Genomic DNA, 57671 nt, shown 5'->3' on the forward strand with positions numbered 1-57671 from the left:
GGTGCTATCTTGGCTTTCAAACTATTTTCTTTTCTAGGTGCGGGGGCCGACTGATTCGGTGCGCTTCCGCGCCCCTTCTCTCTCGACCGCTTAGCCAATATAACGAAGTCCACATAAGACTGTCAAGGGGTGGGGGAAAGTTTTTTGGATTACTGTAAATGCCCTTCCCTGAAAGGGTCTTAGCCATTTTCATGGCCTTGAGAGCACGATCGCCTACCTTTCAAAACCAAAAAATTTTTACTCAAGCATTGAAGAGGGAATTCAGTTCACTGAGCCCTAGCTTGGCCAAAAAGACAAAGGTCTAAAACTGGGCAGCGATCGCAAGCAGGATTTCGGTAGTAGCAGCAGCGCTGACCGTGTAGCATCAGAACTTCGTGATTATCGTAGACTTGCTGAGCGTTCCAATCGAGAGGAAGTTGAGCTTCCAGGAGAGCATGCGCTGGTCCCACGGCAGTATTAGTTGGGATCAAACCTAGTCGCACGGCTACTCGATGATGGTGACTATCTACGGGTAAGGCAGGGCGACGCAACCGACTAAATAACAATACGGCTGCGCTGGTTTTAGGGCCTACCCCAGGTAGCGACTCTAGCCATGCCCTTGCTTGGGTGACTGGTAACTCTGCTAGAAAGTCTAGGGATAGCTCGCCATTATGACGCTCGCTGATTAAGCGCAGGATTTGCTGAATGCGAGGGGCTTTTTGTTCTGGCCAAGTGCAAGGTGCGATCGCTGACTGAATCTCTTGAGTTGGAGCATCTCGCACGGCTGACCAATCCGGAAAGCGTGAGGTTAACTGTTTGAAGGCACGGGCTGAATCAGCGTTGCGAGTCCGGTGAGATAACAGCGCTGAAACTAACTCACTTAGGGGATCTAGATCGTGAAAGAACGGGATGGGGCAACCGTACTCTAAGCACAGGCGATCGTGAATTAATAGGACTTTTTGATGTAGCTCTTTAGAGATGGCGGGCGATCGCAAAATTGTTAATTCTCCGACGTTACAACGCAGATCGAGAGCAATTTTTAATTGATGCAGCTTTGTGGCTAACACCTCTGTCAACGGTTTGCTAAGTAGAGCACAGGCTGGTGAGCCAACTAGTCCTAGAGTAACAACGAAGCTTCCAGCGCATTTGCATTTCAGCGCTCACAATAGGAAGTAGAGAGATCGTACCCGCAGCTTTTGGCCAAATGGGAGCCTTGTATCTATGGTTGTCCACATCTCCAGTCGAGCCGACGAAATTCAAGTTCAAGCATTAGAACAACTGACCCAAGCGATCGCCCAACAACTGTTGACAGCCTCGCGAGAGAGTCGCTCCTTTTTTGCCCAAATGCGCGACCAAATGCGCTGGGATGACAAGTTGCTAGCTTGGGCTATGAGTAATCCTGGGTTGCGGGTACAGCTCTTTCGCTTCATTGACTGCTTACCCTCCCTGCGTAGCAAAACTGAGATTGCTCGACATTTACAAGAATACTTAGGTGATCCAACCGTAGAGTTGCCAGCGGCGCTTAAAGGCTTGCTCAACTTTGCCAGTCCAGACTCGCTACCAGGACAAGTCGCAGCCACGACTGTTTCAACTGCGGTAGAAACTCTAGCGCATAAATACATTGCTGGGGAAAGCGTCAAGCAAGTCCTAAAAACAATCGAACGACTGCGTAAAGACAAGATGACCTTTACCGTTGACTTGCTGGGTGAAGCGGTGATCACAGAAGTAGAAGCACAATCCTATTTAGATCGCTATTTAGACTTGATCACCCAGTTAAGTAACGCTGCTAAAACTTGGCCGAGAGTAGAGGCAATTGACCAAGCAGAGGGAGAGGAGCTTGATAAAGTTCAGGTTTCAGTCAAGCTAACCGCGTTTTATTCCCAATTTGATCCGCTGGATGCTCAAGGTAGCGAAGCCAAAGTGAGCGATCGCATCCGGACTCTTTTACGACGAGCGAAAGAGGTGGGAGCCGCTATTCATTTTGATATGGAGCAGTATGTCTATAAAGATTTGACCCTAGCGATTCTGAAGCAAATCTTGATGGAAGAGGAGTTTCGCAGTCGTACAGATATCGGGGTGACGCTGCAAGCTTATTTGCGAGATAGTGAACAAGATTTACAAGGTTTAGTCGCTTGGGCCAAGGAACGCAGGTATCCAGTTACAGTGCGCTTGGTTAAAGGTGCTTATTGGGATCAGGAGATCATTAAAGCCGCACAAAAAGATTGGTCAGAACCTGTTTACAAAGACAAATCTTCTACAGATGCTAACTTTGAGAACTTGACGCGCATCCTGCTAGAAAACCACGAGTATCTTTATGCAGCGATCGGGAGCCACAACGTTCGATCGCAGGCTTATGCAATCGCGATCGCCCAGACTCTCAAGATTCCTCGGCGACGGATCGAGTTGCAGGTGCTCTACGGCATGGCGGATAAGTTTGCCAAAGCTCTGGTTGAGCAGGGATATCGAGTACGAGTTTATTGTCCTTATGGTGACTTGATTCCAGGGATGTCTTACCTGATTCGGCGTCTGCTGGAAAATACCGCCAACAGTTCCTTCCTTCGACAAAATCTTGAGGAGCGACCGAGTGCAGAACTTTTGGCACCTCCACAAGTGACAACTGCGGATCAAGCAGGCACCGCTTCACTTCCGGTTTCTACTCATCAAGCTCATTTTCAGAATGTCCCTGACACCGACTATGCTGATTTAGCTCAACGGCAACCTGCTTTGCAGGCGATCGCCACGGTGCAGCAGCAGTTGGGAAAAACCTACTGGCCCCTGATTAACGGCGAATATCAGCAGACCGAAGCTCAGGTAGATTCTGTTAATCCTTCTAACCCTATAGAAGTAATTGGCCGCATTGGTTTAATGAGCCAGGCTCAGGCAGATAAGGCGATCGCAGCAGCTAAGGTAGCATTCCCAGCTTGGCAACGTACTCCTGCTCAGCAACGAGCTAATATTCTTCGCAAAGCTGCTGATTTGCTCAACCAACGCCGCGCCGAGCTAGCTGCTTGGATTGTGCTGGAAGTTGGCAAGCCCTTGCGGGAAGCAGATGGTGAAGTCTCCGAGGCGATCGATTTCTGCCGCTACTACGCGGATGAGATGGAGCGGTTGGAACCAGGGCATAGTTACGATTTAGCTGGTGAAACCAATCGCTACCACTACCGACCTAGAGGTATTGTGCTAGTGATTTCTCCTTGGAATTTCCCCTTAGCAATTCCAACCGGGATGGCTGTAGCAGCTTTAGTCGCAGGCAATTGCACTCTGCTCAAGCCTGCTGAGGTTTCCTCGGTGATTATTGCCAAATTGACCGAAATTCTGGTAGAGGCGGGCGTTCCTAAAGGCGTTTTTCAATATGTGCCAGCCAAAGGATCAACGGTTGGCGCTTATATGGTGAAGCATCCCGATATCCACATGATTACCTTTACTGGATCTCAGGAGGTGGGTTGCCGCATTTATGCAGATGCTGCCATTTTGCAACCAGGACAAAGGCACCTCAAGCAGGTGGTTGCTGAGATGGGTGGCAAAAATGCCATCATTATTGATGAGAGTGCCGATTTAGACCAAGCTGTGCAAGGTGTTGTGCAGTCGGCTTTCGGCTATAGCGGCCAAAAATGTTCTGCTTGCTCACGAGTCATTGTGGTGGAGCCAATCTATGAAGGGTTTGTGGCTCGGCTAGTAGAAGCAACGCGATCGCTGAATGTAGGTGATGCGGCTCATCCTAGTACTCAAGTCGGTCCTGTCATTGATGCCACGGCTCGCGATCGCATCAAGAGTTATATCGAGCAAGGTAAATCTGAAGCCCAAGTTGCGTTAGAAATGCCAACTCCGGACACGGGGTATTTTGTTGGACCTGTTGTTTTTAGCGAAGTCGCTCCTACTGCCGCGATCGCTCAAGAAGAAATTTTTGGCCCAGTGCTATCTGTGATTCGGGCTAAGAATTTTGCTGAAGCTTTGGCGATTGCGAATGGCACGCAATTCGCTCTCACAGGCGGTCTTTATTCCCGCACTCCTTCTCACATTCAGCAAGCCCAAGCTGAGTTTGAGGTGGGCAATTTGTACATTAATCGAGGCATTACAGGCGCGATCGTAGCTCGTCAACCCTTTGGCGGTTTTAAGCTCTCTGGAGTGGGCTCTAAGGCAGGTGGCCCTGATTATCTACTGCAATTCTTGGAGCCTTATGCAATTACGGAAAACATTCAACGTCAAGGGTTTGCGCCAATTGAAGGAGTAGATTAAGCCATCATCCGAAGCTTTGGCTAATCACTGATGGAAAACCTGAAGCTGACAATTGTGACCTACACCAAAGCACAGGTGTCGATTCAAGCAATTCGATACTTGGTTTTTCAAGTTGAACAAAAAGTTGATCCAGCACTTGATTTTGATGGATTAGATCCAGAGAGCCAGCATATTTTGGCTTCTGTGGATAGCCAGCCTATCGGCACTACCAGACTACGGTATTTAGATGAGCAAACTGTCAAAATAGAACGGCTAGCAGTTTTACCGGAATTCCGGGGACAAAAGATTGGCCGCAGAATTATGGAGGCTGCACTGGAATTTCTCACCCAATCTAAAGTTAAAACAGTACAATTGCATGCTCAGTTTTATGTCAAAGATCTGTATCAAAAGCTGGGTTTCACTCAAGTTGGAGATGTATTTGAAGAAGCAGGAATTCTGCACGTCAAGATGAAAAAGAAGTTGCATGACTAGTAAGTGATAGATCTGGTAGACAGAGGGTGAACTGGCTACCGCAACCTAAGGTAGAAGTGACTGTGACATCGCCACCGTGAAGACGGGCGAGTTTACGGGTTAGAGCCAGACCTAAACCTGTTCCTTCGTATTGTCGGTTCAGCTCACCATCTACTTGAGAAAAGAGTTGAAACAACAAAGGAATTTCTGCCTCGTCAATACCAATGCCTGTATCAGCAATAGTAAATATAAAATCATCTGTTTGCTTACAGACGGACAGTGAGACTTGGCCTACAGACGTAAACTTAACAGCGTTAGATAACAGGTTCAACAGCATTTGCTTTAAGCGCCGTTCATCGGCAACGCAGGTCTTAGCTTGACTGTCAATTGTGCTAACTAGCTGTAGCCCTTTCGCTAACGCTTGCTCTTTAACTGTACCTAGACAATACTGGCAAAGTTCAGGTATTGAAATAGGGGCTAGGCTTAACTCTTCATAACCTGCCTCAATCCTAGAGCAATCTAAGATGTCATTAATCAGAGATAAGAGATTTTCACCACTGCTATGAATGCAAGATATATATTCTTGCTGTTTGTCATTTAAGGAACCAAAAATTTGTTTTTGTAGCAGTTGAGATAATCCTAGAATTGCATTTAGAGGGGTACGAAGCTCATGACTCATCGTGCTTAAAAATTCAGTCTTGGCTTGATTAACTGCCTCAGAAATTTGTTTCTCTACTTCTAATTCTTGAGTTTTAGATTGAACTAAGTTTTTGGTTTTGCAAAGCGCGATCGCAGCTTGTTCAGCAATTTTCTCTAGAAGCGAAATCTCATCTGTGGTGAATTGGCGGTAATCACTTGTAGTGTGCAAACCAATACCACCAAACAAGGCATCCTGAATAAAAATAGGAGCACTGAGTACAGAAAGGTGATACTGCTGAACCCGCTGTATAGTGACGTTTCTTGCTGCGTAATCAGGGGCATGAAAAACACGTCGATGATAAAATTCGGAATCTAGATCTAGCAGATCAGGCCATACAGATACAGGTGCCTGAAAGCTCAACATTGACCCAATCTCAGGGTTCACTCGCCACTCATTTAATATTTGAATAAAACTAGCCTGAAACTGAAAGATAATCACTCGATCGACCGCAAAATACCGACCAATACACTGAGTAATTTCATCTAAGATTTGCTCAGAATCAAGGGTTGAATTAATGGCTCGGTTGATCTGATTCAGCAGTTGTTCGCGTTGTGCTTGCTGTTGCAGTTGATTGAACAATTCAGCCTGTCGGACTGCAATTGATACTAGAGTCGCTACTTGCTCTAGAAACTCTACTTCATCAGGTTGCCAAAAATGCGCTTCGGAACACTGTTGGGCTACTAACAACCCCCACGATTGCTCCTGATTTGGTTCATCAGTTTGAGTAGTAGATGATTGTTCAGTACTGGTAGTATCTACTTCTACGGGTTCATTGGCAAAGGCAGCATCAGCCTGAAAAATTGGCACTACTAGCTTTGCTTTAACTTGCAACTGGTTCATCAATTGCAAAAACTCAACTGCATAATTGCCCTCAGCAGTATCATTAATGATCTGGTTTTGATTCAGTTCTGTATTTAAATCTGAGCTTGATTGCCAAACCGAATGACTTTTTCTTGCTGGGTACAACGACCATTCAGGAGATACTGACTCAGCCACTAAAGTTCCATTCTGATTCGAATCAAAGCGGTAGATTAAAAGACGATCAGTTTGCAAGAATTGACGAATTTCTACAACGGTTGTCGCCAAAATTTGATCTAAACTCAGCGATCGCCGAATTCGCAACGCTATATTACGCAGTAAACAATCGCGCTCTGTCTGCTGCCATTCAGCTTGTTTGCGCTCGCTCATATTCAATCGAAAGTTAGTAAAATCAAACTTTTGGATGAAACCATGTTGCAACATTAAGTCCTGAGCAACTTTCTAGCAATCCCTTAAACTAGTGAAAACATCCTCATCCTACTTCTCGAAACTAGCAGCCTTTTTACAATTTTGGCGTTATTTAAGGATCAAAACTCACCGCGTTTCGGCATGAACTATTTAGAGTTATGGTTGATAACAGCGTTTAGAGTCAATCCTGATGGCTGATATGGAACTAAGAATTGTCTCTCTGATCCCGAGTGCCACAGAAATTTTGGCTCAGCTAGGTTTGACGCATCAGATTGTGGGGCGATCGCATGAGTGTGACTATCCGGTAGAGATTCTAACTCGCCCAGTTTGCACAGAACCTAAATTTAACCCAGTGGGTACGAGTGCAGAAATTCACGATCGCGTGACTGACTTGCTCCAATCCGCACTCAGTGTTTATCGAGTCAGAACTGAGGTTCTAGAGCAGTTAAAGCCGACTCATATTTTGACCCAGGCTCAATGCGAAGTCTGCGCTGTCAATTTAGCCGATGTTGAGCAAGCTGTGGCTACGCTGACCCAGACTCAACCACAAATTATTTCGCTACAACCGAATACGTTAAAGGATATTTGGGACGATATCCGACGAGTAGCGATCGCCTTGGGGATTGAGAGCCAATCTAGCCTGACTCAACTACAAACCAGAGTAGAGGCATGTGCCACCAAAACGCAAGCTCTCAGCGATCGCCCCACGGTTGCTTGTATCGAATGGGCCGAACCGTTGATGGCCGCAGGCAATTGGATACCTGAGTTGGTTGAGTTAGCCGGAGGTCAGTCCCTATTTGGTGTTGTCGGTCAGCACTCGCCTTGGTTGCAATGGGATGCCTTAGTAGCTGCCGACCCTGAGGTGATAATTTTGATGCCTTGCGGTTATGACTTGGAACGCACTCATCAAGATGCGATCGCTTTAGCCAAACATCCCGAATGGCCAATGTTGCGAGCAGTGCAAGCAGGCAGTGTTTACGTTACGGATGGTAATCAATATTTCAACCGTCCTGGCCCTCGATTAGTGGATTCCCTAGAAATCCTCACCGAGATTTTGCATGCCCATCTATTTAACTTTGGCTATGAGGGCACAGGATGGCAGCGTCTACCTGCTCAAGTTAAGGTCAACTAGGAAGTTGGGCCAGGAAGAGGCAATGCAAGCGATCGCTCTTTTACCAAACAGAATCAAGACTGAGTACAAACCCAGGCAATATCCCTTCTCCTGCAAGTGATACGGGCGATTTGAGAATCTCCACATCGTGGTTAGGGCGGTAAATTTCCACTTGCTGAGATTTGCGATCGATCAACCAACCCAACTGCACTCCATTCTCACGATATTCCTGCATTTTTTCTTGTACTGTGGTCAAGCGATCGCTGGGCGATACCAACTCAATCACAAAGTCTGGACAGAGGGGAATAAACCCTGCTTTTTGCTCAGGAGTCAGAGCATCCCACCGGGCTTGCTGCACCCAAGCCACATCAGGAGAGCGATTGGCACCGTTCGGCAACTTAAAGCCAGTGGAAGAATCGAACACTTGGCCTAGTTTCTGTTGCTGATTCCAAATCCAAAGCTGAGCCGTTAAACCTGCGTTACGGTTTCCGGTTTCTCCTCCGGTGGGTGCCATGATGATCAATTCTCCGGTCGCAGAGCGTTCAAATTTCAAATCACGATTTTTCTGACAGAGCTGATAAAACTGCTCGTCGGTCAGGTCAATTATCGAATTGAAGTCAACCGTAAGGCTAGTCATGGCGCGATCGCGGCACTCCACAAACAGATGCCTTTAATTTAACGCAAGCAAAAAGGGAGGCTCAAACATGCCTCCCCTAAGCAAATCAACTCATTGGCGATAACTGTTTAAGCAGCCTAAAAAATCAACAGTTCGCCTAACTACTCAACGCCTTCAATACGGTCTTCTACTTCTTGATAAAGTTCGCGGAGCATATCGAGGTTTTCTTCGCTGGTTTCCCAGTAGCCGCGACCGTTGACTTCTAGCAGTGTGGAAACCATCTTGCGGAACGAATGGGGGTTGAGATTCAGCAAGCGCTTCCGCATTTCTTCGTCTTGGATGAACGTGGCATTGGTATCTTCGTAAATCCAGTTGTCCACTGCACCAGCGGTCGCCGACCAACCCATCGTGTTTACCAAGCGCTTAGAGAGCTCCCGCACGCCTTCGTAACCGTGGCTCAGCATCCCTTCGTACCACTTGGGGTTCAGCATCTTAGTGCGAGCATCCAAGCGCACAGTTTCTGAGAGAGTCCGCACTTGAGCGTTGGCAGTGGTGGTGTCCGCAATAAAGGAAGCAGGTGCTGTGCCATCGCCCCGGAGCCGTGCCACAACTTTGGTGGGGTCGGAGTCAAAGTAGTGGGACACATCCGTGAGAGAGATCTCAGAGGAGTCCAGGTTTTGGAAGGTAACATCCACCGTTTTCAATGCTGACTCAAACAAGCTGCGGTCTTGCTCCATCATCCCTGGATTATCGGAGTTGAAGGCAAAGGACTTACGGGCCAAGTACATGTCTTGAAGTTCGGATTCAGCTTCCCAAGTGCTGTTCTCCACCGCCAAGTTGACGTTTGCTGCGTAAGAGCCAGAAGCATTCGAGAACACACGAGTCGCTGCTTGACGCAGGTTGATGCCCATATCTTCAGCTTGCTTCATCGCGTGCTTGCGGACAAAGTTCATCTCTAGAGGTTCATCCGCTTCAGCAGCCATCTTAATAGCGCGATCGAGCAGGTTCATTTGGTTGATGAACAAGTCACGGAACACCCCAGAACAATTCACGACCACATCTACTCGAGGACGACCGAGTTCTTCTAGCGGGATCATCTCCAGCTTGTTGACCCGTCCCAGAGCATCAGCGACAGGCCGTACCCCCACCAACAACATGACCTGCGCCAAGGATTCACCATAGGTCTTGATGTTGTCTGTTCCCCAGAGCACGAAGGACACAGTTTCAGGCCATTGCCCCCCATTTTCTGCTCGTTGCCGATCCAGGAGGCGATCGACTACGATTTGGGCGGCTTGTACGGCTGCTGTCGTGGGAATCGATTGGGGATCAAGGGCGTGAATGTTCTTACCTGTGGGCAACACATCCGGGTTACGAATAGGATCACCACCGGGGCCAGGAAGGACATATTCACCTTCGAGAGCTTTGAGCAAAGCACCAAGTTCGTTGTCTGCCACAATTTGCTTGAGGCAGAATTCTAGGTACTCGAACAGGGGCTTAATGTCGTCAGTGTTGACTTTGGGATAGCCTGCTTGCTGCAAGGCTTCAATCCAAGGTTCTTTACGGCCCATGTTGAAGAAGTTGAGCACCGAAACTTTGGAAACTCGACCATCAGCATCGGTTTGCTCTTTCACTAAGGCGGCGACAGCAGCACGGCAAGCCAGGGTGATGTCTTGGAGTAGTTGCACATCTTCGAGCAGACCGCGATCGCTGTTCTTGTAAATGTCATCGATGTCGCGACCAATGCTCTCAGCAATAATCCGCAGTAAGCTTTTAACTTCTTCCTCCGGGCGATCGAGTCCGGCGATATTGACCAGAGTGGCGATCGCTTCTTCCGCAGTGGGAGGCTTACCAATCACATGCAGGCCACAGGGCAGCAAGCGCGATTCGATCTCCATCAGCTTGCGGTAGACCATGCCCACAATGTTATCCCGCTCTTCTGCCGTCATATCTTTGGCATCTTGATCGGGCAGGGCAATATCTTTGTCCAAGTTGACGATCCGGCACTTGTCCATAATCGTGTTGACGATGGGAACGCCGCGACCGCTATCTTTCAGGGTTTGGTAAGAAGCAATCAGCTCGCTTAGCTCTTTTAACCCTTTGTAGAGGCCCGCATTTTCGGCAGGAGGTGTGAGGTAAGAGATCGTTTCGGCGTAGGATCGACGCTTAGCGATCGTGGCTTCTGATGGGTTGTTCGCTGCGTAGTAGTAAAGGTTAGGGATGTTGCCGATCAAGTTATCGGGGTAGCACTCACCCGACATCCCCATTTGCTTACCTGGCATAAACTCCAGAGAGCCGTGGGTACCGAAGTGCAACACCGCGTCCGCTTTCCAGATCTGCTCTAGGTAGGTGTAGTAAGCCGCAAAGCCGTGGTGAGGGCTGGCTGAGCGAGAGAACAGCAACCGCATCGGGTCACCTTCGTACCCAAAGGTTGGTTGTACCCCAATAAACACATTGCCGAAGTGCTTCCCGTAGATCAGCAAGTTCTGACCATCGGTGTTGAGGTGTCCGGGTGCAGGTCCCCAAGACTCATGTAAGCGCTCGTGGTAAGGAGTTAGCTCCTCGTACTCAGGCACCGACATCTTGTAGGCGATGTTGAGTTCGGGGCTGTTGTACTGAGCTTGAGCATCATGAATCACCTCTAGCATCAGGGCTTCTGGCGACTCAGGTAGTTCTGGTACGTCGTAACCGTTTTGCTTCATGGCTTCCAGCACTTTGTAGATGGAGCCGAAGACATCTAGGTAAGCGGCAGTACCGACGTTACCTTTATCGGGTGGGAAGCTAAAAACGGTAATTGCTAGTTTTTTGTCTACTTTGGGTTTGCGGCGGAGGCTAGCCCACTTCATCGCCCGCTGAGCTACCGCTTCAATTCGGTCTTGCAGCGCGATCGCCTTACCTGTCGCACCATCGCGACCCGAGAGAATAATCGGCTCGATCGCGCCATCGAGTTCTGGGATGGCAATTTGTAGCGCCACTTGGATTGGGTGCAGACCGAGGTCGCTGTCTTGCCATTCTTCGGTGGTTTGGAACACTAACGGTAGCGCCACCATGTAGGGACGGTTCAAGCGCTTCAAAGACTCGATCGCTTTGGGATGGTCTTGCCGTGCGGGTCCACCGACTAGCGCAAATCCAGTTAAAGAAACGACAGTATCAACGATCGTGGATTTGGTAATCGGGTCTTGAAAGTAAGCATCGATCGGTTTTGAGAAATCTAAACCGCCTGCAAAGACGGGGATGACCCGTGCGCCCATGCACTCCAGTTCTTGCACCATCGCCACATAGTGAGCATCGTCGCCTGTCACTAGGTGTGTCCGTTGCAGCACCAAACCTACACAAGGAGCCAATGGATCTTTGAGGTCAGCAGAAATGTCGGTGCGGCTGTTGTACCAGTTGAAGTATTCTTTGACATCTTCGTACATGGCAGGGGCGAGGGGATGCCAGATGCCCATATCAGGGTAAGTGACAGGATCGCGGTATTGCAAAGGCGCGAAGCTCTGCTGACCCACTCTCTTAGCGACGTATTTATCGCTCAGCATCAGCAGGAAGTTTTCTAGGTTTTCCTGAGAGCCGCCGAGCCAGTATTGGAAGCTAAGCATGAAGTTGCGGGCATCCTGCGCCTTGTCCATTGGCAGGTACTTCAGCACCTTGGGCAGGGTTTGCAGCAGCTTCAGCATGCCGTCTTGGAAACCAGAACCAGCTTTTTCTTTGCGCTTCCGCATGAACTGGGCGATCGCACTCTTTGACTGGCCTAACTGCGCCATTGAGAAGGTGCCCATTTTGTTCAGGCGCATGACTTCTGGCATGGAAGGGAAGACCACGGCCACATCCAGGCGATCGCGGTGCGGTTCTACTGCCGCAACCACTTTTTCTGCCAACTCTTCAATAAAAATCAGTGACGCAATGAAAATATTGGCGTTGGCGACATCTTGCTCAAGCGCCTCAAGATTCTCAGGGCTGCGGAGTTCTTCCAACAAATAGCCGCTGATCTCGATCGCCACATTGGGGTTGTTCTGGTTAATAGAGCGAACCGCTGCCGAGAGCGAACTCTGGTACTGCGGCTCTAGCACGACATAGACCACCTTAATCAGAGAGCGTCCTTGGATGTTGTCAGGCGCAATGTGTCGAACGGTGGGCTTGACGTGGGTGAACATGCGGTTGGGCTCCTTGTTATACGTGTTCTCTTATTGGCATCACTAGGGATCGGCTGGGAAGGATATAACTCCAGCTTTCTACCCATTCGCCTTTCAGCCACTCACAGGACAACTTGGGCTTGTTTCACCAAAGGTGCCTCATCTTGGACATGCCTTGCCAAAACCAGCGCTAGGTATAGAGGCGAAGTTTTGCACGGTGAGACAAATTAGTGGCCCATGAGTGTTTTTACCAGAAAATCCTTACCAAGTGAGCAGTTTGACGACTAACTGACACAATTTGATAAAAAAACTGAGAACTTTCTTTACATTTATTTACAGTAATCAAGTGCAAGCACTCACGTATTTTTAATATTTCTTAATTTTTATCCTATAAAATTTTATTGAGCGATCGCACCAAAGTAGCAAAACCCCTACAGGAGCGGAATGTGTTGCTCAAGTTGCCTAGATTAGCAATAACTGTTTCTCGAAATAAATAATAGCTTCGTGATTTTTTAATTGTTGAATTTGCTTGAATGATTTATTTTTAGTAGGGCTTTAAGCAATTAATGAATTAGAAGATCCTCATTTAATTCATTAATTACTTGGCTCTTAAAGCTCTTGATTTCTATGTTGATTAACCGGATGCAGGAAGGAAAACACTAATTTGCACAGTTTGACTAAAATTTAGTCGAACTACCACTTATTTAACTAGTTATTTAGTTTACGACAGTGCTAGGAACCTTGACGGGCTTGCTTTAGCAGCTCCATCACCTCAGTCTGCTTTTCCTCCGCTGCCCAAACAAAAGCAGTCCAATTATGGTTATCTCTGGCATCAATATCAGCACCACTGGCCAACAAAGCTTTCACAACTTCCAGATGGCCTTTAGCAGCAGCGCTCATTAACGCCGTCAAACCAAAACTGGTTTTAGCGTTGACTTCTGCACCTTTATTGAGCAGCAATTGAACAATCAAAAGGTGCCCAGCCGCAGCCGCACCCATTAAGGCAGACCACCCATCTCGGTCTAGAGCGTTGACTGCTGCGCCTTGGTTCAGCAGAGCAGCAACGACATCCGCATGCCCTGCTTCTGCCGCTGCGATTAAAGCTGTTGAGCCTTCCTCATCCTGAGCATTCACATCTGCTTTTTGAGCCAGTAAGGTTTCTACTTGGGCAATGTCTCCCCGTTTAGATGCAGTGATTAGGTCTGTCATGGCTTACGATCCCTATCTAGACATGCACAAAGAAGTACGAATGGATTGAATTGAAGTTGAACTGAAGCTGAGCGATCGCATCCAGAGCTGTAGGTGAATTAAATAGAGTGATCAAAGTCGCTCTAGGAAAAATTTATCCTAGGAGGAGCAATTTTGACGCAAGCTGACCAAGCAGTAAGGGTAGGAGAAGCAAATTAGTGTCTGCTGTTGATATTTTGATTCTCTCCAATGGCCCCGGAGAGCTAGCTACCTGGGTAAAACCTGTCGTCAAGGCATTGAGAGCGCAACTAGGAGACGATCGCGCCCAAGTGCGAATTTCGGTTGTTTTATCTCCTTGCCCCAATGCTAGCGGTCAAGAAGCGGCGATCGCGCAGAGCTACCCAGAAGTTGACCGAGTCCAAGCGGCAGAGCATTTCGCTGCGTTTTTGCTGTCTGGTAAAACTGTAGACGCTTGGGACTGGCGCGATCGCGGGGTAGTGTTGTTTTTGGGTGGCGACCAGTTCTTTCCCGTGGTAATTGGTAAGCGGCTAGGGTACCGAACCGTGGTCTACGCCGAGTGGGATGCTCGTTGGCTGCGCTGGATCGATCGCTTTGGAGTTATGAAACCGGAAATTGCTGCTCAAGCTCCCCCCGCTCAAGCCCACAAATTTACCGTCGTGGGTGACTTAATGGCAGAGGCAGGCACCTTCGAGCGACCCAAGAGCGATCTAACAGATGCAAGCACAGGGAAAAGCACAGAACTGATCGGCTTGTTGCCAGGGTCGAAACCAGCCAAGTTAGCTCAAGGCGTCCCATTAACGTTGGCGATCGCGGAGCGCATCCACGCGATTCGGCCCCAAACTCGCTTCGTCATTCCCGTGGCACCTACCCTCAGTCTGCAAACCCTAGCTCGATTTGCTGATCCTGAGGAAAATCCAATTTCCCAATTATTTGGTGGTGTAGGGGCGCACTTAGTGTTGCCAGAAGCGGGTCAACAACCTTATTTGAAAACCGCAGCAGGAGTTCAAGTAGAACTGCGGACTGATTTCCCTGCCTACGACCTACTCTCCCAATGCCAGCTTTGCCTGACTACAGTCGGCGCAAACACTGCCGAGTTAGGATCTCTCGCTGTTCCCATGATTGTGCTAATTCCCATGCAACAAGCGGATGCTATGCGGGCTTGGGGCGGCATCCCTGGCCTACTAGTTAACTTGCCTGGGGTTGGCAGCAGTTTCGCCAAACTGATCAATTGGTGGTTTCTTAGCAAACCTCGGCTGCTAGCTTGGCCTAACATCTGGGCACAGGAGCAAATCGTGCCAGAAAAAGTGGGCATCGTGCAGCCACAAGAAATTGCAGACTTAGCCTTAGACTGGCTAGAGCATCCTGAGCAACTGCAACAAATCCGCGATCGCCTCCGTAGCGTCCGAGGCCAACCCGGAGCCGCCACAAAACTCAGTCAAATCGTCGCTGAGGAGCTAGGCTTCAACTCGGCTCCTCACTCCTAACTCCTCTCCTCTTCCTTCACTCCTAACTCCCCACCTCTCTCACTTCCCCGCCGCCTGCCCATCTCGGCGGCCTAGCTCGTAAACAGCACAGCCTATACAAGTCAAAATTCCTAAACTGATAGCCCAGCTTTTACCTAGACTAATTTCTACTCCGTAGTTACACAGCGCTCCTGCCCCTAGAAACGGCACAATGCTAAAGACCGATGCGTAGAACGCATTTTGGGCTTCCCGGGCTTTGCGAGTCCGCTCAAACTCTGCTTCTGACGTGTAGAGCGATCGCTCAGCAAAGTTAAACCAACGGTCGATTTGCTCCGTTACCCATTCCCCCGCTGGGGAGAACCCCAGATATAAAGCCAGCGACCATAAGCTTGCCCCTGCGATCGCCGTAGTATCGAGTACTAGCGGTATGGGAAAAATATTAATCTGCATGGCTATGGCAGCAGTTTGTGAAATTTAATGGACTGTTAAAAGTTGTAACAGATATAAGAACGAAATCACACTGATTCAGCGGCTCTGTGACGAATTGACATAAACACCTGATAGATTTGCCAGCAGCCTAGGGTAATATACTCCGGAAGCGCTAGTGGCATTGAAGGCCATTCGTGCTTCTGGCTACAAAATGGTTCTGAGCTAGCAACTCCTGATCTAGGATGATCTAGGAGCGATCGCTTGAGGAACTTAAACGGGTGTATCGACGTACATAATCTGAGTGCTTGAGCTACAGCAGACTCAATCCTGCCCCCCTGATTGAGACCTTAGAAATATTTCGTCATCCGTAAAGGACGCTGTATGGAGAAACGCAATTGTAAGTCCGCTGAGCAGTTGAGGAGTAAGCAGCAAGCATCCACATCGCTCCTAAAACCCAAAACTATGATTCGAATTGGACAAGCCCTACTGATTGCAGGTTTGGGTTTAGCAGGCTTCGTTGCCTCTGATTGGCCCCAAGAAACAGCTAGAGCCCAAGAAGTTGCAACCAACCAAGTAGCGACAGGAAGCACTTGGCAAGGCGCTTCTTTCCCAGTTGAAAATTTTCAAGCTTATACCTCTGCCTTTGGCTATCGCCAATCTCCTAGCGGTTATAGCCAAGAATTCCACCACGGCCTAGATCTAGCTGCCCCTGAAGGTAGCTACATTCGGAGTTGGTGGAACGGTACCGTGGTGGAAGTATCTGATGACAGTGCTTGTGGTACTTCAGTAGTCGTTCAGTCGGGCGAGTGGGAGCATATTTATTGCCATATGCAAGGTCATGTAGAAACGGCTAACGGAGGTCGTTACCTAGTCGATCGCGAAGGTGGCATTCAGATGCGCGAAGGCCAGCAGCTAGCCGCTGGAACCCGCCTCGGTCGAGTAGGTATGACAGGCCGTACCACTGGCCCCCATCTCCACTGGGGAATGAAGTATTCTGGGCAGTGGGTTGATCCAGCTCTAGTGTTACGAGCCATGTATGCTCAGCAAAGAGCTGGTCACTCAGTTTCTAGCCGCCCTAACTAAGGGTTCTGAATTAAGGCAGACAAAAATAAAGAGAGAACAGCCTTAAAATCTGTTCTCTCTTTTTTATGGCTCAATTTTGGGACAAAAACAGATAGTAGCCCGCTTGCGCGAACAAGATGCCCGCGCAACAAGTATTACCAGCTAGATGCTACTGACTTCGCTAGGAGCCGCTGGCTGATGCTTGCTAGGCAGTTGGGTGTATTCAGCCACAATTTGGCGGAATTGATCGCCTTCAACCGTTTCTTGATCTAGTAACGTATCCACCAGTCGATCCATCAAAGCCCGATTTTCCCTCAGCAAGGTACGGGCCCTCTCATGGCACTGGAAGACAATCGCTCGGACTTGGTGATCGATTTTAGTAGCAACTTCCTCAGAGTATTCAGTTGAACGATTCATCAGATCTCGCCCCAGGAACACTTCGCTGCTTTGGCTTTCAAGCGCAAATGGCCCTAAGTCAGACATACCGTAGCGAGTCACCATTTCTCGAGCGTAGTCAGCCACGGCTCGGATATCTCCCGAAGCACCTTTTGTCACCTCGTGATAGCCAAACACTTCTTCTTCCGCTGCACGGCCACCCAAGAAAACGGTGATGCGATCGAGCAACCAAGCGCGGCTGTACAAACCATCATCAATGGTTTCCTCGTTGGGTAGAGGTTTGGCGAATCCACCAATCCCACCAGAGCGAGGGATAATCGTTACTTTGTCTAGAGGGTCAGTTTTCTCTAGCAGCGTCATCAGGAGGGCGTGACCCACTTCGTGATAGGCAATCAGGCGCTTCTTCTTGCTGTCAAGTAACGGGGTGAGGGTTAAGCCAATGGTGACGCGATCGATCGCATCATCCACTTCTAGAGGTGTAACTGCATCTTTACGCCGTCGGGCGGTCAAAATAGCGGCTTCATTCAATAAGTTGGCCAGATCAGCACCTGAGAAACCGGGAGTGCGTTGGGCGATCGCATCCAAAGAGATGTCTGGCGCTAGCTTCTTATTGCGCGCGTGAACTTCTAGAATCCCTAAGCGACCTTTGTAGCTGGGCAGGTCTACTGTAATTTGGCGATCGAAGCGACCGGGACGCAATAGAGCAGAATCTAAGACGTCAGGACGGTTGGTTGCCGCGATGATGATGATGCCATTGTTGCCTTCGAAGCCATCCATCTCGGTGAGTAACTGGTTGAGGGTTTGTTCCCGCTCATCATTGCCGCCACCGATACCTGCCCCCCGTTGACGACCCACCGCATCAATCTCATCAATGAAGATAATGCAAGGCGCGCTTTCTTTCGCTTTCTTGAACAGGTCCCGGACGCGAGAAGCGCCGACACCCACAAACATCTCGACGAACTCAGAACCAGAGATGCTGAAGAAGGGTACACCCGCTTCCCCCGCGATCGCCTTAGCCAACAGAGTTTTACCCGTGCCTGGAGGACCCACTAGCAACACCCCTTTAGGAATGCGCGCTCCAATAGCGGTAAAGCGTTCTGGCTTCTTGAGGAAAGTCACAACTTCTTGCAGTTCTTCTTTAGCTTCCTCAATCCCAGCCACGTCATCGAACATGACGCCTGTTTTGGCTTCCATTTGAAACCGAGCCCGCGACTTGCCAAAGTTCATCGCCTGACCTGGGGCGTTAGTCGAGCGCCGCAGAATAATCAACAAACCCGCAATCAAGAGAAAAATCAACAGCAGATTTGCCAGCAAGCCAACGGCTGTACTGTTATCAGGAGATGGTTGAACTTCAAAATCTACATCATTGGCCCGGATGCGCTCAATCAACTCAGGATTCTGCTCCAGCAGAGGTACTTCCTGCATCGCGTCCGTCTTTTTCTCTCCTGCCAACCGGACTCTAGCAACGTTTTGGGTTGGGTCGACCTCAACCCGTGATACTTGACCTGCATCAATTTTCCGCAAGAGCTCACCATAAGTGAGGGAGTTGCGGCCTGCTTGAGCTAGCCCTGGGGTCGTTAACAACGCAGTTTGGAGTAAAAACCAACTGGCTGTAATTGCCCCAGTAACGGCAGAACTCCTCATCAAGCGATTATTTGTCAGTGCCTTGCGGAAACTTTTCATACTGGATTGCCTTTTGCCTCCCGCCTGAACCTAACTCCTCTGAGTAGCTGCAAAACTCAGCTTGACAGTAGAAGCTAGGAAATCTCTTATCTAGTTTAACTTTCCTAATCCTGGACTTCAGGACTTTGAGTAACAACTCTGTTGATTCAGGTCTTGATCTAGTTGATAGCTATCTACCGCAACCATCCTCAAGAAAGTTGATCTCTAATTTTCCCCAAGGAAAACATATAAATTTGACAAAATGTAACTTTCTTAGTTAAGCTAATTGTAGTCGTAATGACTCCGTTTTTCAATAAGACATTTTTAGGTTACTTTTCGAGCCAATTCTCAGCTCACCAAATCTGTGCGTTTCATTCAGACTTGGTTTCCGGCTGAAGCTTTAGCAGTTATTTCAAGCTTGCACGGAATTTCTTTAGGAGGGCTAGACCTATGGTTAGATTTGTTGGTATTGGTGGTAGTCTACGCGCTGACGCTCATAGCTACCAAGCATTGCATGTAGCAGCAGAGCGATTGCGATCGCTCGGTGCCGAAGTGGAAGTCATTGACCTCCGCACCTTGAACCTGCCTTTTTGCCGTGGGGGACAAGACGAGTATTTGGACTACCCAGACGTAGCTCGGTTGCGCCAAGCCGTTAAGCAAGCAGACGGCCTGATCTTATCCACACCGGAGTATCACGGCAGCCTCAGTGGTGTGCTCAAAAATGCTTTGGACTTGCTGAGCTTTGAGCAGTTATCTGACAAAGTGACTGGATTGATTAGTGTGCTCGGCGGCCAGTCTAACAGCAACGCCCTAAATGACTTGCGCGTCATCATGCGTTGGGTCCACGCTTGGGTAATTCCAGAACAAGTTGCGATCGGGCAAGCCTGGAGCGCCTTTGACCCAAACGGTCAGCTACGAGACGAAAAACTATCTGAACGTTTCGACCAATTCGCTCGCAGCTTAGTCGAGAACACTTGTAAGCTGCGCGGCGTCTCTGTGGCTTCTGCTCAGGACGTGCTCGTAGCTCAAGCAGGTGTTTTAACTACTGGCAGCACTAATACTGACAGCACTAATAATGGCAACAAAGAAGGTACCGCAACTAGCACCCGTTCTTAAAAGTTGCCTCATTAACTTTGGCAAATCTTCCCAACTAAAATCACAATCACAGCAAAAAGGGGGTTAGTAACCCCCTTTCTTGTTTATCAATAGACTTTTTGGCAGCGATCGCTAGAGATCTTGCCGCACTTGTTTTCTAGTGATGGTGTCCGTGATCGTGATGATGCTCGTTGCCATGAGAGTGATCGTGATGGCCATGATGATGGTGATCATGGGTATGTTGCGCCTGAGCCTTAGCTAGACTTGGGTTTACCACCAGGGCCTGCTCTGCCAACAACGCTTCGATTTGGGGATTAGCCCAATCTGCTGCCATCTGCAAAAACTCAGGCTGGGCATTGACACATTCCATCTGCACGTAGGTCACGTCAGGTCGGCGGCGACGGAGACCGTGAATAATGTGGTCTACGTCCAAAAGAGTTTCATGGTTTTCAGTCGCAAAGCCAATCGGCATAAAGACTAAAGCGGTTGCCCCCAAATCCATCAAGTTTTTGGCAGCTAGTTCGGCATTAGGCTGCGTCCACTCAATCAAAGGAGTTTGATGATTTAACCATCCCGGAGAAATGAGGGGGTAACGATAAATCAACTTCTCACGAACCCGGTTGTAAAGTGCTTCGCTTTCTTCAATCCCAGAGGTGAAGCCCTTGGCTTTGTGCGGACAGCCGTGGTTCATCAAAATGATGCCCGTTTGGGAGGGGAGATGAGCTACAGCCAAATCCGTTTTGATTTTGTCCTCGACCAAATTAGCCAGCAGATCAATATATTCCGGTTCGCTGTAGAAGGAGGGAATATAGCGCTGACCCTTGACCCAATGCTCGGTGCCATCTACTAACTTGGTGAGAGCGTTATTCACTTGCTCCACAGCAATGCCGCTGGTAAAGATGGAATCAACGACGAGCAGTGGGTAAATCAGAATTTTGTCAAAACCTTGGGTTTTAATCTCGGCTAACACCTGTTCTGGCAGAAATGGCGCACAGAAGTTAAAGGCTTTGAAAACTTGGACGCGATCGCCCCATCTGGCTTGTAAGTTTTTTTCAATCCCAGCTCGCTGCTGCTCAAAAATGGCATTGTGCGGCGAAATAAAGTTGTCGTGCTGGTGTCCCCACTCGTGCAGATCAAAAACTGCAAGTAGTTTGGCCAGGGGAGGATAAATCCAAGTGGGAACTGGGGCGAACTTAGCGGTGAGTAAGTTAAGAGCTTGCTCGTTGTAGTTCGCAAAATCTTCGTAGCTTTCGACTTCGCCATAACCCATCAACAAGACAGCAACTCGATCTTGCGGGACAGATGAAGTTGGAGTTTGCTGTTGCTGTTTTTCGGGAGTTGCAACCACTATTTGTTCCTCGACCTTGCACTTTAGTTGATCACTGACGCATCAGCAGCGGCTTAAAAGCTCTACTTCAAGCGCGTCCTAGTCTCCCTAGGCTAACATCCCCTCCGGGGGGATGGAATTAAAAAATGTTTTATAAGGGCGATCGCTCCGATGAGAGACACTACCTACGCTGTATATCTTGCAGACAACACCGCTATTGATAGCGAATCCTAGCTATCAAATCTTCTTCCCGAAGAAATATTTTCTCCAGGCGATCGCTGACTAAACTGGTTGATCACCAATGGTTCATCACAAATGGCAGCCAGCTCAAGCTTAGTAAAGGCTTGTTTGGGAAGTGCAGTATTGATTTCGTCCTGCGGCCTTCGCTTGATACAGCGCTTTATCGGCAAGGGTAACTAAGACTGAGGGATTTGAATCAAATTGGGGCACAACTGTTGCAATGCCTAAGCTGAGCGTCACGGAATGACTGGCTTGAGAACTATTGTGGGGAAGTTGGAGCGCTTTGACTTTGTATTGAACATCTTGGGCGACTTTAACCCCACCCCTAGATTCGGTAGAAGGTAAGATCAAAGCAAATTCTTCGCCGCCATAGCGAGCTGCGAGGTCAGCAGGACGTCTAGCACAACTACTAATGGTTTTAGCAATTTGTTGCAAGCAGTCATCTCCCGCTTGATGACCATAGGTATCGTTGTAGGCTTTGAAGCAATCAATGTCACACAAAATCAAGGTGAGGGACAACCGCTCTCTAGCCAGACGTTGCCAGGATTGATAAAGGTGCTGATCGAAGCAGCGGCGGTTCGCTAGTTGAGTTAGCCCATCTACTAAAGCCAGACGTTGTAGTACCTGATTGGCTGATTCTAGCTGGCGATGCAGTTGGCTTTGTTGAATTAAGCGCTTCACCCTTTGACGCAACACGGCCCAATGGATCGGCTTGGTGACGTAGTCAGTAGCTCCGGCGGCAAAAGCTTGGGCGACTGATTCTTCATCTTCTAATCCGGTAATCATCAAAACCGGAGTGCGATCGCCGCTAGGAAGGGCTTGTAGCTTAGCGCAAAAGGTAAAACCGTCCATGATCGGCATAAGTGCATCCAAGAGGACAATATCAGGATGCAGATGTTTGTAGTCTTCTAGCCCTTGCTCTCCGTTTGGGGCTTCTACGACCTGGTAGCCTTCTTGCTCCATCGCTCGACGTAACTGTAGCCGCATGAAGACATCGTCATCCACAACTAACACTAATGGAGAGTCTCGCTGCTCCAAGATCGTGCTTATCTCAGACACCGTTGCCGCTCCAGTTCTAGGGCTGCTTTAACCTCGGTGAACTCCTTCTCTACCAACGCGACCTGGGCGACCCAATTCATCGATGCCATCTCCTGACAGTTGCTTTCCAGCTCTTTACACAAGGCAGCAAGCCTGATAGCTCCTAGGGTAGCGCTACTTGATTTTAGAGTGTGAGTCAGTAAACGCAACAACGCTAGATCACCCTGGGCGCTTGCTAGCTGCATGCTTTGGATCAGCTTGGGAGTTTCCTGGAGATAGCTACCAATAAGTTCCACCAAGATGCCCCCTGCATCCTCACCTACCATCTTGCGGAAACACTGCATGACTTGAGCATCGACAGCCGCAGAGCTATGTTCTACTCGGTCTATCTGGGGCGGGCGATCGCTAGGACTAGGCTTCGGCTCACATCTCAGCAAAGCAGTAGACAATTCCTCAACTTTGATTGGCTTGCTGATGTAGTCGTCCATTCCTACCTCTAAGCACATCTCGCGATCGCCCTGTATCGCATTGGCAGTCACTGCAATGATCCGAGGACGTTGATGGGGCAACCATTCCTGACAAATGCAACGAGTTGCCTCCAACCCATCCATCTGAGGCATTTGGATATCCATTAGGATCACATCATAAGCCTGACGACGCAATGCCTCTAGCACCTCCAAACCATTTGCAGCGATGTCGGCTGTGTAGCCTAAGCGCTTCAGCAGCAGCAAGGCCACCTTCTGATTTACGGTGTGGTCCTCCGCGAGCAAAATCCGCAATTGAGGTAATTCTGGTGAAATATCCGAAGTAGCTAGATTCATGGAAGCAACGGTTTGAGGCAGCACTGGTTCGCTTAGAAGTTTGGTGACTACTTCATACAGCTGGGCTTGTTTGATTGGTTTGGACAGCAACGCGGTCGAAGGCGCGGCATTCACTTCCGCACTAGCTATAGACCATCCCATTGGTGCGAGGAAGGCGATCGGCAACTGCTGACATCCGGGCTGCTGCCGAATTGCCTTAAACAAGGCTAAATTTTGCATCTCTGGCAACTGAACATCTAACAGCACCAGATCAAACTGCTCACCTTGATGTAGCCGTATGAGCGCTGCGTTCCCTGACGACGCAGTTCGTACTGTCATCCCCCAAGCTTGGGCTTGCCCCACGACCAAAGCGCAGTTAACCGCGTGATCATCCACAACTAATAGCCGTTTCCCGGCGAATCGGCTCGTTAAGGGAGATAGAGAATCAGGCTCATTCAGCGCTGGCGTGAAAGCAACGGCTTGCGCCGAGATAGTGAAGTAAAAGGTAGAGCCTGAACCCGCCTTAGATGCGTGAACAGACAGCCAAGCGGGAGAGGGATTACCTGCCACTTGGCCTTGGCTCTCCACCCACATGCAGCCCCCCATCATTTGGCTGAGGCGATCGCTAATGGCTAGACCTAAACCAGTGCCACCATATTGGCGGGTAGTGGAGGAATCAATTTGACTAAAAGCGTGAAACAAACGGTGCATCCGCTGCGCTGGAATGCCAATGCCCGTATCCTTGACCGAGAATTGCACTTCGTAAAATGAGTTGGAGGCGAGTTCAGGCAATAAATTTCTGATCTCTCTTCTTGCCTCTACGCGATCGCTAGAGATCAAAAATTTATTGCCTGCCTGCCTCTGCATCTTTCGAGCCGTGACTAATAACTCGATCGTCCCCGCTTGAGTAAATTTGATGGCGTTGCTTAGTAGATTCGCCAAAATCTGACGCACGCGAGTCACATCTCCCATAATTTGGCTTGGTGTTTCTGGCTGAATTAGATAAGTCAACTCCAAGCCCTTCTCCGCAGCCTGAGATGCCAAAAGATCCAACGATTCCTCTACGCAAGCTTGCAACTCAAACGGGTGTTGCTCTAGTTCCAGCTTGCCTGACTCAATTTTGGAAAAGTCTAAGATGTCGTTGATCAGCGTGAGCAAGGTTTCACTACTGCTACAGATCGTGGTCGCAAAGTCCCGCTGCTGAGAATTTAGCGGTGTGTCTAACAACAACTCAGTCATGCCAATCACAGCATTCATAGGCGTGCGAATTTCATGGCTCATGGTGGCCAAGAACTCACTCTTAGCTTGGTTGGCAGCTTCGGCAGCCCGCCGCGCTTGTTCTAGAGCCAAGTTTTGTTGAGTTAGCCGTTCTCGTTGCAGAGTTTCTTGCTCTAGTAAGGCAGCTTGAGCTAAGGCAATCCCGACTTGGGTAGCTACGGCTTCTAGGAGTTCAATCTCATCGGGTGCCCACTGGCGAAACTGATCACATTGATGGAGCGCAATGGTGCCGTTAGGGACTCCTTGATAAGAAGTGCGAATAGCTAAAATTGATTGGAGATTGACCTGAGCGCAGTTAGCAACAGCCGATTGAAAGAGATGGCTGGCATAAACATTCGGTACAGCGATCGCTTGGTCTTGAGCCAGCAGCTTTTCCGCATAAACTTGACTGACCAGAGGCACTTTGACGACTTGGGTCGAGGCATAGCCTAGTTCTAAATATTCAGCAACGCAAGGAAGTTGGGGACTTGCTCCTGCTAAGTAAGCGCGAATTACACAGCGATTTGCCCCAAAAGCTTGGCCTACTTGAGTGGCTGTGGTCCGAAAAATATCTTGTGAGTTTAAGCTTTGGCGGATTTCTTGAGTGATTTGTTTAAGCAGATCAGCTCGATAGATTTGCTGTTGCAATGCTAATTCTGCTTGCTGGCGTTGAGTGATGTCTCGGTAGTTAATAACTGTACCGACCGTTTCACCAGCAATCTTCTGCGGCTGTGCATAACGCTCAAAGCTTCTGCCATCGTTTAGCTCAATCACATGGCAGCTAGCTGTATCTGGATGATCGTAAGACTTCTGCACCTGGGCCCGGAAGTTGGTTGGATCTTTAACGCGAGTCTGAGCGTAGGCGACAAACTGGCGATCGCTCCGAGCAGACAGAATGGCGTCAGGAGCGTGCCACATTTCGGCAAACTTGCCATTCCAAATCACCATATTCTCCTCTCGGTCTACCACCAAAATGCCATCTGCCGTGGATTCCAAGGTGGCTTGCAGCAGAGAGAGCGATCGCGCTAGTTCTTGCTCGGCTTGCTTTTGCTCGGTAATGTCATGCAACACTACTACGGCCCCCAGCTTTTTGCCCTGAGGATCGGCGATCGCCTGTCCACTCGCTAACACGGTGCGGAATTGTCCCCCTGGAGGCACAATCACCATTTCTACATTGCGGACCTTTTCGTTTTGCAAAGCTCGGAAGAGGGGGATTTCCTCGATCGGCATCAAAGTTTTTCCGTCAGGGCGATGTAACCCGTAGTAAGCCGCCCAGTCCTCTAGCGGCATTAGCTGCACGTCTGAAGCATGAAAGCTCTGTACTGCCCGGTTAAACAGGGTCAAGCTTCCCGCCGCATCACAAGCCACAATGCCCGACTCCACGTTGTCCAGCAGAATCTTGAGAAACATTTGCTCTTTTTGCAGAGCGGCTTCTACTTGCTTGCGCTCAACAATTTCATTGAGCAGTTCTGTATTGGCTTGAGCTAGTTCAGCAGTCCGTGCGGCTACTCGCTGCTCCAACTCGTCGTGGGCCTGTTGCAAAGCAGCTTCTGCTTGGCTGCGATCGTTTTCAGCCTGCACACGTTCGTCGATATCTGTACAAGTGCCAATCCATTCTCGGACCGTGCCATCTCTCTTTAGGACCGGAACTCCCCGCAGGGCAAAGTGACGGTAGCGACCCTCGCTGTCACGGACCCGATATTCAGCGGCATAAGGTGAGTGCGTCCGAACTGCCTCCAGCCAAATTCGTTTGATGCGCTCTTGATCTTCCGGATGCACGACTTCCAGCCATCCTAATCCTTTGAATTCTGTCTCATTTTGTCCGGTAAGAGCCCGCCACAGAGGAGAATCTGCCGTGGCTTGGCCAGTAGCGTCTGTGGTCCACACGACCTGAGCCGTGGCAACTACCAAGGAACGATAGCGCTCCTCACTGCGCCTCAGGTCCGCTTCCGCTCGGTGTCGCTCCTGAATTTCGCGCTGCAATTGCATGTTTGCCTGCAAGAGGGACGCTGTACGCTGTTGTACCCGCTGCTCTAGAACGTCATGCGCTTCTTGCAAGGCGGCCTCTGCTCGTTGGCGTTCCTGAATCTCTTGCTGCGCTAGTTGTTGCGCTTGCCTATAATTTTGAATTTGGGAATTAAGGTCTGTGACATCTTGAATTGAGAGCAGGGCATAAAAGCCATTGCCATCAACCGCAGGAACCGCCGTCACAACAGTATGCTGCACCCGACATTGGCCACTGGGTAAGCAAGATGGAATCAAAGATTGGTGAAGCTGGGCCGAAAAGACGGTAGGAGTGCCATTCTCAAAAACTTGTTGCAAACGGCTCACATACTGCGACGCCTGTAGGTGCGGAAACACCTCAGTCAGGTTTTGACCTCGTAACTGATTTCTAGATAATTTGGTCCAGTTTTCTAAGCAACTGTTCCAGAAGACTACGCTGAAGTCTTGCTGCAACACACAAACTCCCATCGGAATCTGGTCCAGTAAACCAAATTTTTCTGCAATCAGTTGGGCTTCATTCATGCTGATTCTTCCAAGCCAAGATTTAGAGCTGTGAGCAGCGTGTCGAGAGCGCCCAATTTGAAAATTAAGATGATGTCTCCAGCAATTAGGAGTTGTTCGATAGTGAAGCGAGCTTTGGCAATCAGAACGGCAGCGCTGGCAATCTCAAAGTCGTGAGAAGTTAAGAGATTGCCAACGGTATCTTCTAAATAAATGGGTAGCGAGTAGTTGAGATGTTGCTGGAGGACATTGCTAATCGAACCCATCACTCCATTGATCACAATGTTGCCAACTTCGCTCAGAGTGCCAATCTTGACGGCATCCAAGTCGTATAAGTCAAATTCCTCGCGAGTTAAAACTGCAACTAGTTTGGAGGCACTATCGGTCGGAAACACGAGTTGAGCCACGCCTGCAAAGGAACCATTGAAGCCTAACCGTACCGCTGAGATCGGTGCTATGCCTAGCTGCTGTTCTAAATCTTGTTGGACTTCGGCAGATGAAATTAACTTTGTATATGGGATTTGTAAATGGACATGAGAACCAACCATTTCATTCAGAATGCTAGCGGCTCGTCCGACACCAATATTGACTAGCTCTTGCAAAGCGTCTAGCTCATAGACCGTTGGCATCATGGAGTGATTCCTCCTACCTTGGCGGCGATCGCTTGGTCAATAGCGGCGGCTAACTCTTGGGGGTTGGGGGGCTTGCCTAGAACGGCGATCGCCCCTAGCTCTAAGCATTGCTGCCGAGAACTCGACTGAATATCCGCAGTCAGGACGATCGCAGGCATCCGGCTCTCCTGATCTCGCAGCTTTTGCAGCACTTCACGACCATCTAGGTCAGGCATCAACAGATCTAGCAAAATACAGTCAGGAGCATGAGTGAGAGCTTTCTCCAGTCCTTCTCGACCACAGCTAGCTTCTACTGTGGTGTGGCCTGCGGCCTGCAAAGTTTTACTAATGAGTCTGCGGGTAAACCACGCATCTTCGACGATAAGAATCAAAGCCATTTCTTTGCCCTAGTGGTTAGTTAGCAGACTCGTACCCTGGCCCAGCTTTGACTGCGCTGACCTGAATCTATGCCTGATCTACATTTGCGTTTAATATTCCCCTGAGAGTCACTAGGTAATCAGAAGGTGATGAGGAGGCAATTAGAGCGGGTAAATAGCGGGCGATCGCACAGCTTGAGGTGGCAACCAAAATGCGCTGAGACAACCTTGAAATGGCAGAGTTAGCTGTTAGTAAATCTAAATTTATGAGCATTCTTATTTGTCCTGGTGTACACAACTTAGAGCTGACTCAAAGTTTTCTCCAGGGGTTGCCATTGCGTTCTACACCAAACCTATTGGCCGCTGATCACACAAATCAATCGGAAAACTTATTCATTTTTCCGGCACAATGTTATCCAGCCTATTCTGCATTTCATATCGTGCACTTCCTCCAGGAAACATTTCGTCAGCATCAGCTGAGTTCTGCTCAAACGGGCTTGGTGTTTCTAAGTTTTAGTGCAGGTGTGGCAGGGGCTATGGGTGCAGCTTGGGCTTGGCAACAGTTGGGGGGTCAAGTAAAAGCCTTGATCGCCTTGGATGGTTGGGGTGTACCCTTATACGGAGACTTTCCCATTCACCGAGTCAGTCACGATTACTTTACCCATTGGAGTTCTGCTTTGTGGGGTGCTGGAGCAGATAGTTTTTATGCCGAGCCAGCCATTGATCATTTGGAGCTTTGGCGATCGCCGCAAACCGTTCAGGGATGGTGGGTGCCTGTAGCCAATCCAACTCAGCAATCACCAACTGCAACTACCGCAGCCATTTTTCTAACTGTCCTACTACAGCGCTATGGAGAATCAGGTCTCTTTGTAAGCTAAACATAACCAGCTAAAAACCTTGCTCCTGAAAACCGCCGTTAAGTTAGGCTCTCAGTCATTAGCTTGCTAGTTCTTTTTCTTTGTTTTTTCCTCTAGCGCTCGCCCAATAGCCTCAAGCGAAAAAGTTGCTGAGCAACTGGTCACTTAGAGCTAGCAAAGCGCACACTAGGGGAGGTAGAATCCCTGGACTTTACAACTTCGCTTTATGCTTCCAGTCAGCCCGCCCCCTCCTGAGAGTGGATTTCGCAGCTTGATCAAAAATCGAGCATTTTTGGCGTTGTGGATGGGGCAATTACTCTCGCAAGTCGCGGATAAAGTTTTTTTCGTGCTGCTGATTACCTTGCTGGTAGATTACAAACCCCTACCAGGGCTAGAAAACTCGATGCGATCAGTGCTGATGGTTGCCTTCACGTTGCCTGCCATTCTGTTTGGTTCTGCGGCTGGCATCTTTGTCGATCGCTTTCCTAAAAAGCACATTCTCACTATCTGCAATGTCAGCCGTGGCCTGCTCACCTTGCTTATCCCGATCTTGCCCAAGGCGTTTCTGATTCTCCTGATCATCACCTTCGCTGAATCAGTGCTGACTCAGTTTTTTGCGCCCGCAGAACAGGCAGCCATTCCGCTCTTGGTGGAAAAAGAAGGGTTAATGACCGCCAATGCGTTGTTTACAACGACGATGCTGGGGTCATTAATTATTGGATTTGCCGTGGGTGAACCGTTGTTGAGCTTGGCGAGAGTTGGGGGTGACTTCGGCCAGGAGATTTTGGTGGGGGGGCTTTATCTGATTGCGGGAGCCGTCTTGTGGCTCGTCCCAATTCGAGAAAAGCATGTCAGCGATCACTTGGTAGCGGTTCATCCTTGGCATGACTTCAAAGCAGGGCTGCGTTACCTCAAGAAAGAGCGACTGGTGAGTAATGCTTTGCTCCAACTCACTATTTTGTATTCTGTCTTTGCTGCCCTAACGGTTCTCGCCATTAACTTGGTAGAAGATATTGGCCTTAAACCCAATCAATTTGGCTTTCTGCTAGCCGCAGCAGGCATTGGTATGGTCTTTGGGGCAGGAGTGCTAGGTCATTGGGGCGATCGCTTCCATCACAAACCCCTACCCTTGATTGGGTTCTTGTGTATGGCTTTTGCCCTGAGTATGTTTACCTTTACCACTAACCTATGGATCGGTTTAAGTTTAAGTGCCTTCTTGGGCGTGGGTGCTTCGATGATTGGCGTACCCATGCAAACTTTAATTCATCAACAAACGCCAGAGTCCATGCGGGGCAAAGTGTTTGGCTTTCAAAATAATGTCGTTAACATCGCACTGAGCCTACCACTCGCGATCGCGGGGCCGCTCACCGATGCAATTGGTTTGCGAGCGGTGCTCCTAGGCATGAGCATTTTAGTTAGTATGGTAGGAATTTGGGCTTGGCAAAACACCCGCCGAGTTCTGCAAGATGTGATCTAATCGCATCGGACTAGGACTGTCATCAGTTCCTGACAGCAGCTACACCTCTACCCTTTATCAGGTGTAGGTTTGATCTATGTTCAGCCAATCTAGAAACTGTTGAGACTTATCTATCGACAGGGATCAGGATTGGGATCTAAACTGAAGTCTTAGTCTTGAATGCATCATTAGATACAAAAGTCATCCACCTTAACCTATAGCGGTCGAGAGGTCTTCCTGTGCAGTTGCAGAGTGTAGCGGTCAAGCGTGCGTCTGGTGCTTTCGCATTAATTGATAGTTTGAAACGTCACGGCGTTAAACACATTTTTGGTTATCCCGGTGGCGCGATTCTGCCAATTTATGATGAGCTGTACCGCGCTGAGGCGGCTGGCGGCATTCACCACATTCTGGTTAGGCATGAACAGGGAGCGGCTCATGCGGCTGACGGTTATGCGCGGGCTACGGGTGAAGTTGGCGTTTGCTTCGCCACATCTGGTCCCGGTGCCACCAATCTAGTGACTGGCATTGCCACGGCTCACATGGATTCCATTCCCTTAGTTGTGGTGACTGGGCAAGTCGCACGAGCTGCGATCGGCAGTGATGCTTTCCAAGAAACCGATATTTGGGGCATTACGCTACCCATCGTCAAGCACTCCTATGTAGTGCGCGATCCTAGAGACATGGCTCGGATTACGGCTGAAGCATTTTACATTGCCAGTTCTGGTCGTCCTGGTCCTGTCTTGATTGACGTGCCTAAGGATGTAGCCTTAGAAGAATTTGACTATGTACCCGTTGACCCTAGCAGCGTTAAGCTAGCGGGCTATCGACCCACAGTTAGAGGCAACCCGCGCCAAGTTGTACAAGCACTCAAGCTAATTCGAGAATCTCGGCAACCCCTGCTTTACATCGGAGGCGGCGCGATCGCGGCTGGAGCGCATAGAGAAGTTCGTGAGCTAGCAGAGCGCTTCCAAATTCCCGTCACCACAACCTTAATGGGCAAAGGCTCATTTGAAGAGACTCACCCCTTGGCCCTCGGCATGTTGGGTATGCATGGGACAGCCTACGCCAACTTTTCTGTCACCGAGTGTGATCTGCTGATTGCAGTTGGGGCTAGATTTGATGACCGCGTGACTGGCAAACTAGACGAATTTGCCTCCCGCGCTAAAGTCATTCACATTGACATCGATCCTGCTGAAGTCGGCAAGAACCGAGCACCTCAAGTTCCCATTGTGGGTGATGTCCGACAAGTGTTGACGGACTTATTACAACGCAGCACCGAAGACGGAGATAGTCGCTACTCCACTCAAACCCAGGCTTGGCTAGAGCGGATTAACCGCTGGCGAGAAGATTATCCACTCGTAGTGCCTCAGTATCCGGGCAGCTTAGCTCCACAGGAAGTCATTGTAGAACTAAGCCGTCAAGCGCCTGCCGCTTACTACACTACCGATGTAGGCCAACACCAAATGTGGTCAGCCCAGTTTCTCAAGAATGGCCCTCGTCGTTGGATTTCCAGCGCTGGCCTAGGAACGATGGGCTTTGGCTTGCCTGCGGCAATGGGAGCTAAAGTTGCTTTACCGGATGAACAGGTGATTTGTATCAGCGGTGACGCTAGCTTCCAAATGAATCTCCAAGAGCTAGCCACCTTGGCTCAATACGGCATCAACGTCAAAACTGTCATCCTCAACAATGGTTGGCAGGGCATGGTGCGGCAATGGCAGGAAGCTTTCTACGGCGAACGCTACTCTTCCTCCAACATGGAAGTTGGCATGCCTGATTTTGTGAAGCTAGCAGATGCCTTTGGTATCAAAGGCATGGTGATCCATTCCCGCGAGGAGTTGCAAGATGCGATCGCTGAAATGCTAGCCCATGACGGTCCCGTACTCGTAGAAGCTCGGGTGAAGAGAGATGAGAACTGTTACCCAATGGTGGCTCCTGGCAAGAGCAATGCCCAGATGATTGGTTTGCCAGAGCGCGACAAGCTAGGAAAGGCAGCAGAGCTAATTTACTGTAATAGCTGCGGTGCGAAAAACATCTCTACCAACAACTTCTGCCCAGAGTGCGGCACTAAGCTGTAACTCAGCAGAACCATTAAAATTGGTAGGGGCAGGTCTTTGGCCTGCCTTTTTTTTGTGCCTGTCCCTTTATAATTCAATGGTTAATTCGCGGTCGGCACATTATCAAAAGCTACCGTTTTAGGGATAAAAATATCGATCGCGTTGCCTCCTTCAGGAATGCGGAGCCAAACACAAGCATCGGCTGACGCAGAGGGACGCAATTGAAATAACGAAATACTGCCAGTCGAGCGATCGAGACTCACCGCTTCATAAGTCTCACTGGTATCTGGATTCCGGGCATTCGGGCCATTTACAGATGTTTCTGGGTCTTTAATGCGCTTAACTGTCAACAACTCTACCTTGGCCTTGGTATCTAAGGCAGGTTGGACAAATTGTCCCGGTTGGATTTGAGGAATGGGACTAGATGTGGGAGATGCGACTAAATTAGCAGGAGCGGCAGTTCCAAGATTGAGGGTTGTAGATGCTGCATTTCCTGGCCCAGGCACCGAATTACTTGATAGAGCGCCTTGATTCGTAGACTGATTTGCATCGGAACCATTTGAGAGGTTGGCTGTACTCAATTGAGTACACAACCTATTACTGCTGCGCCCTTCTACTGCAGGTCATCTACCGAAGGCGTTATTTCGCAACCTTGACTGCTTGAAACAATTCAGTTTCCGGTACGCGGATATTTAAGATCTTAACTGCCTCTGGTACCCGCAGCCAAACATAAGCATCCACCGATGCGCCTTTGCGAATTCCCTCCAAAGAAATTGGACCCGTTGATTTCCTGATGGCATCCACAGGTTCATAGGTAGCGATATCACTACCTGAGTCTTGGGCCGTGGCACCTCCTACATTGATGAAGTCGTAGGCGCTGACGTTCTCAGCAAGACGACGAATCCGTAATTTGACATTGACAACATCAGAATTGCCAGTGTCTGGATCTTGAATGCGTTCCGCTGATAGCAAAGTCACTTCTGCTTTATTGTCGAGTCCTGGCTGAACCAATTTGCCTGCCTCGGTTGGCACAGCGCTGGGTGAACTAGCAGTTGCAGTTAGTGACTTATCCTTTGCAGCTTCAGGCTTTGTCTGGGTCTGGGTGGTATCGGCAGGCTTAGCTGCTTGCTGGAGTTGCCGCACTTGATAGGCAGCAAAACCGCTCAATGCTAATGCTAGTAAAGAGAAAAGGAGCGCCAATTTGGATGACGAACTGCCGATAGAGCTTTGCCGCTGAGCATCTGAGCGCACAAGGGGTTTTTCACTTTCTCGGCCACGGGTTTTCATAAGTAGCATTACTGAGATAGCCTTGTATTACAATGAGATTTGCGTGTACTGAGTTCGGATCAAGATGAGGCTATTGTAAGGGAAAGCTATTCATTCCGTGATCCCCTCTTGCGGTCCCTCCGAATCTTGTCAATCCTTTTATACTCTCTTCATCTCCACTTAAAACTTACTTCGCCTAGTCAAGCTGGCAATATGCCTATCACTCTCCGCAAGTCGATCGCCTCATTGCTATGTTTTTTTGCATTAGGAACGGTGGGGGTAGGAGCGCAACCAAAAGCTGGATTAGCCACTCCAGGTAATGCTACGCCTGCGCCAATTTGCCCTACTCAATTAGACTCTGCGATCGCCCAAATCCTCCAAAGCGTTTCCTCTACAAATCGTTCCGCCTTTGCGCGCGCCCGCTGGGGCATCCTGATTCAAACCTTGGCCTCGACGAACGCTCCAAGAGAAACTTTGTATGCTCAGGACAGCGATCGCTACTTTTTGCCTGCTTCTAACGCCAAGTTGTTGACCACTGCGGTTGCTCTGCATCAATTAACGCCACAGTTTCGCATTCGCACCTCGGTATACCAGGTTAAGAGCCAAGGGAAGGTAAATCTACGCATTGTTGGGCGAGGCGATCCTAGTTTGACAGACCAGGAACTCAGCATTCTGGCGCAGCAATTACGTCGTCAAGGCATTCAATCAGTTGATCAGTTGCTCGGGGACGAATCCTACTTTCGTGGTCCCGTGCCTAACCCGCAATGGGAATGGGGCGACATCCAAGCGGGATACGGCGCACCCGTCAACAGCTTAATCTTGAATCAAAACGCAGTCGGGCTCCAGTTGTGGCCGCAAGCAGTGGGACAACCGTTGCGAGTGCAGTGGGATGATCCGGCAGAGGCGAGGCGATGGCGCATCAACAATCAATCAGTAACTGTCAAAGACACAGAAGATGAGTTTGTAGAGGTAGGGCGGGATTTAAGCCAGCCGTTGCTGCGAGTGCAAGGACAACTGCGGGTAGGAGGTCCACCAGAACCTGTAGCAGTAGCGATCGCTGAACCCAGCCAGAATTTTTTGCGCCGATTCCAGCGAGCTTTAGCAGCTCAACAAATTCGCGTTGGCCAAACATTAGTTACCCACACACCCACTACTAGAGCAGAGACAGAAATTGCCGCGATCGCCTCTCCCCCGTTATCAACCCTGCTGATTGAAACCAATCGAGAGAGCAACAATCTCTATGCCGAGGCAATTTTGCGGACTTTAGGAGCAAATGCTGGAGCCAACTTAGAACAAGCTGCGGATCTATCTACTGCTGAGCAAGGTTTAGCAGTCGTCCAGCAAACCCTGACTAAATTGGAGGTGGAACCGGATAGCTATGTTTTAGCGGATGGCTCAGGATTGTCTCGCCATAACTTAGTTAGTCCTGCTGCTTTAGTGCAAACCTTACAAGCGAGCGCCCAGTTACCAGAAGCTAAGATTTATCGTGCCTCTCTACCAGTGGCAGGTGTGAGTGGCACCTTACAAAACCGCTTTCGAGACACTCCAGTCCAAGGACGGCTTCAAGCTAAAACGGGAACGCTGTCGGGCATTGCGGCTTTGTCAGGCTACCTCAATCCACCTCAGTATCAGCCACTTGTGTTTAGCATCATTGTCAACCACTCGAATCAACCTGCATCAACCCTACGGCAAACCATTGATGAGATTGTGCTCACCCTGACTCGGTTGCGTCCCTGTGGTCGTAACTCCAGTTTCTAGACCGAGCGTTAGAATTGCCGTCGAGTAAAAATCAAAATCGCGATCGCTAGCAGCAACACTGTGTAAACCAGTCCGTATCCTGCATTCAGCAACAGTTCTCTAGGAGCCGCCAAGACTCCATAAACTGCTTCATTCTTGAGGTCGAGCCGAGCTAGATCAGGTAAAAATAAGTAGATGCCTTTGGTGAGACGGCGCAAATCGGGACTAGAAGCTAAGTTGCCTAGGGTTACCAAGTCGCGGCTGAAATGTCCAACTAGATAAACGGCGAAGGTGAGTAAAGTGGCTAACAGCGAACTGGTAAACACCCCGAACAAAATTGCCGCTGCCGTGATTAGAGACAACTCTAGAAACAAATAAAGCACCGCCACCAAGATGCTGACCAGCGGATACTGAATCTGCGCCCAAGTTAGCACTCCTAGATAAATTGCAGTCATGAGCGACAGGAGTACAGCCAAAACTGCGGACAAACCTAAGTGTTTGCCAATGATGAATTCAGCGCGGCTCATCGGCTTAGCAATTAGCACCAAGACCGTGCGTTTTTCAATTTCTTTGTTAACCAAGCCAGTGCCCACAAACACGGCAATGATCAAACTCAGGGCTGTAATCCCCGCCAACCCGACATCTAGCAAGATTTTGTTTTCTGTGCCTGCCGCAACTTCTGGCAGCAATCGCAGCGCCATAATCAGCAGCAAGGCAAAGAAGCCGATCAAATATAGGATGCGATCGCGGATGACTTCCCAAAAGACATTGGTGGCGATCGTAAAGATTCTGCCGAGATTCACCTTCTCACTCCTTCAGCAATTCCTGCAAAGCAGACCCTAGGATTGCAAAGTTGGGCCTGGTTGAACTAAAGTAGGCCGACTAATAGATCCGCATTCAATCTTACTAGTGCTTGTCGTTTGCGGTATCGCTTCAGGAGCCTCAGGCGTTGGGGCAATAGGAGTAGCTGGGCTGACAGAAGTTTGCTCATTGCTGGGCGCTAGGGAACCGCTGTCCGGCGTTGAAGCTGAAGGGGCAGGCTGGACAGAGATACCAGCTTCAGGGGTAGGCGAGGCAGAAACAGCAGCTTCAGGAGCGGGTGAAGCAGTGGCAGGTGGGTTCTCTCCCTGAGTGATGCGGCAAGTTTTAGTAAGATAGTGGCTAGCAAGGTCAGAACTCGGCCCTTGCCAGAGAGCAAGCAACTGCAAAGTGTAATCTGGTTGATCGGGCAAAAATTGCGCTTGCAATTGCCATAAAGCATTTTCTTCCGAGGCAGGCAGTTGTTGCATTACAGCATTTTCAAACTCGGTTGGCTGTTGCTTGAGCGTTAAGAGCCACCGCTCTACCTCTGACCAAGAACGCGGTTCCAGTTCCGCTTTTAGCGTAGCCTCTGCCTGATTGAGAATGATCACACCCGTTGGAGCTTGGGTTGTTTGCACCCCCAGACGCACGACAAAATTGCTTTGATTAAAATCATTTGCTAACAAGCTGGGGTAGATTTCTAACCAACCTTGAATCACAAAGTAAAGTTGAAACCAACAGCTAATAATTAAATTGCTTAAAAAAAGAATGACGAGTCTTTGACGGCCCGCTGGGGTGGGAGCCCTAAACCGAGGGCCTGATTGGATAAACTCTCCTAAAGAAGCGATCGCGGCTGAAATCAAGGGCCAACTAATAAACAGTAGCGAGGGACGTTCATCTAGCCATTCACCAAACAAAAAAATACTCACTAAGATGCCTGTAATCCAAGGCCCTAAAGACAGACCTCCGATCTGGATCGGGTTCTCAGTGGTGAACCACCCTACCCCAAAAATCAAAAAAATCCAGCCGCAAGTTGCTAGCAAATCGCGAACTAAATCACCTGCCAAGGCTGCCATCAGACAAGAAAAAATACTTAGCAAAATCAAAGTTTGCCAAGAAAAAGCTTTTGGCGGTAGTAATAACTTTTGTAGCGTCTCAAAAATTTCTTTAACTCTGTCCATTCGCTTTAAAGCTCAGGTCGAATGCACGCGCCAATAAGATCAACAAAATAACACTGTAGCTACAAGCATTCGCTAATAAAATTGTAGTCGCTCGGTTGGTAGCAGCCAGGCTCAGCTCCCGACGTTGCAGCTTATCACGAGAACGAAGGATTTTTTGAGTGCTTACTTCTTCTTTCTTGTTTCTTTGTAGCAATATTTCTAATAGTTCTAGTCCTTGCAACTCAACAATGAAAGTACCAAAAAAGGTAAACAAACCAACCATAATTAACAGAGTATTGGTATTTGTGGAACGAGCATTAAAAAGGATATAGCTCATTAATGGGCCTTTCCAATCCAGAGGCAGAGCAGGTTCCAGCGTAAAGAAAAATAGCCAACCAATGGCAGTAGATAAGAGATTGATCGAGGCAGAATATTCTAGGCTAATTCTACGGCTCAACTTTAATCGCTCTTGTAATACCACCGACTCGATCGCGATCGCGATGAATAAAAAGAGTAGTTGAAATAGGATAGCCCGCAATGGCAAAACAAACGAAAACACGGGTCTACCTCCTCAACAGCTGTTTTCATAAGCTAGCTTTTTCAGCCACTTTTCCAGCCCATAATCTCTGAATTTTATTTCAAGTAAAGCTGACAGCACCTCCGCTAAGATGAAACTGCACGAGAAAACTGAGAGCTATGGTAAGAACTGGCGTTGGCATTCGAACCGCTCAAGCACGTTCTGAGCGGCTAGAGGGACAAATTCATGTCTACGATGGAGCGGGCAAAGGCAAGTCCCAAGCAGCGCTGGGCGTAGTGTTGCGCTCGATTGGTTTAGGCATCAACAGTTCTGTCCAAACTCGCGTCTTGCTCCTACGTTTTCTCAAGGGGCCAGGTCGCATGTATGAGGAAGATGCGGCGATCGAAGCTCTACAACGAGGCTTCCCCCACCTGATTGACCAAGTGCGGACTGGGCGAGCCGAGCATTTTGGCCTAAATGACATTACTCGCTTCGATCGCTTAGAAGCACAGCGAGGCTGGGATGTAGCAAAAGGGGCGATCGCTTCTGGTCTCTACTCGGTCGTGGTGTTGGATGAACTCAACCCAGTGCTCGACTTAGGTTTGTTGCCAGTCGATGAGGTGGTCAAGACACTGAAGCAGAAGCCAGAGCACATGGAGATCATTGCCACCGGGCGGGCGGCTCCTCCAGCTTTGATTGACATTGCCAACCTACACTCAGAAATGAAACCCCACCACCATCCCACTGCCGCAGAGCAAGGGATTGATGGCATTGAGATTTACACTGGGGCTGGCAAAGGCAAGTCTACTAGCGCTCTCGGAAAAGCGTTGCAAGCGATCGGCAAAGGCATTAGCCAAGACAAATCTCACCGAGTCCTAATTATTCAATGGTTGAAGGGTGGCTCTGGCTATACCGAAGATGCGGCGATCGCCGCCTTGCAGCAAAGCTACCCTAACTTAGTCGATCACCAACGCTGTGGCCGAGATGCGATTGTGTGGCGGGGCCAGCAGCAAGAACTCGACTATGTGGAAGCTGAACGAGGCTGGGAACTTGCCAGAGCCGCGATCGCTTCTGGACTCTACAAAACCATTATTCTGGATGAACTGAATCCGACGGTGGATCTAGAGTTGCTCCCCGAAGAACCAATTGTGCAAGCGCTGTTGCGTAAACCGCGCGACACCGAAATTATCATCACCGGGCGTTGCAATAATCCTCCAGCCTATTTTGATCTGGCTAGTGTGCATTCTGAAATGATTTGCCACAAGCACTATGCCGAGAAGGGAGTGGATTTGAAGCGCGGTGTTGATTTTTAACTTAGGCTATTCAGTCAAGGCGATCGCAACCTCAGCCTGAGAGCTGAGCAGGTATTTCCACATTGCCACGAAACTGTGAGAAGACCTGGTAAGCCGCTAGATTCTGCTTCTGATAACCGTTGACGTTTTCTGGGTCTACTTTAACCAAGTTGTACTCTACATCTTCTGCATAAACGGTGAAGATGACGCTGAAGATCTCCAAAAAGTGAATTACCCACTGACAATCCGCTTCTTGTAAATTCTCATAGTGTCGAATCAAATCAGCAATACAAGACTCTAGATGAGTCCGAGAGTTTTTGGAAATTAAAATTAATTTGAGCAACAGAATTACCAATGTAATTGGGCTCTTCTGCATAACAAATAACGCAAATAGAGAACTTGGCTCTTTACGATTCTCAGTGGTTAAACATTCAATAACTCGATTGCAAGTTCTAAGTAACAAAGCATCATCCAAATCTCGCTCATCATGAATTTCGTACAGGGATTCCAAACTACCAAACAATGATTTTTTCACTGATTCTGCTAAATCTTGATTACTCATAGAGTAGATCAAGTACTTTTTGAGACTGTCCTTAAACTGGCAATAAGTTAACTCTTGGGTTTGTTTTAAGAAAATATTAGCCAAGTTGGTATAGCTAAATACGCATTTCTTAGCGACTAATCTCTTAATTAAGAGCAGTACCTCGTCTCCTAACAGAGTTGGGTTCTTCAGAGGTACAGTCTGCACAACATTAGACTGAGATCGAGCTACATATAAAGCTAGATCTCGTTTGTACTGCTCCTTTAACTGTTTTGACAGAACTCTAGCTGTTTCCCGCTGCTCTACCGAATTTGTGGTATTCACAAACTGAGAAACTAACAAATAAGACGTGTAGCGATGGCTCCAAGGTCTTTCTGGTTGAAATGTGCAAGCAGAAACAAATAACTCTAGCTCTTGATAATCGCTGCTGCCGACAAACTTCTCTAGCCAACTATTGAGGCGAGTTAGGATGAGAGAAGCTGTTTTGCGATTGAACTTAATCTTAGGAAATAATCCAACTAGCTGTTGGATTATCTGATATTTTTTACTGGTATTCCAGTTGTTGATTAAGATGTAACAAGAGCGTTTGAGAGTATTGCGAAACTCTTGCTCATCATTGGCAACAATAATTTGATACAGTGCTTGGTTTACCTCCGAGCTGGTCATGTTCACTGAGTGAACAAATAAGCTTTCAAACTCGGTTAAAGCAACCTCTGGGGAGCATTGCTTGACTGTATGAATCAAGAACTCATAGATTGTTTCCTGAGCCTGTTCAATTCCCTTTGTGAAGTGCTGAAAATGAGGCTCAGGGTGATAACGCTCGACCGCAGGTTCTTGAATTAACATAAGGAGTCAACAGGGAAGGAGAGTTTGGAGTAGCTCGCACAGACCAACTGGGAAACTTTTGCCAGCCAACCTGCATCCAAGCTAGTAACTGACTCCCGGATGCGGCTGTTGCTCCAAATCTTATGGTTTGCCCGAAGGCAACCTCGTGATTCAACCCTGGTAGATGCGGTGAAGCTGCTCATATTTTTGGCTGATGACGCGCACAGGATACTAGTGACTTTACTGAGGTAATCAGTGTGACGAATCATACGGGCAGGCGTGATCAAAGTCACTCAGGATAAAGTCAGTGTAGCGAGACGATCGCGATCGCCCCATCACTGATATAGGTTATTTGTTTTAGTACTGAGAACATAAACCACAACGCCAGCTTACGGTTTTCCGGGTAACCCCGTGGGTGAGACGCTTGAGCGGTACTCTCTGTAACTTTCAGCCTCCGTGGATCAAGACAAATCTCTTAGGACCATTGCCGCACCACACTCCCTAGTTCTACGGTATTTAGATGATCCAGGATAAAGGCTTTCCGCAAAAGTTCTGGGGGGACATATTCGTCATATTTTTGTAGTCTCGGTACCTCATCCGGACCTAGTAATTCTTCAGCCGCCAGTCCACCATCCGCGATCGCCACAATTTCGCATAGCAAGTTTTCGAGCTTGGCTTTGCCTAACTGTACTGTAAAGAAGTAAGGCGAGCGTCCCCCAATTCCCTTGATTTTCAAGGAGTCTCGGCAGCAGAGCTTCAGGTATCGTTCTAAGGTGCGGTAAGCGGTGGTGCCCAGCCAGGGGAAGATGCAGCAGCTTTGATCGTCCAGTTGCAGCAAATGATGGCGATCAAGTTCGACTCGTCTGGCCCACTGCCGCACAGTTTGCAGTCGTTCCTTCGCTCCTGGTTGCAAGTAGCGATACTCGGTATCCTCAAATAGCACCCGGCGCATGCGTTGCAGCACTTTGGTATGCAATGTGCCACCGCCCCCTTGCCAAGCACTACTGGCAACCCCGCTGCTAGGTTGCACAAATACCGTTTTGGTTTTGTCGTCAACTTCTAGCACTTGCCACGATCGCCCTGCTAAAGCCACGCGATCGCCCACATCCGGAGGCAGCGCAATACTGCCAATCGCCGTAGTTCCTTCTTGCACTGTGTATTCTTCACTGTCTGGGAAAGTGGCGTAGAACTTAAAGCTCCGCACAATACGCTCACCTGCCAGCCCAACGATTAGCGTGCCTTCTGCGGTTTTCTGGATATGGTCAATCTCAATCAGGTGGCGCAGAAGTTGGCGAAATTCTTCTGGAGCGATCGCTCGGAAAGTCGGTAGCGTGAGCACTTGCTGAGCCAAGGCAGCAGGGGACAACTCTCCCAAAGCTACCAGCGTACTCATCGTCTGGTGATAGAGCAGGCTCAAGGGATACTGCAACGGTTGAATCGGCTCGATCCAACGTTCTTCTAGATAAAGCTGAAGGATGGCGATCGTTTGTAGCAGTTGCCAGGGAATCTGATCGGGCAAAAATTCTGGGTCTACGATCGGATCTTCCACACAGACAAAGCGCATATCCGCAGGCGTTCCCCGTCGGCCCGATCGCCCTAGCCGCTGTAGAAAACTAGCCACCGAGGGCGGAGACTCCAACTGAATCACTCGCTCTAGTTGTCCAATATCAATCCCCATCTCAAAGGTGACGGTTGCTGCTGTCACGGCGGGAGTGGGAGCCCGCATCGCATCTTCCGCTGCTGCTCGTAAGGTGGCGGAGATGCTGCCATGATGCACATGGTAAATATCGGGTAAGCCTTTAGCGGTGGCGACTTGGCGTAAAGTGGCAATTGCTTCTTCGGCAGCAGTGCGATTGTTGGCAAAAATCAGGCACTTGCGCGACTGCGTTTGGTTGAACAAGTAATTTTGGTACGGGCTAAATGCCGCGTCCCGATTGTCTCCTTTGGCTCGGATTGGCTCTGAGCGGTAGAAATGCTCCAGAGATAAATGCAGGGTACGTTGCCCCACTTTTACCTCTGGGGTGATCACCGATTGCTGGGTGCCCGATCGCAGCCAATCTTCGGCTAACCCGTAATCTCCTAGCGTGGCGGATAAACCAATGCGACGAGGATGATTTTGTGTCAGCTTTGCCAGTCGCGCTAGCTGGCAGAGAACTTGGCAACCCCGTTCTGAACCAATAAAGGCATGGATTTCATCAATTACCACAAACCGCAGCTCGCCAAACAAGCGATCGAGGTTTTTGCTCTGGTTAATCAACAAACTTTCCAATGATTCAGGTGTAATTTGTAGCACACCTCTGGGATGCTTCAGCAGCTTTTGTTTCTGGCTCTGTGCCACATCCCCATGCCAAGCCCACACGGGAATATCTGCTTCTTTTAATAAGTCGTTCAGGCGATCGAACTGGTCATTGATCAGCGCTTTGATCGGGCCGATGTACATCGCGCCAATCGTTTTGGGGGGTGCCTCATACAGCAAGGTCAGGACTGGCAGAAACGCCGCTTCAGTTTTGCCTGCCGCCGTTCCCGCTGCAATCAACAGATGAGCATCGGTCTCAAAAATCACCCGACAAGCTTCCGCCTGCACTTGCCGCAAATCTGTCCAACCGTGGCTATAAATATATTCCTGAATAAAGGGGGCTAAGCGGTGATAGGCGCGATCGCTCATACAGATTTGTGTTTCTGGGCTAGTAACCCACCCTACCCGATCTGGCTACTGCTGAAACTGTTTTCCTAATATTGCCTGTTTCAATCCAACGGTTAATAGCGAGTTAGGGCTGATTAGGGCGATCGCTCTTATTAGCCTTGTTAAATGGAATTTGGATCGGCACCCATAAAGCCTACTTTCACACCAGCAGATTTCATCACTTTCATTGCTTTATCGTGCATGAAAAGTAGTATTAATAAGCCCAAAATTGGTACGAGTAGACCAATCATAAGTAATACCATCGATGTGACGGAAAGTTTGAGAGACTTGCCAAGCTTGTACAACGCAAATATCTGAAGTACTGATGCAGCCACATATACAAACAAACCTATGGATGGCTCTTCTAAAGAAACACGAGATAAGTTAACAGCTATAGCGGCTAGAATAGACCATAAAAGTAACCTATGGTACTTAGCAACTTCCTGAATTTCTAGACGTGAAAAAGTTATATTCATAGGTGATCCTTGCAGAGAACAGAGAGGTAGACTTAGCAAACTTAGTTCCTATTGTTTTGAAGTGAAGTAAATAGATAAGTGGCTTCTATACTCACGCCAAATTAACATATAAGCAAAAATTTGCTGTATAGTATTTCAGTTCAAACAAACAAATAGAAAACCTCAGTAGATTTTTAGAATGACAAAAACCTGGTTTTCTATTTCTGTTTTATCAAAGCGATCGCCCTTTACTAATTAAGTTAAAAGCGATCGCTTCATTCATCACTGCAAACCAAGTGATGATGTTTTTTAACCCTGCTGCAAACAGCGGTTGTTACCACTTTGGTCGTTCAAGCAGTTGCCGTTGCGATCGAGAAGTACTACTGAATTGATACTAGGAAATTGCTTCAATGTGGTGGTGATTGAGCTTTTAATTCGAGCATCATCGCCAATGCCGTTGGACACCACTTGCTTACAGAATTGCAACTTGGCAACACCTGTAGAAACAACTAGCTTAAAGTCTCGACCACAGTTAGAGCTACCTTGCAAATTGAGCGGGGCTCTAAAACCTTGTTGTCTTTCTTGGCTGGTTGGGCCTGCGACTAATTGCTCAATGGCAAATTGGGCCACCCCTTGAGTTTGGGTGCGTCGTACTACAGGAGCCACGTAAGAGAAATCTTGTTGGCTGCGGCTGGTGGGGAAAAACACTTTGACTGGCTTGGTGCTGGTTGTAGCAGCAACAGTCGAGGCTTGGGCTACGTTGCCAACAGGTTTGGCTTCTGTCGGGCGGTTGTCGTAGAGGCTAACTCCAGCGAGGGTAGCGATCGCTAAACAAGAGAAGAGAGAGTTACGTAAATTGAACATGTCTTTGGGCAAGTATTGTGTGATTGCTAAAAGTGAGCTTCACTGTGCGATCGTCCAATTCCTAAACCTCTGCAATAGAATTTTCTGTAACTCTTATTGTCTCAATTCAACCATTAGCAGGAAGCCAAAAAAGATAGGTGATTCCTCTCTCCAAGTTCAACAGTAGTGGTAATGATGATCAGCTTATCAATGAGATGGGAACTCTATAAAAAATAAATAGAGAGACTAATACCGTGAAAAAGGGCGATCATATCTATGTTGATCGTGGTTCCTGCAAGCAGCATGGAATATACGTTGGTGAAGATTTAGTTGTTTACTGGACAGATCAGGATTCAAAAAGTGGTCAACTTTGTCGAGTGAGTCTCGCAGAATTTACTCAAGGTGCAAATTCCAAAGTCAGGAAATATGCTTGCAGATGTATTGATCGAGAAAAAACAATTAAAAAAGCGGAAACAAGACTCAAAGAAAAAAGCTTAAATATAAATTTATTAATAGCAAGGACTTCGCTATTTATTGTAGGACTGGTCTAAAAATGGGTGATCATATCTATGCTGATTATGGTCACTGCTTTCATCATGGAATCTATTGTGGTGATGATGAAGTTATTCACTACGTAAATGCCAAAAGAATTGGTAAAACTTTATTGTCTAAATTTGCCAAGACACAAAAAATTCATATAAAACGCCATCGCAAATCATTTTCACAAACCAGAGTTGTAAAGAGAGCTAAACGACGCTTAGGCGAACGAAACTACAATCTAATTTTCAATAACTGTGAGCATTTCGCAAATTGGTGCAAGACAGGAAAGTCGAAGTGTGAACAACCCCCAAAAATCATCCTTAAAGGCGTTAAAGTCTTTGCCCATGAGGGTGAGAAGATTACTAAGGAGATTGGAGGAACGCAAGAAAATATAAAAAGAGAAGCTTCTCGAATAAAGAGGAAGATAGCAAGAGATGCCTCCAAAATTTCCCGAAGGTTTAGACTCTGGTAGAAATAGCTAGCTAGCTTTGAGAAGTTGTAGATGACCAAGGTTTATCAGTCAGGAAAAATTCTTTCTAGATTAAGAGATCGCTCTGATAAATTAGAAGTAATTACGGACTCATGGGCAAGTGAAAATTATTGCGATTCCTAGCCGAAATTGTCTTGGAGGTCTTGATAGCGTTAGGCGATCGCTCTCTCTAAGTTCAGCAATAGGGAAAGCGATCGCCTACTAATCTTTATTCCTACGATTACAAGGTAAATTCTGCGAATTCTCCGGTTTCGTCTACTTTGGTGTCTTTGCCTGAACGGGTGGGTTGAAAATTGGTGCCGCCGAGCAATTGGGTGAGGGAGAGTTTGGGGTTTTGGTGGAGTAGGTTGAGGGCACTGATGAAGTCGTGGACAATTTCGCCAGGGGTGAGTAGGGCTTCCGCACCGAGACGATTGGTGATTTCTTTGAGGAAGGCTTGCAGGTCGCGATTATTGAGGGAGGCTTGGTAAGCGTAATGAGCGGCATGGACTTCTGCCAAGCGTTGTAGCAGTTGAAGGATTTCTGGTTGGGTAAGGGGCTCTAGCCGAATCACGGGGCCAGAGGTATCTTGCAGACCTGGCTGAGCAAAGCGACTTTGAGCGGTGCGGCGTTGCCAGGCGGGGTCGCTGTAGAGCCCTCGGCGCGAATCTTCGAGAAATTGTGGGGTGCCACCGATGATGATGTCGAGATGTCCGACTCGACCTTGCACGGTGTCATTAAACATTGCCAACAACTTGTCGTAATTGTTCTGGCGGGAACCTGCATGGGTGATTTTGTAGAGATGCACTGCCTCATCTAGCAGCACCAGCAAACCTTTGTAGCCGATGCTTGAGACAAACTTGGCAAAGAGTTTGATGTAGTCGTACCAAGTTTCATCATCAATGATCACCTTCACGCCCAAGGCTGCTTTCGCGTCGGATTTGGTCGAGAATTCTCCTCGCAGCCAACGCAGAGCCGAATCTTTAAGCTGGTCGTCATCGGTGCGGTAGCCCCGCCAGTAAGCGATGATTACACTGGCGAAGTCGAAGCCGTGAACCAGCCCTTCCAAGGTTTGCACTACTTCCCGGATTTTGACTTCTACCAAGTCATCAAAGCCTTCATCTTTGGGACGTTTGCCGCTTTCTTGCGCGACTTGAGTTAAGACACCGCTAATCCAGCGTTCTAGAATTAGGGCGATCGCACCACCGTCTGGATTCGTTTTTGTGGCAATGTTTTGCATCAACTCGCGATAAGTAGCGATACTTTGTCCACTGGCTCCTGCTAAGCGGCGTTCGGGAGACAAATCAGCATCAGCGACCACAAAACCTTGCTCCATCGCTTGATTGCGGATCAGTTGCAGGATAAAGCTTTTACCAGAGCCGTAGCGACCGACGACAAACCGGAAGGCTGCACCACCTTCAGCCGTATTTTCCAGATCTTGCACTAGAGCTTTGGCTTCCACTTCCCGACCCACGGCAATTTGCTCTAGACCAATTCTGGGCACGACTCCCGCACCCAAGGCATTGATCAAGGCTGTGGATACGCGCTTAGAAAGTTTCTGCTTTGCCATGTGTCTTTGCTCGGTCTTGTAGTGGCTGATGTGGATTGGTACGAGTGTCTGTTAACTGTACCGCCAAACTCTGATGGTCTGGTCGGCGCTACTGCTAACCAATGTATTGCTATCTGGCGCAAAGGCGATCGCACAAATTTTAGCCGTATGGTCGCTCAAAGTGGTTAGTAATTCTCTCGACTCTAAACTCCAAACTTTGAGTGTGCCATCTTCACCGCCACTAGCTAAGAACTGACCATTGGGGCTAATGGCAACTGCCGATACTTGACCTTTATGCAACGCGAGGCTGGAACTAACGTCTGGCTTTAAATCCCAAAGCTTGATGGTGCTGTCTGCACCACCACTGACCAAGGTTTTGCCATCGGGGCTAAATGCCATTGAGCAAACTTTACTGCCATGAGCGGGCAGCGAGTTGAAACTTGTTTTGGTGTCTAAATTCCAGAGGTGAATGGTGCCATTTTGATCACCACTGGCCAGAATGTCTCTGTCAGGACGAGGGCTGAAAACCACTGAGGTGATGAAGCCATAACCATTGATGGCTTGGAGTAACTTCCCACTTCTGATATCCCATACCTTAATGGTGCGATCGGCACTGCCACTGGCGAGCAACTGTCCATCTGGGCTAACGGCGATCGCATTCACGGCGGTTGTATGTCCGGTGAGGGTTCGTAATAATTTCCCTGCCTTGAGATTCCAGACTTTAATCGTGTTGCTGCTGCCACTGCTAAACAACAGCTTGCCGCCGGGATGTAGAGCTAGGGCATAAATCGAGCCAGAGTTTTCTGGGTGAGGGAGGGTTTGCACCCATTTACCTTCCAGCGCCCAAACTTGCAGCTTGTTGTCACTACCACCACTAATTAAGGTTTGGCTATCCGGGGTGACTACTAAAGCATTGGCTCCACTCTCAAAGATCACCCGACATTTCCAGGTGCCCAGTTTGGAGGGTAGCGCCGCGATCGCTGTTGGCACATCCGCCACCTCAACATCAATGGTCGTGACCGGAAAACTTTCCCGACCCACAACTGCAATCGCTCGCTGCAAATACTCCTCATAGTCCTCATAAATTTGTGGAATCAGCGAGGAGGTTCCAGGCTCAAAAATCAGGTCATCAATGATGGCATCCGCTTTCTCGTTAATTGCATCCACCAGCATTTGCGGCATGGTGGGCACCCCATCGGCAATCTGTCGTAGTTCTTCCGCGTCTTGTCGCAGAATCGCTTCTAATGCCCAATATTCAGAGTCGGAAAGTTGATTAATCAGCTCGTGCCACTCAGGAGGTAAAAAAGGTCTTTGATCTGCATCTGGATTAGATGTAGGAACAGGCAGTTCAGACGGTGGCGCGATCGCTGGAAGTACGGATTCAACTGTTATAAGTCTGCCAGGAAGAGATTCTCGACTCGAAACCTGTGCTAGCAGAGTTTCCAGAGATGTTTCTAGTTCGCGCCTTTGAGTGGCGATCGTTCCTAGTAGCGCTTGAATCTCTGACTTCAGCGGCTGTAGATCGATTCCAGCCACTAGCCCCGCAATTTCCGATTTCAGCGGTTGCAGATCGATTGCGGCAACTAGGGATTGAATCTCTGACTTCAGCAGTTGCAAATCGAGTGTTGGGGTTTCCGCTTTTAACGGCTGTGTATCGATCGCCGTCACTAGTGATTGAATTTCTGACTTCAGCGGTTGCAGATCGATCGCCGTCACTAATTCTGCAATTTCCGACCTCAAGGGTTGTAAGTCAATCTTTTGAATTTCCGATTTCAGCGGCTCTACATCGATCGCAGAAATGATGGTTTGGATTTCCGACTTCAATGACTGTGCATCAATAGTTGAAATTAATGCTTCAATCTTTGATCTCAAAGCTTGGACATCGATCGCGGCAACTAGGGATCGGATTTCTGATTTCAGCGGTTGCAGATCGATCGTAGTGACTAATTCCTGAATCTCCGATTTCAACAACGGCACATTGATGGCTGCCGCTAGCTCTTGAATCTCGGCTCTTAGTGGCTCAATGTCGATCGTTGCAACTAATCCTTGGATTTCCGTTTTTAATGGCTGCACATCCACAGCAGAAATGATGGTTTGAATCTCCGCCTTCAACGGCTCTATATCGATGGCTGCTAGGTCCGTCAGAGACTGGTTTAGAGTTTGTCGCGATCGCTCTAGCGTTTGAATTTGCGCTTGCAAATCTCCCGTCTGGGATTCTAATAATCGTTTGCTCGTTTGTAGTGCGGCAACATCGCTGTGGAGTTGGAGTTTCTGAGTCGTAAACTCAGCAGCTTGAGCCTTGAGTTGCGTTAGTTCTTGCTGGAGCTGGCCCACATCAACCGCTAAAGTTTGCCGCGCCTCGTTCGTAGTGGCGATCGCTTGCTGGATTTCACCTTCCTGCGCTGCCAAATCCTGTAGCCGTTCTTGCCACTGCTGAAAACTAGCTTCCAGCTGCTGCTTGCGACCTTCCAAAGTAGCGATCGCTTGACCTAATTCCCGATCTTGCTGTTGTTGTTCAGCAATTCGAGTTTGAAGCTTTTCAAGGTCAGCTTGCAAAAAGCTCAAACTGGTTTCGGCTTGTTGCCTTTCTGCGGTTGCACTCAGAAGGGCTTGCTGGATTTCGGCTTGCCGTTGCTCGTAAGCCTGCAACTGTCCCGCGATCGCCTGTCCCTTTAATCGGGCTTGCTGCTTCTGGCGATCGTCAATGGCAACGGCACCTGCATAGGCACCCGGCGCAATCAACCCGGTGAGGAGCGATCGCTGCAAGTTTCGCTCAGCGAGAAAACTCAAGCCAAAGCTAAGGCCGAAAGCGGCTGAACCGATGACAATCCGATTGACTAGCATGCAAGCTTTGTTACTAATTCTGTCTGGGGCAATTTTGTGCTACTGCTTTACAGCCAAGGCATTCCCGTCACGGGTGAGTAGCAGCGACTAGAGAATATATAGCATTCAGTACACTTCTTCGAACTGAAGCGGCAATTTCCGGTACTCCGCAGTTTTTTTCAGTCTACTTCTAGAAAAGAAGGTCATTGCTACTTAAGTGGTGCTGCCTCCTAGATAGCAACTTCATGAAGCTAATGCCGTGTGAGTATCAATTTTTAATGAAGAGTGTCCGAATACGGGGATGGATTTATGGAGGCGTATGACAAGATCTTACGAGACTTAAATGTTGGGGCTGCTTCTACCAAAGTCCCTTTCTATCAAATTTTTTCAAGCTATTTGATTGCAATCAAAATAGTTTCTGTGTTGAGGAAGCTGGAGTTTGGATCGCTTCTTTCAACCCAGTTTCTACGTATCTTCACGCAACGGACCCATTGCCGAGTTTTGTTATTGAGGGAAATACAACCCATGACTATGGCAACAACGATCCAGAAGTTATCGATCGCGGCTGCTAGTGCTTCGGTGCTGGCGATCGCGGCTCATGCTACCCCCGCTGAAGCTGCCCGGATATTTGGTTTTGAAAGTAGTTACGAAGGTTTCCCAATCACAGGTAGTTTTACGATTGATGACACGACACCCGGAACCAGCCCTGTCCTTGGTTTTGACATCAGCTACTACGCCAAAGCCATTTCTCAGGCTACAGTCACAGGATATGGCCAGTCGTTGACATTTCAAGATGTTGATTTCTATGTTGGCAACGATCTGCTGGGTTCAGATACTGTAGATGCGATCGCCTTCAGTCTCGGTCCCATTCAGGATGCGCTAGATAGCAACTTTGTCGCAGTTCTTTTTCCTGGTTTTTTGTCTAGCTTTCAAGTTTCTTCCAGTTCTCTTTCAGAGGCTTTAGATGCCTTGGATGGAGCAACAGGAATTGCATTCGCTCCTTACTTAGCTGAGGACGGTGAAGAGCCTTTCTATGAAGTGAGTTTCTTTGAAAAGAAGGATACAGCATCGGTTCCTGAACCTGCTTCTCTCGTAGGACTTTTGGGTGTCGGAGCGTTTGTTGCGGGTTCTGCTTGGAAGCGTAAGCAGAACCCGCAACAACTGTAAATTCCGAAAAGCCCCAATTTTGAATCTTGTACGTTCATCCCGGTTGCCATGCCCTCAAAAGCATGGCTTTCTCTTTGTTAGCTTATAAGCGGAAATACTGACTTAGAATGTGAAGTTCTGGTTTTGAGACCTTGCTTAACTATCGGGTTGTGAGGCTAAACTCTTGTGAACTTGGTTTATCTGTTGCTCAAAACCTCTTGGGTGAGTGTTCTACTGGCGATGCTAACTGGGCTGCTGGGCGGCGCGAGTAGTACCGGACTCATTGCCTTGACCAACACCAGCTTAACCAGCCAGAATCCGCCTACTGCCGCCTTGATGCAAAACTTTGCGGGTCTGGGCTTAGTGCTGTTGCTCACCACGATCGCCTCGCAGATTTTGTTAGCTCGACTGGCCCAAGGCTCAATTTTTGAGTTGCGGCTGTTGTTAAGTCGTCAAATTCTGGCTTCCCCCCTACGCCAACTAGAAGCACTAGGCGCATCTCGGCTTCTGGCTACCCTTACAGACGACATTCAATCGGTTGCCAACGCCCTCTTCTCGTTTCCAGTGCTCTGCATTGATATTGCCATTCTGGTCAGTTGCCTCACCTACCTCGCGTGGCTTTCCCTGTCAGTATTTGGGTTGATGATGCTAGTGCTGGCAATCGTGATTGCTAGCCTGCAAGTGATTATTAGTAGGGCTAGAAAAGCCCTCTCTCTAGCTCGAAAAGAACAAGACAACCTATTACATCACTTCCAGGCAATCATTGCAGGCATTAAGGAGCTAAAGCTGCATTATCAGCGGCGACAAAGCTTCCTGACCGAAGATCTTTATGTCACTGCCACGGCTGCTCGTGACCACAACATCGCAGGCATGACCACCTTTGCGATCGCTGGAGGCTATGGACTTCTCGCCACCTTTTTAATCATCGGTTTGTTGCTCTTTGCCTTGCCCCGCTTTATCAGCACCAGCCCCGAAATTTTGTCTGGTTATGCCCTCGTTGCACTCTATTTAATGCTGCCCTTCCAAGGAATCTTGGGGGTGATTCCCGTTTTGAGTCGAGCCACCGTAGCCCTAGACGCGATTCAAGCCTTGGGGTTAGCTTTGGCAGAACACGCTACTGAGGCAACAGCGATCGCCCCTCCTCCACCCAATCCAGCTTGGCAACGACTTGATCTGGTAGAGGTGTCTCATGCTTACCGAGGCGAACGGGAAGAAGACGGGTTCTCACTAGGACCGCTAACTTTAAGCTTTCAACCGGGAGAAGTAGTGTTTCTCGTCGGTGGTAACGGTAGCGGCAAATCAACCCTAGCCAAGCTGATTACAGGACTCTACAGTCCTGAAGCGGGTGAGTTAAAACTCGATGGTCAACCGATCACCGATGCGAATCGGGAATGGTATCGGCAGCACTTCTCGGTGGTTTTTGCTGACTTTTACCTGTTCGATCGCTTGTTGGGGTTGGGCGATCGCGCTGATCTCGATCCGCAAGCCAAAGAGTACCTAATTCAGCTCCACCTCGACCACAAAGTTCGGGTTAAAGATGGCACCCTATCGACCACCACGCTTTCTCAGGGGCAACGCAAGCGACTGGCGCTGCTCACCGCCTATTTAGAAGACCGCCCAATTTACCTGTTTGACGAATGGGCTTCCGATCAAGACCCAATCTTCAAAGAAATTTTCTACACGCAATTGCTACCAGAACTGAAACAGAGAGGCAAAGCTGTCTTGGTGATTAGCCACGACGACCACTATTTCCATCTCGCTGACCGCATTGTGAAGCTGGATTATGGCAAGCTGGAATACGACAAGCGCATTGCTGCCTAATTTTGCCCGTGCCCAACCCTCGCCAACTTGCCTTTCTCGCCCTACGATCGATCCAACGAGATGCCTTTGCGGATGTGGCGCTCGATCGCGTCCTGCAAGATGCTGAACTCAGTAACCAAGATCGACGGCTAGCAACTGAGCTAGTGTATGGCAGCGTCAGACGGCAACGCACTTTAGATGCGCTGATCGATCAGTTGGGCAAAAAGAAAGCTCATCAACAACCACCCGATTTACGGGCAATTCTGCATCTAGGACTGTACCAACTGCGCTATCTGAACCAGATTCCCGCCTCGGCTGCGGTCAATACCACCGTCGAGCTAGCCAAACAAAACGGTTTTCCAGGGCTAACCGGGTTTGTCAACGGCTTCATGCGCCAATACATCCGCTTAGCTGAGACATCTGGCGATCCCTTGCAACTTCCGTCTGATCCCGTTCAGCGGTTAGGAACTCTGCACAGTTATCCTGACTGGATCGTTCAAGTTTGGCTCGACCAACTGGATTTAGCCGAAACCGAGCAATTGTGCGAGTGGATGAATCGTCCACCGCACATTGACCTGCGAATCAATCCTCTCCACACTTCCCTCGACGAAGTGGAGACAGCGATGCAAGCCGCAGGAGTAGCGGTGCAACGTTTGCCCCATTTGCCCCAAGCCTTGCGGTTACTGGAGCCTGCGGGTGCAATTCAGAAATTGCCAGGGTTTCAGTCAGGCTGGTGGATGGTGCAAGATGCTAGCGCTCAGTTAGTCAGCTATCTAGTTGACCCGCAACCTGGCGAGTTTGTAATTGATGCTTGTGCGGCTCCGGGTGGTAAAGCTTTGCATCTCGCCGAACTGATGCAAGATCAAGGGATGATTTGGGCTTGCGATCGCACTGCATCTCGCCTGAAAAAACTCAAGGAAAACGCAGAACGATTGGGCATCCACTCCACCGAGATCAGCATTGGCGACAGCCGCAACCAACCCCAATTTGTCGGCAAGGGCGATCGCGTTCTCCTCGATGCACCTTGTTCTGGCCTTGGTACACTCAACCGTCACGCCGATGCGCGCTGGCGACAAACTCCCGATCGTGTGCAAGAGTTGGCAACGCTGCAACAGGAACTCTTAGTCGCAGCCGCCACTTGGCTCAAACACGATGGCGTGCTGGTTTACGCTACCTGTACGCTGCATCCGCAAGAAAATGAGCAAGTCATTGAGGCTTTTCTCGATCAGCATCCCGATTGGCAGATCGAGCCACCCGCACCCAACTCCCCAGCTGCCGCCTTTGCCACCCCTCAAGGCTGGGTAAAAGTTTGGCCCCATCGTCAACAGATGGATGGGTTCTTCATGGTTCGCCTTAAGCTTGCAGTTCGGCAGGCTGCCGCCAGTTAATTCAAGCGATCGCGCTCTCATCTTTAAGGACGGCAATGTTGCGAGTGAAGAGAGCAATTTGCAAGCTTTATGCTCAGTGGTTAGACGACAAAAAATAACTCCAGCTAATGCACTGGAGTTCCCACACAGAGACCACTTCAATCGATTTTCTAAAAAGCTTAGCGAGGCTGACCGATGCCAGGAGTTTCTTCCTTCTCAACTTCAGGCACAATGTCAGGGCGATCCTTATCTTCCCAGCCTACAGGACGCTTAGAGTTGTACCAAGCGACCGAACCAATTGACACAGCTGCAATAAATCCAACGATATAAACCAAGGTGGCAGAGATGGGGAAATGAGGAGTATTTGTAGCAACTTCTGCTGTTGCCGCCGCCGCAATTAATAAAGACATCTTAATAACCTCTCTACGATTTGAAATACTAATTTACAGTACAACAACAGTAGCAGAGCTTGCTCAGAGGCTGGCTCTCCCCAGAGTTGGATTCGATCCCCCTTCCTAAGACAGTTCTTCAGAATGCGGGTGGCGCAGGCTCAGAATCAGCAGGCGGTTCAGGTTCCGCAGGCGCTTCTTCTACGGGAGCTTCTTCCGCAGGCGCTTCTTCTACGGGAGCTTCTTCCGCAGGGGCCTCTTCCACGGGTGCATAGTCGCTGGGTGGCGCTTCTTCTGCTGCAGGTTCAGGTGCAGGTTCACTGGGAGCGGCATCTTCATAGCCGCCGGAGTCATAGCCGCCGCCAGAATCATAGCCACCACCGGAATCGTAGCTACTTTCAGAATCGTATCCACCACCAGAGCTCTCGCTATTCGCAGCCCCAGTTTCAGGCGCAGTACTGCCTGAAAGCTCACGTTTAGGAGTGACGGGCTTAGCTTTGATGCTGCCTTTGCGCCCCTCAAAACTTGGTAGCTCAGGAAACTTCTGGACTGGCATGCCTTGCACAACTTTAGTCATGAATTCACGCCAAGTGTGAGCAGCCGTACCACTCGTCCCCCAAGTAGGGTCGTTGTTGTCGTTGCCCAACCACACCCCAGTCACAACCTGAGGAATATAGCCGATAAACCACAAGTCACGAGCTTCCTCAGAAGTGCCTGTTTTTCCAGCAACAGGCCGCCCTACCTGCGCTGGTCGACCTGTGCCAGACTGCACCACACCCTCTAGCATCCAAGTGAGGATGGAGGCAGTACCTTTATCAACCACTCGTTTGGGTTTAAAGTCGGCGCTGTAAAGAACTTGTCCCTGTCGATTGAGAATCCGAGTAATGCCGTGAGGTGTAACTGCATTCCCTTGAGCGGCTAATGTCCCATAAGCACTAGTCAGCTCTAGCAAGTTAACTTCCGACGCTCCTAAGGCTAGGGAATAAGTCGGCATTAACTTAGACCGAATGCCCATGTCTTTCGCCATCTTGACCACCGGATCGAACCCGACATCAATCAAGACTTTGACCGCAACCACATTGACAGAATAGGTTAAGGCGTCTCGCATCGAGACCCATCCCCGATAGGTCTTACCGTAGTTCTGCGGCTTGTAACCATCAACCGTGTACTGAGCATCTAGATACCCATCGGTAGGCGAGAACCCAGCCGCGATCGCGCTCGTGTAAACCAAGGTTTTGAAAGTAGAACCCGGTTGCCGTTGGGCTTGGGTCGCTCGGTTAAATTGGCTCTTGCCATAACCATTACCTCCTACCAACGCCTTTACCTCACCGTTGCGGGGGTCGAGCGACACTAAAGCGGCTTGGCTAAAACCTTCCGCCGAGCCATCTAGCTCTACGGCATCTTTAATTGCTTTTTCTGCTGTCTTTTGCCACTGACGATTTAAGGTGGTTTCAACCGTTAAGCCACCCAGTTCCAACGCTTCGGGAGAAACATACTTGGGTAGCTCCTGCTGGATGTAAGAAGTAAAATAGGGCGCTTCAATCACCAAGCGCTTTGGAGTGCTGGGTTTGAGTTGCAGAGGAGTCGCGATCGCCGTTTCCATCTCAGCCTTGCTGATGTATCCAGTATCAAACATCCGCTGCAACACAACGTTGCGCCGCTTGACAGCAGAGTCAGGATTGACCAAAGGTGAGTAAACACTAGGAGCAGGAGGCAACCCAGCAATCATTGCGGTTTCTGGCAAAGTCAGCTTGTCCACTGGCTTACTGAAGTAAACCCAAGCCGCATCAGCGACACCATAAGCCCCAGAACCCAAATAAACCAAATTCAAGTAGCGCTCTAGAATTTGCTCTTTCGGCATCTGCCGCTCTAGCTCTCGAGCTAGCATGGCTTCTTTCAATTTGCGCGTAATGCTACGCTCTTGGTTCAAAAATACAATGCGGGCTACCTGTTGCGTGATCGTGCTGCCGCCTTGCACCAAATCCCCTGAGACAACATTGGAGAGGGCTGCACGGACAATCCCTTGGTAATCTACGCCCTTGTGCTTATAGAAACGACGATCTTCCGCTGCAATAAAAGCTTCGACTGTGTTTTTGGGAAATTGACGGATGGTCAATTTTTCTCTTGTAGCAGGCCCCGACTGCTGTAGGATAGTTCCGTCAGCGGCTTTAATCGTGAGGGTGCCGTCTCGGACAAAGGTAAAGATACTTCCGGTATCCGGTAAAGTGCTCTCCAGAGACCACCAACCAATTCCCAAGGCACAGATACCACTAGTCAAACCAAGCCCCAACCAAAATAAGCGATTCTGGTGAAGCGGTTTTGGGCCTCGGAATGGTCGCAGAATGGGAGCGAGTCGTGATCTTTCAACGCGAGCAACGGCTTGAGTCGATAATTGCTTAACGTTCGACTTTAACCGCTTCCCTGGTGGTTTGGGCACTTTCTTGCGCCGCTTTTTAGGTTGCGATTGATCATTAGAGGCGATTGGTCCAGGTTCTGCTGACTCAGCATTATTGAACTTGGCCGAAAAACCCCTGAGCCTTGAGATAAACTTTGCCACTGTAGCTCCTCACTCGCCACCACACACCAAGCCGCTCTTCGCTCTTAATTTTAGGGCTTGGTATCCCAATATGCACCCCAATGATCGAAATCGTCCTATCGTAACCTCAGTCTAAAAGTCAAGTGTTCATAACCTTTTTGGGCAAAAAAATTAGCTAAAATAGGCTTAAACACCCGCATGGCCTAGCGCTAGAGCCGCGACTAGCATGCCCAACACTAAAAACGGTTGGGCGCTCGCTTGGTACTTCACGTCATTCTTGAGAGGATCACGCAGGAAGTACATATCCTGGAAGGTGATTTGGGGAATTACGAGCAGTAACAAAATGACTGCATACAAATTCTGGTGAATACTGACCAGATAAGCCGCGACCCCGGTTTGAAACACATCAATCATCAGGACGCAGATCCAAGCAGCAGTGGTGACACCAAACATGACTGGTAGCGACTTTAATCCCAGCTGGCGATCGCCCTCCACACTCTTAAAGTCATTCACGATCGCAATGCCCAAGCCCGCAAAGCTATAGAACAACGTTAAAACCACAATTGTGGGATTGAGATCCCCAAACAGCGCATGTCCTGCCCACCAAGGCAAAGCAATATAGCTAGCTCCAAGCGCGTAGTTACCCAA

General features: G+C 48.9%; 42 protein-coding genes (1 of these 42 running past the window's edge). 16 read left to right on the forward strand and 26 right to left on the reverse strand.

The annotated features are described in order from the left end of the window. Positions 1-266: 266 nt before the first annotated feature. The gene (gene nth / locus H6F72_RS10405; protein ID WP_370527487.1) at positions 267-1046 is read right to left on the reverse strand and encodes an endonuclease III; all 780 of its coding nucleotides are present in this window, start codon (positions 1044-1046) and stop codon (positions 267-269) included. Positions 1047-1200: 154 nt separating this feature from the next. On the opposite strand from nth, the gene pruA reads away from it, so the two are divergent. Together pruA and H6F72_RS10415 are read left to right on the forward strand one after the other, a co-directional pair. Next, positions 1201-4215, forward strand: coding sequence for an L-glutamate gamma-semialdehyde dehydrogenase (gene pruA, locus H6F72_RS10410; RefSeq protein WP_190434395.1), 3015 nt, complete (start codon positions 1201-1203; stop codon positions 4213-4215). A 30-nt stretch (positions 4216-4245) separates the two neighbouring features. Further along, positions 4246-4686, forward strand: a complete 441-nt coding sequence (locus tag H6F72_RS10415) for a GNAT family N-acetyltransferase (protein ID WP_190434396.1) — start codon at positions 4246-4248, stop codon at positions 4684-4686. Here the strand turns inward: H6F72_RS10415 and H6F72_RS10420 are convergent. Then, complete coding sequence (locus tag H6F72_RS10420; RefSeq protein WP_190434397.1) at positions 4658-6553, reverse strand: GAF domain-containing sensor histidine kinase; 1896 nt, start codon at positions 6551-6553, stop codon at positions 4658-4660. The two genes, H6F72_RS10415 and H6F72_RS10420, sit on opposite strands and share 29 nt — an antisense overlap. A gap of 229 nt (positions 6554-6782) precedes the next feature. On the opposite strand from H6F72_RS10420, the gene H6F72_RS10425 reads away from it, so the two are divergent. Further along, positions 6783-7724 carry a cobalamin-binding protein gene (locus tag H6F72_RS10425; RefSeq protein ID WP_190434400.1) on the forward strand — a complete coding sequence of 314 codons (942 nt, stop codon included), beginning with the start codon at positions 6783-6785 and terminating at the stop codon, positions 7722-7724. 40 nt (positions 7725-7764) lie between these two features. Here the strand turns inward: H6F72_RS10425 and H6F72_RS10430 are convergent, their stop codons facing one another. From H6F72_RS10430 to H6F72_RS10440, 3 genes are all read right to left on the reverse strand, one after another. Continuing rightward, the gene (locus H6F72_RS10430) at positions 7765-8340 is read right to left on the reverse strand and encodes a Uma2 family endonuclease (RefSeq protein WP_190434402.1); all 576 of its coding nucleotides are present in this window, start codon (positions 8338-8340) and stop codon (positions 7765-7767) included. A 140-nt stretch (positions 8341-8480) separates the two neighbouring features. Next, the gene (locus H6F72_RS10435; protein ID WP_190434404.1) at positions 8481-12467 is read right to left on the reverse strand and encodes a magnesium chelatase subunit H; all 3987 of its coding nucleotides are present in this window, start codon (positions 12465-12467) and stop codon (positions 8481-8483) included. A gap of 711 nt (positions 12468-13178) precedes the next feature. Beyond that, a complete protein-coding gene (locus H6F72_RS10440) occupies positions 13179-13655 on the reverse strand; it encodes an ankyrin repeat domain-containing protein (RefSeq protein ID WP_190434406.1) in 477 nt (158 codons plus the stop codon). 197 nt (positions 13656-13852) lie between these two features. Between H6F72_RS10440 and H6F72_RS10445 the strand changes: the two genes are divergently transcribed. After that, entirely contained in the window at positions 13853-15139 is a 1287-nt protein-coding gene (locus tag H6F72_RS10445; protein WP_190434409.1) for a lipid-A-disaccharide synthase, read from the forward strand. A 39-nt stretch (positions 15140-15178) separates the two neighbouring features. Here H6F72_RS10445 and H6F72_RS10450 read toward each other — a convergent pair whose 3' ends face one another. After that, positions 15179-15568, reverse strand: coding sequence for a hypothetical protein (locus H6F72_RS10450; RefSeq protein ID WP_190434411.1), 390 nt, complete (start codon positions 15566-15568; stop codon positions 15179-15181). Between the two features lie 441 nt (positions 15569-16009). Between H6F72_RS10450 and H6F72_RS10455 the strand changes: the two genes are divergently transcribed. Next, positions 16010-16630 carry a M23 family metallopeptidase gene (locus tag H6F72_RS10455; protein WP_190434413.1) on the forward strand — a complete coding sequence of 207 codons (621 nt, stop codon included), beginning with the start codon at positions 16010-16012 and terminating at the stop codon, positions 16628-16630. 141 nt (positions 16631-16771) lie between these two features. Here the strand turns inward: H6F72_RS10455 and ftsH are convergent, their stop codons facing one another. Next, positions 16772-18649, reverse strand: a complete 1878-nt coding sequence (gene ftsH / locus H6F72_RS10460; RefSeq protein WP_242016879.1) for an ATP-dependent zinc metalloprotease FtsH — start codon at positions 18647-18649, stop codon at positions 16772-16774. Positions 18650-19117: 468 nt separating this feature from the next. On the opposite strand from ftsH, the gene H6F72_RS10465 reads away from it, so the two are divergent. Next, a complete protein-coding gene (locus H6F72_RS10465) occupies positions 19118-19783 on the forward strand; it encodes an NADPH-dependent FMN reductase (protein ID WP_190434418.1) in 666 nt (221 codons plus the stop codon). 136 nt (positions 19784-19919) lie between these two features. Here H6F72_RS10465 and H6F72_RS10470 read toward each other — a convergent pair whose 3' ends face one another. The 5 genes from H6F72_RS10470 to H6F72_RS10490 form a co-directional block, all read right to left on the reverse strand. Continuing rightward, a complete protein-coding gene (locus H6F72_RS10470; RefSeq protein WP_190434420.1) occupies positions 19920-21110 on the reverse strand; it encodes a ferrochelatase in 1191 nt (396 codons plus the stop codon). A gap of 312 nt (positions 21111-21422) precedes the next feature. Then, the gene (locus H6F72_RS10475; protein ID WP_348252112.1) at positions 21423-22388 is read right to left on the reverse strand and encodes a PleD family two-component system response regulator; all 966 of its coding nucleotides are present in this window, start codon (positions 22386-22388) and stop codon (positions 21423-21425) included. Continuing rightward, the gene (locus tag H6F72_RS10480; RefSeq protein WP_190434422.1) at positions 22376-26950 is read right to left on the reverse strand and encodes a PAS domain S-box protein; all 4575 of its coding nucleotides are present in this window, start codon (positions 26948-26950) and stop codon (positions 22376-22378) included. Before H6F72_RS10480 ends, H6F72_RS10475 begins: the two co-directional genes overlap by 13 nt. Next, positions 26947-27561, reverse strand: coding sequence for a chemotaxis protein CheC (locus tag H6F72_RS10485; protein ID WP_190434423.1), 615 nt, complete (start codon positions 27559-27561; stop codon positions 26947-26949). Before H6F72_RS10485 ends, H6F72_RS10480 begins: the two co-directional genes overlap by 4 nt. Further along, entirely contained in the window at positions 27558-27938 is a 381-nt protein-coding gene (locus tag H6F72_RS10490; protein WP_190434425.1) for a response regulator transcription factor, read from the reverse strand. Before H6F72_RS10490 ends, H6F72_RS10485 begins: the two co-directional genes overlap by 4 nt. Positions 27939-28183: 245 nt before the next feature. On the opposite strand from H6F72_RS10490, the gene H6F72_RS10495 reads away from it, so the two are divergent. From H6F72_RS10495 to ilvB, 3 genes are all read left to right on the forward strand, one after another. Beyond that, positions 28184-28795: a hypothetical protein gene (locus H6F72_RS10495; RefSeq protein ID WP_190434426.1), complete on the forward strand. Its 612-nt coding sequence runs from the start codon at positions 28184-28186 to the stop codon at positions 28793-28795. Positions 28796-29000: 205 nt separating this feature from the next. Then, positions 29001-30251 (forward strand): MFS transporter, encoded by a 1251-nt coding sequence (locus H6F72_RS10500; RefSeq protein ID WP_190434428.1) that lies wholly within the window; start codon positions 29001-29003, stop codon positions 30249-30251. Between the two features lie 218 nt (positions 30252-30469). Further along, positions 30470-32305: a biosynthetic-type acetolactate synthase large subunit gene (gene ilvB, locus H6F72_RS10505; protein WP_190434430.1), complete on the forward strand. Its 1836-nt coding sequence runs from the start codon at positions 30470-30472 to the stop codon at positions 32303-32305. An 80-nt stretch (positions 32306-32385) separates the two neighbouring features. On the opposite strand, the gene H6F72_RS10510 is transcribed toward ilvB, so the two are convergent. Both H6F72_RS10510 and H6F72_RS10515 read right to left on the reverse strand, forming a co-directional pair. After that, complete coding sequence (locus H6F72_RS10510; protein ID WP_206755430.1) at positions 32386-32865, reverse strand: hypothetical protein; 480 nt, start codon at positions 32863-32865, stop codon at positions 32386-32388. A 58-nt stretch (positions 32866-32923) separates the two neighbouring features. Beyond that, the gene (locus tag H6F72_RS10515) at positions 32924-33571 is read right to left on the reverse strand and encodes a hypothetical protein (RefSeq protein WP_199299023.1); all 648 of its coding nucleotides are present in this window, start codon (positions 33569-33571) and stop codon (positions 32924-32926) included. A 192-nt stretch (positions 33572-33763) separates the two neighbouring features. Here H6F72_RS10515 and dacB point away from each other — a divergent pair, with 192 nt between their 5' ends. Beyond that, complete coding sequence (gene dacB / locus H6F72_RS10520; RefSeq protein WP_190434434.1) at positions 33764-35308, forward strand: D-alanyl-D-alanine carboxypeptidase/D-alanyl-D-alanine-endopeptidase; 1545 nt, start codon at positions 33764-33766, stop codon at positions 35306-35308. Positions 35309-35316: 8 nt separating this feature from the next. Here dacB and H6F72_RS10525 read toward each other — a convergent pair whose 3' ends face one another. Genes H6F72_RS10525 through fraC form a run of 3 tightly spaced genes read right to left on the reverse strand, consistent with a single transcriptional unit; the run spans position 35317 to position 37807 of the window. Beyond that, a complete protein-coding gene (locus H6F72_RS10525) occupies positions 35317-36090 on the reverse strand; it encodes an ABC transporter permease subunit (RefSeq protein ID WP_190434456.1) in 774 nt (257 codons plus the stop codon). Between the two features lie 36 nt (positions 36091-36126). Further along, the gene (locus H6F72_RS10530; protein WP_190434459.1) at positions 36127-37269 is read right to left on the reverse strand and encodes a DUF5357 family protein; all 1143 of its coding nucleotides are present in this window, start codon (positions 37267-37269) and stop codon (positions 36127-36129) included. Beyond that, positions 37256-37807, reverse strand: coding sequence for a filament integrity protein FraC (gene fraC / locus H6F72_RS10535; RefSeq protein WP_190434462.1), 552 nt, complete (start codon positions 37805-37807; stop codon positions 37256-37258). The genes H6F72_RS10530 and fraC overlap by 14 nt, the downstream gene beginning before the upstream one ends. A 137-nt stretch (positions 37808-37944) precedes the next feature. Here fraC and H6F72_RS10540 point away from each other — a divergent pair, with 137 nt between their 5' ends. Beyond that, the gene (locus tag H6F72_RS10540) at positions 37945-39078 is read left to right on the forward strand and encodes a cob(I)yrinic acid a,c-diamide adenosyltransferase (protein ID WP_190434469.1); all 1134 of its coding nucleotides are present in this window, start codon (positions 37945-37947) and stop codon (positions 39076-39078) included. Positions 39079-39109: 31 nt separating this feature from the next. Here the strand turns inward: H6F72_RS10540 and H6F72_RS10545 are convergent, their stop codons facing one another. The 4 genes from H6F72_RS10545 to H6F72_RS10560 all read right to left on the reverse strand — a co-directional run bounded on the left by H6F72_RS10545 (position 39110) and on the right by H6F72_RS10560 (position 44425). After that, positions 39110-40444, reverse strand: coding sequence for a hypothetical protein (locus H6F72_RS10545; RefSeq protein WP_190434471.1), 1335 nt, complete (start codon positions 40442-40444; stop codon positions 39110-39112). 454 nt (positions 40445-40898) lie between these two features. Further along, on the reverse strand, positions 40899-43088 hold the full coding sequence (locus H6F72_RS10550) for a DEAD/DEAH box helicase (protein ID WP_190434473.1): 2190 nt from the start codon (positions 43086-43088) through the stop codon (positions 40899-40901). Positions 43089-43228: 140 nt separating this feature from the next. Then, the gene (locus tag H6F72_RS10555; protein WP_190434476.1) at positions 43229-43582 is read right to left on the reverse strand and encodes a hypothetical protein; all 354 of its coding nucleotides are present in this window, start codon (positions 43580-43582) and stop codon (positions 43229-43231) included. A gap of 288 nt (positions 43583-43870) precedes the next feature. Beyond that, positions 43871-44425, reverse strand: coding sequence for a GerMN domain-containing protein (locus H6F72_RS10560; protein ID WP_190434479.1), 555 nt, complete (start codon positions 44423-44425; stop codon positions 43871-43873). A 233-nt stretch (positions 44426-44658) separates the two neighbouring features. Between H6F72_RS10560 and H6F72_RS10565 the strand changes: the two genes are divergently transcribed. After that, a complete protein-coding gene (locus tag H6F72_RS10565; RefSeq protein ID WP_190434482.1) occupies positions 44659-44955 on the forward strand; it encodes a lecithin retinol acyltransferase family protein in 297 nt (98 codons plus the stop codon). 2 nt (positions 44956-44957) lie between these two features. Next, positions 44958-45416, forward strand: a complete 459-nt coding sequence (locus tag H6F72_RS10570; protein ID WP_190434485.1) for a lecithin retinol acyltransferase family protein — start codon at positions 44958-44960, stop codon at positions 45414-45416. 238 nt (positions 45417-45654) lie between these two features. Here the strand turns inward: H6F72_RS10570 and H6F72_RS10575 are convergent, their stop codons facing one another. After that, positions 45655-46983, reverse strand: coding sequence for an ATP-binding protein (locus H6F72_RS10575; RefSeq protein WP_190434488.1), 1329 nt, complete (start codon positions 46981-46983; stop codon positions 45655-45657). 51 nt (positions 46984-47034) lie between these two features. Beyond that, entirely contained in the window at positions 47035-49806 is a 2772-nt protein-coding gene (locus tag H6F72_RS10580; protein WP_190434490.1) for a tellurite resistance TerB C-terminal domain-containing protein, read from the reverse strand. A gap of 510 nt (positions 49807-50316) precedes the next feature. Here H6F72_RS10580 and H6F72_RS10585 point away from each other — a divergent pair. The 3 genes from H6F72_RS10585 to H6F72_RS10595 all read left to right on the forward strand — a co-directional run bounded on the left by H6F72_RS10585 (position 50317) and on the right by H6F72_RS10595 (position 54119). Next, a complete protein-coding gene (locus H6F72_RS10585) occupies positions 50317-50952 on the forward strand; it encodes a PEP-CTERM sorting domain-containing protein (RefSeq protein ID WP_206755431.1) in 636 nt (211 codons plus the stop codon). Positions 50953-51117: 165 nt separating this feature from the next. Beyond that, positions 51118-52752, forward strand: coding sequence for a cyclic peptide export ABC transporter (locus tag H6F72_RS10590; protein ID WP_190434495.1), 1635 nt, complete (start codon positions 51118-51120; stop codon positions 52750-52752). Between the two features lie 8 nt (positions 52753-52760). Then, positions 52761-54119 (forward strand): 16S rRNA (cytosine(967)-C(5))-methyltransferase, encoded by a 1359-nt coding sequence (locus H6F72_RS10595; RefSeq protein ID WP_190434498.1) that lies wholly within the window; start codon positions 52761-52763, stop codon positions 54117-54119. Positions 54120-54277: 158 nt separating this feature from the next. On the opposite strand, the gene psb35 is transcribed toward H6F72_RS10595, so the two are convergent. The 3 genes from psb35 to chlG form a co-directional block, all read right to left on the reverse strand. Then, positions 54278-54508, reverse strand: coding sequence for a photosystem II assembly protein Psb35 (psb35, locus tag H6F72_RS10600; RefSeq protein WP_190434501.1), 231 nt, complete (start codon positions 54506-54508; stop codon positions 54278-54280). 118 nt (positions 54509-54626) lie between these two features. Next, positions 54627-57044 carry a PBP1A family penicillin-binding protein gene (locus tag H6F72_RS10605; RefSeq protein ID WP_190434504.1) on the reverse strand — a complete coding sequence of 806 codons (2418 nt, stop codon included), beginning with the start codon at positions 57042-57044 and terminating at the stop codon, positions 54627-54629. Positions 57045-57209: 165 nt separating this feature from the next. Then, positions 57210-57671, reverse strand: the final stretch of a protein-coding gene (gene chlG, locus H6F72_RS10610; protein ID WP_190434506.1) for a chlorophyll synthase ChlG. It continues 630 nt past the right edge of the window; 462 of the gene's 1092 nt are visible here — the last part of the coding sequence; its start codon lies beyond the right edge, outside the window; the stop codon is at positions 57210-57212.

This window comes from Trichocoleus sp. FACHB-46 (assembly GCF_014695385.1).
Taxonomy (GTDB): domain Bacteria; phylum Cyanobacteriota; class Cyanobacteriia; order FACHB-46; family FACHB-46; genus Trichocoleus.

Excerpts from the sequence above, each read along its gene's own strand:
- dacB (WP_190434434.1), top strand. The coding sequence starts at position 33,764 with ATGCCTATCACTCTCCGCAAGTCGATCGCCTCATTGCTATGTTTTTTT.
- H6F72_RS10420 (WP_190434397.1), bottom strand. The coding sequence starts at position 6,553 with ATGAGCGAGCGCAAACAAGCTGAATGGCAGCAGACAGAGCGCGATTGT.
- H6F72_RS10515 (WP_199299023.1), bottom strand. The coding sequence starts at position 33,571 with ATGAAAACCCGTGGCCGAGAAAGTGAAAAACCCCTTGTGCGCTCAGAT.
- ftsH (WP_242016879.1), bottom strand. The coding sequence starts at position 18,649 with ATGAGGAGTTCTGCCGTTACTGGGGCAATTACAGCCAGTTGGTTTTTA.
- H6F72_RS10435 (WP_190434404.1), bottom strand. The coding sequence starts at position 12,467 with ATGTTCACCCACGTCAAGCCCACCGTTCGACACATTGCGCCTGACAAC.
- psb35 (WP_190434501.1), bottom strand. The coding sequence starts at position 54,508 with ATGTCTTTATTAATTGCGGCGGCGGCAACAGCAGAAGTTGCTACAAAT.
- H6F72_RS10550 (WP_190434473.1), bottom strand. The coding sequence starts at position 43,088 with ATGAGCGATCGCGCCTATCACCGCTTAGCCCCCTTTATTCAGGAATAT.
- H6F72_RS10450 (WP_190434411.1), bottom strand. The coding sequence starts at position 15,568 with ATGCAGATTAATATTTTTCCCATACCGCTAGTACTCGATACTACGGCG.
- H6F72_RS10485 (WP_190434423.1), bottom strand. The coding sequence starts at position 27,561 with ATGATGCCAACGGTCTATGAGCTAGACGCTTTGCAAGAGCTAGTCAAT.
- H6F72_RS10430 (WP_190434402.1), bottom strand. The coding sequence starts at position 8,340 with ATGACTAGCCTTACGGTTGACTTCAATTCGATAATTGACCTGACCGAC.
- H6F72_RS10480 (WP_190434422.1), bottom strand. The coding sequence starts at position 26,950 with ATGAATGAAGCCCAACTGATTGCAGAAAAATTTGGTTTACTGGACCAG.
- H6F72_RS10455 (WP_190434413.1), top strand. The coding sequence starts at position 16,010 with ATGATTCGAATTGGACAAGCCCTACTGATTGCAGGTTTGGGTTTAGCA.
- H6F72_RS10570 (WP_190434485.1), top strand. The coding sequence starts at position 44,958 with ATGGGTGATCATATCTATGCTGATTATGGTCACTGCTTTCATCATGGA.
- H6F72_RS10560 (WP_190434479.1), bottom strand. The coding sequence starts at position 44,425 with ATGTTCAATTTACGTAACTCTCTCTTCTCTTGTTTAGCGATCGCTACC.
- H6F72_RS10465 (WP_190434418.1), top strand. The coding sequence starts at position 19,118 with ATGGTTAGATTTGTTGGTATTGGTGGTAGTCTACGCGCTGACGCTCAT.
- pruA (WP_190434395.1), top strand. The coding sequence starts at position 1,201 with ATGGTTGTCCACATCTCCAGTCGAGCCGACGAAATTCAAGTTCAAGCA.
- H6F72_RS10545 (WP_190434471.1), bottom strand. The coding sequence starts at position 40,444 with ATGTTAATTCAAGAACCTGCGGTCGAGCGTTATCACCCTGAGCCTCAT.
- H6F72_RS10495 (WP_190434426.1), top strand. The coding sequence starts at position 28,184 with ATGAGCATTCTTATTTGTCCTGGTGTACACAACTTAGAGCTGACTCAA.
- H6F72_RS10500 (WP_190434428.1), top strand. The coding sequence starts at position 29,001 with ATGCTTCCAGTCAGCCCGCCCCCTCCTGAGAGTGGATTTCGCAGCTTG.
- H6F72_RS10425 (WP_190434400.1), top strand. The coding sequence starts at position 6,783 with ATGGCTGATATGGAACTAAGAATTGTCTCTCTGATCCCGAGTGCCACA.
- H6F72_RS10555 (WP_190434476.1), bottom strand. The coding sequence starts at position 43,582 with ATGAATATAACTTTTTCACGTCTAGAAATTCAGGAAGTTGCTAAGTAC.
- H6F72_RS10540 (WP_190434469.1), top strand. The coding sequence starts at position 37,945 with ATGGTAAGAACTGGCGTTGGCATTCGAACCGCTCAAGCACGTTCTGAG.
- H6F72_RS10415 (WP_190434396.1), top strand. The coding sequence starts at position 4,246 with ATGGAAAACCTGAAGCTGACAATTGTGACCTACACCAAAGCACAGGTG.
- H6F72_RS10585 (WP_206755431.1), top strand. The coding sequence starts at position 50,317 with ATGGCAACAACGATCCAGAAGTTATCGATCGCGGCTGCTAGTGCTTCG.
- H6F72_RS10530 (WP_190434459.1), bottom strand. The coding sequence starts at position 37,269 with ATGGACAGAGTTAAAGAAATTTTTGAGACGCTACAAAAGTTATTACTA.
- H6F72_RS10575 (WP_190434488.1), bottom strand. The coding sequence starts at position 46,983 with ATGGCAAAGCAGAAACTTTCTAAGCGCGTATCCACAGCCTTGATCAAT.
- H6F72_RS10440 (WP_190434406.1), bottom strand. The coding sequence starts at position 13,655 with ATGACAGACCTAATCACTGCATCTAAACGGGGAGACATTGCCCAAGTA.
- H6F72_RS10580 (WP_190434490.1), bottom strand. The coding sequence starts at position 49,806 with ATGCTAGTCAATCGGATTGTCATCGGTTCAGCCGCTTTCGGCCTTAGC.
- H6F72_RS10490 (WP_190434425.1), bottom strand. The coding sequence starts at position 27,938 with ATGGCTTTGATTCTTATCGTCGAAGATGCGTGGTTTACCCGCAGACTC.